Here is a 56,193-nt window from a genome sequence, read left to right on the forward strand (position 1 = left end):
CACCCATCGCCCGATAATGTTCGAGCTTATTAAAAGCCGTGACCTGCGTGATAAGGCCGAATACATACAGGACCATGCCGGAAAACAGGCCGCTCACAATGCCCATCATTCGGGGATCATCTGTGTAGGCCAGCCAGTACCAAGAGCCCACAGTCAAGATAAGACAAAATGCGACCAGGATCATCCACAATGGTACAAGTGCAGTCAGCTGCTCGAATGACCTCATTTGGGCACTCCGATATAAAGCAATTCTCGCCTTTTCGATCTGCTAAGGGCGTGGCTGTGTTCTGTTGAATGGACCGATACGTTAGCAAACTTGCTCTCGAAGAACTCGCGGATGCTGGTATCGTCTGGGTACGCCGCCTTCACATAGGAGAGCACCACCGTCGAATTCCTGTTGCGATCGATGAGGTCGAAGAGCTTTTCCTTGAAATGTTTTTTGCGGGACCAATCGGTAAAGTGTTTTGGCTCGGGCATCATGCCGATACTGGAGCCCGGCTCGATCAGCTTCGACCACTCACCGTACTTCGAAAGGCCTTCCAGGAAGTGGTACCGCCGCCAGTAGTTGTCCCGGTTGCGCCGTTCATCTTTCGCGACATACGGCGGGTCTAAGTAGACTAGGTCGTACCCAGGCTGCAAAAGAGAGACGTCGCCTGCTGGAAGTACCGTAGCCGGGGGCAGCCGATCCCTGCGATATGCAAGTAGCTCGGCGAATCCTTGCAACATGTGTTCCCGGAAACCCTTGTCCCAGGTCGCCGCGTTACCGAAGGATCGCTTGACTTCGCTTGCCGTTCTGATCGCGAGATTGGGCCGGTGGAAAAGGTTGAATGGCCGCTTCTTCAAACACGACTGATACAGGAGATAGAACAACAATGATCTGTCGGCGTCGGAAATCGTCATTTCGCCGATTTGCGTTGCAAAGCCATCGATCCATTCATTTTCCGGTGGAAGGAAAAAGATGTTCTCGAAATTTTGGGCAACCGTGCTTCTGATAGGCCGGACCGCATTGATGATAGAAATCAAGCGCTCTTTGGTGATCGTGGCGTCTTCCGTCAATAGCGTCCTGGCCACGTGAGTGTTGAAATGGAAAGCGTCATGGTAGACGACTCGTTTCCTCATGGTCCGAAAAAGCTGAGATACGCTGCCGGTGCCGCCAAACGCGTCAAGTACCGTATCAAATTCCAGCAGTTTCACGCTATCAAACACCCAGGGAAGAAGCTTCCGCTTACTTCCATAGTACCGGGTTGTGGGAAATCGCGAAATCGAAGTCGCAACCGGCTCGATCGCGTAGACCTGCGAGGCAGATGGCGTAACCGACGAAACGTGTTCAGGTTTCAGTTTCTGTTTTTGCATGCCGCACAATACGCGGGAACGAGCGCCAGCATAGATAGCGTCGCAGTGAAATCACAGCATAATCGGCGCTGCAAAGCAGCAATCGTACGGCTGAATGGCATGGTGCCATCTATATAGAGAGTTGGCTTCTGGCTGCGCACTAACGCCGCAAAAAAGTGGCTTGATGGTCGTCTGCTTTCGGGCGCGTGCCGCGGAGCATGCAACTTCCGTCATCGGGCCGCATTGCTGACACTGATGGGCATACCGATAATCCGCAATGGAGCTGGCATGGGTGGCCTTCACCCTAACTGTTTGCGGTACCGCGTGACAGACGCACGCCAGGTCCGCCACCATTTTCGGCAATGAACTCAATTCCCGCAGCTTCGAACGTTGATTTAAGCTGAACTATTGTGGACTGCTTCAACGTCTCGCCTCGTTCAAATCGCACAACCGTTTGAGTTGAGATGCCAGCCTCCTTAGCAAGCTCTAAAACACCCCACCCCAGTGCAGCTCGTGCCATGCGGCACTGCACCGGGTTCATAAAATCACCATAATATGGTGATTTTGATTGATCATCTGCTGCACTTTGTGTAGTCTCGATTTCAACTAGGCGGCCGGGCGGGTGACGCAACACCTACCCGGCCTGGCCACATGCAAGCTGTTGTGGAGCTCGGATCATGGCTGATTCCGACAATAGCACGACTTTGTCTTACGTCACGCTAGGGGGGAGCGACGACGGGGCCATAAATGGAGCTGCTTCCGAGGAGGCAGACCCTGCGCTTGTGCTGCTACGAGAGTGGTTGCGGGCGCAGCATGTCTCGCAAGTTCTCTGCCGCCTTCAACAACGCTTGGAGACGCGCCTTCTCAGCGCCGCCTCATCGGCGGCGTCGGATGCAAAGGTTGGTTACTTGATCGCCTACCAAGCGGAAGTCGAGGCCGCGACAGCGGCTTTGAAAATTCAGGACAGACTTCCCCTTACGCCTGCACACTCGCTTCTCGGCGTTGTCGCCAAGCTCGAAATGGTCGTCCGCGCCGATCGCGACATCGACGATCCGACGGATTTTCCCTGGCCACACATCGAGTCGATCCTTCGTGACCTGAAGGGAATCGCCGGCAGTGTGCAGCTCCTGCAGCCTGGTCGATCCATCGTTCAGGCGGATTGTCGGCGGTATCAAGCCACGGCCGCCGATCTGATCGGTCTCGAAACGCATGCCGCTGACCTCCCGCTTGGTCAGGAACCGGTCGTTGGTGTTGATGCAGAGTAGAAATGGATACGTAGGCGCACACAAAGGCCATTCGGCGCTGAGGCGATTTCGGTCATCCTTGTCCCGATGCAGATATGCTCGGGACAGAAAACGTGAAGGCGGCGCGGCGCGCTGCAAAACACGGCGTTAGGCGCGATGCCCAGGCCGATCTGTTTTCGCGCCAGCGCGTCGTTGACGAGGCGTTCCTGGAACGAACGGCTCGCTTGTTCGAGCCTCGCATGGGGCGGCCGCTATCAACGGAGGATGCACGGCAAATCGTCGACAATATCGGCGGCTTCTTTCGCATCCTTGCCGAATGGGAACGAATTGACCGAGGCAAATAGCTGGCGCTTCATGCTTACCTGATGGCCTTCGGTTGTGCGACGGCGCGATGAAACAGGAGGCACCCCGGTGAACCAGCGAATTGCCCCGATCGCCAAGCCCGCAGGCCTTGTAAAGGCGCTGCTATACGCGCGCGTCTCTTCCAAGGAGCAGGAGAAAGAGGGCTTCTCCATCCCGGCGCAGTGCAAGCTGCTGCGCGACTACGCCCTGCAACATCGGTTCGACATCGCCGAGGAGTTTATCGACGTTGAGACGGCCAAGGCCACCGGCCGGACCAACTTCACCGAGATGGTCAAATATCTGCGAAAGCATCCCGGCATTCGAAGTATCCTGGTCGAGAAAACCGACCGCCTCTATCGCAACCTGAAGGACTGGGTGACTCTCGATGAGTTGGATGTGGAAATCCACCTTGCGAAAGAAGGTGTGACGCTGTCGCGAGACTCGCGCTCATCTGAAAAGTTCATGCACGGCATCAAGGTCTTGATGGCCAAGAACTATATCGACAACCTGTCGGAAGAAGCCCGCAAGGGGCAGATGGAGAAGGCGGAGCAGGGCATCTGGCCGACTAAGGCTCCGCTGGGTTACGTCAACACCACGGGCAAGGACGGCAGAAAGGTTATCGAGCCGCATCCTGAACTGGCTCCAGTCGTCACACAGCTATTCGAGCGTTACGCCACCGGCCAGTATTCGCTCAAGGCTTTGGCCAAGGCAGCCCATGGCGATGGGCTGATCTATCCCAAGAGCGGCAATCCGGTTCCGGTCAGCACCGTGCATATGATCCTGCGCAACCGCCTCTATACGGGACTGTTCCAGTGGGACGGCAAATTGCACCAGGGCAAGCACGAACCCCTCGTATCGATCGAACTATGGGAGCGGGTCCAAGGCATCCTGACGGGCCGCAATGCGGTGCCAACACACCCGACAGGAAACGAGTTCGCCTTTACCGGCCTGATGACCTGCGCCGAATGCGGCTGCGCCGTAGTGGCGGAGATCAAGAAGGGCAAATACGTCTACTATCACTGCACGGGGCACTCGAACAGAGGTCGGGGCGGATACGCAGATTGCCGCCGCAAATATGTCCGAGAGGAAGTGCTCGATCAGGCATTCGCCAGTCTGCTCGACCGGTTGCATTTCGACGAAGAGATACTGGAATGGGTAAGGGCGGCCCTCATGGCCAGCCATGCCGACGAGCGCCGCGAGCATGAACAGGCGATCCATCGATGCCAGGTCGAGTACAAGCGGCTCGAGGATCGGCTGCACGCCATGTACCTCGACAAGCTCGATGGCCGCATCGACAACGCCTTCTACGACCGTATGTCAGCACAGTGGCGAACCGAACAGACGCGCCTGCTTCGCGAGATAGAGCGGCATGGCAGTGCCGAAGAATCATACATGGAGGACGGGATACGGCTGTTGGAACTGGCGCGCAACGCCAGCCGACTGTTTGCGAAACAGCCTGTGCACGAGAAAAAGCGGCTCTTGAATCTCGTGCTGTCGAACTGCCAATGGAACCAGGGCGAGGTTCACGCTTTCTTCAGGCAACCGTTTGATCTCCTTGCGGAAACGGTCGCAACCAGCGCAACAATGGGAGCACAGCAGACAGCTTTATCGAGAGGGAATCCAGTTTGGCTGGGGAACCTGGATTCGAACCAGGACTAACGGAGTCAGAGTCCGTGGGTCTACCGTTAACCTATTCCCCAGCAGGCGCAGCTGGTGCCGCGCGATGCGGGCGGCTCATGTGCCGCGAGCGCTGCCTTGTAGCCGCCATCCGAAAATAGTCAAGCCCGCTATCGAGTTCAATCGCAGGCTTTTTGCCGATGCTCCCCGCGAAAGCGGGCAGGGGGGTTCAACTGCCACCTTTGCTGTACTGCGAATGCTCGAAATAGAGCACCACGCCAAGGCCGATCAGCAGCGGAATGATGAGATAGAACAAGCGGAACACCAGAAGCGCGGCTAGCACGCCGACCGGATCCATGTCGGAAAGGCCGGTGAGGAAGACGACCTCGAACACGCCGAGCGCGCCCGGCGCATGCGACAGAAGCCCGATCGAGAACGACACCATGAACACGCCGAGCACGACGAAATAACCGGGATTGCCGACTTCCGGCAGGGCAAAATAGATGATTGCAGCGGCTCCCAGCAGTTCGACCGGTCCGATCAGCAACTGTCGCGCCACGATCGGCAGCGCCGGGTAGTGGAGCTGGAAGCTGCCGATCGTCAATGGTCTGAGCCGCAGCCAGCTGCCGAAGGCGTAGGCGCCGACGAGGATAAGCATGGCGAGCCCTGCCGCGAATGCAGCGCCATGATGCGGCGCGCCGGTGAAGCGATCGATGATTTGCGGCTCGAACAGCAGAACGAGGCCGCCGAGGAAAACGCTGGACAGGATGAAGGTGAACCAGCAGATCGCCACCAGCACGCCGACCTCCTGGCCGGTCAGCCCTCGCGTGGCATAGGCGCGATAGCGGATCACCGCACCGGAAAACACCGAACCGCCGATATTGTGCGACACCGCGTAAGTGGTGAAGGAGCACAGCGTGACGAACAGCCACGACACTTTTTTGCCGATATGCAGCAGCGCTATGTGGTCGTAACCGGCGAGCGAGGCATAGGCGACGACCGCGCTCAGTGCCGCGAGCACCCAATCGCGCGGCGGGATGGCGGCAATGCCGGCCCAGACATCGTCGAGCGAAATGCCGCGCAGTTCGTGGATGAGCAGCCACAGCGAGAACGCGACGGCCGCGATGCCTATGACCGGCCAGAAATAGCGCCTCCAATTCATGGCGTCGTCATCATGCGCTGCAGCTCATTGATTTGATGTTGCCCAACCCTTCGAACCCGCATTTGAGACATGCCCGATTGAAGCCGGCTATTCAACCGGCAAGACATTGCCCCAACATGATCCTGGCAAAATGCGGCGTTGGCGAAATTCGGCTTCGCGCTCTTGGTGATTGCGAACGGCGCTGCTACTCTGTTGCCAACTTGAAACAAATCGAGGTGCCTGCTGCGTCCTTTCCCGGTTCGCGCGGCGCCGGAAGGAACTGAAGTGGAAGACCACGATACCGGCGCGGGCGCGTCGGCAGTGGGCATGTCCGGGGCCTCGCCGACGCAATCGGCGGGCCCGCACACGGCGCGATTCAGCCGCCACGCGGGCGCGCACCAAAGACATGCCGGCCAGCGACAGATTGGCCTAGGTCAGGCCGACCAGCATGGCGATCAACCGAAAGGCAAGACGCGCAAGCGACGCAAGCGCAAGCGCGGCCGCAAGGTGTTCGCACGCGACGAGAACGGCGCCGTGCCGCATGCCGCGCCTGCCGCCACGCAGGCGAGCCAGCCTCGGAGCGGGCCTTCGCCGGTTGAGCCAAGGCCGGCGGCCCCGCAGCGTCCGCCGCAGCAGGAATTGCCTGTCTTCGCCGCGCTCGACCTCGGCACCAACAATTGCCGGTTGCTGGTCGCTGTGCCCGGCCGCCACGGTCAATTCCGCGTCATCGACGCTTTCTCGCGCATTGTCAGGCTGGGCGAGGGGCTGACCGCCAGCGGCCGGCTCGGCCAGGCGGCGATGGACCGCGCGGTAGAGGCGCTGAAGATCTGCGGCGAGAAGCTGCGCAACCGCAAGATCCGGAAAGCCAGGCTGATCGCCACCGAGGCCTGCCGCTCGGCCGCCAACGGTGTCGAGTTTTTGGATCGCGTCGAGCGCGAGGCCGGGCTGAAGCTCGAGATCATCGATCGCCAGACCGAGGCCCGCCTTGCCGTTTCCGGTTGCGGCTCGCTGGTCGAGCGCGACACCCAAGGCGTGGTGCTGTTCGACATTGGCGGCGGCTCGTCGGAAATCGCGCTGATCGACCTGACCGGACGGCGCTCGCCGCGTCTGGCCAACCACATTGTTTCCTGGACATCGCTGCCCGTCGGCGTCGTCTCGCTCGCCGAGCGCTTCGGCGGCCGCACCGTGACGCGCGAGACCTTTGCCGCCATGGTTGACGATGTGGCCGCACGGCTGAAGGCCTTCGATGGCCGCGATCGGCTCGCGCATGTGCTGGCCAGCCCCAACTTCCATCTGCTCGGCACTTCCGGCACAGTGACGACGCTCGCCGGCGTGCATCTCGACCTCGAGCGCTACGACCGCCGCCGCGTCGATGGGCTGTGGATGGACCGCGACAGCGTCGACCGCATGATCGAGCGGCTGATCGGCTGGGATTTCCAGCAGCGCTGCGCCAACCCCTGCATCGGCGCCGACCGCGCCGATCTCGTGCTCGCCGGCTGCGCCATACTGGAAGCGATCCGCGGTGTCTGGCCGTCCGAGCGGCTGCGCGTCGCCGACCGCGGCCTGCGCGAGGGAATCCTCAGCGAACTCATGGCCGATGACGGCGTCTGGCGCAATAATGGCGGGCGCCGCGCATGATCCCAAAAAGTGGCCGCATTGTTTTGATGAGCAGTCGACCCCCACTCCGTCGAGCTACGCTCGACACCTCTCCCCCGATCGACGGGAGAGAGGAAAGGCGCGAACTCGCCAGCTTTGGCGCCCTTCCTCTCCCTCTGGAGGGGGGAGAGGTGGCGCAGCGAAACGGCGACCGAGTGGGGGAAGCCCTCCGTGAAACGCGAAGCCGTCGCAAAACCGGCGCGACGAAGCGAGCGAGAAAAAGCGGACCGGAAATCCTGATACCGAATTTCAGGACCGGGCCAGCGAAAAGTGGCGATCGGTTTTCGCACAGGATCATGCTCGGGCAAGAAATCAGGCAATGACCAAGAAACCCGAAAAGTCAGGATCTGCCAGCATTCGCGTCCTCAAGACCAGGATCAAGAAGAAGAGCGGCTTGAAGGAATCCTCGCGCCGCTGGCTCGAGCGCCACATGAACGATCCCTATGTGCAGCGCTCGAAGGCCGATGGCTACCGTTCGCGCGCCGCCTATAAGCTGATCGAGATCGATGACAAGCATCATCTGCTGAAGCCCGGCATGAAGGTCATCGACCTGGGCGCCGCGCCCGGCGGATGGTGCCAGGTGGCAGCCGCGCGGACGAAGTCGACCGCGGAAAATCCGCATGTCGTCGGCATCGACTACCTCGAAATGGATGCGGTTCCGGGCGCTATCATCCTGCAGATGGATTTCCTCGATCCGGACGCGCCGCAAAAACTTGCCGAGGCGCTCGGCGGTCAGCCGGATGTGGTGCTGTCCGATATGGCCGCGCCCACGACCGGGCATCGCCGCACCGATCATCTGCGCACCATGCATCTGTGCGAAGTCGCGGCCGATTTCGCGCTGCACGTCCTGAAGCCCGGCGGACATTTCCTAGCAAAGACTTTTCAGGGCGGCGCCGAGAATGAGCTTTTGTCACTGCTGAAGCAGAACTTCCGCTCGGTCCATCACGTGAAGCCGCCGGCCTCGCGCGATGAATCGGTGGAGCTGTATTTGCTGGCGAAGGAGTTCAAAGGCTAGCGCCTTGCCCTTCTCCCCTTGTGGGAGAAGGAGAAGGCGCTCACTTCCCCGCAGTCCCGACCGTTTCCAGCGTCTTTGGTTTGGTCAGCCGGCCGTGGCCCGAGACCGCGTTGCCGGCCTCCGGCGCAAGTCGCATGAAGGTGATCGAGGCTGCCGCCGAGACGGCTGCCACGATGAAGAAGGCGATGTGGAAATCCCGCAGGGTCAGCGGCCCGCCATGGATCGAGGTCGACACTTCGAGGATGCCGCCGGCCAGCGCCACGCCCATCGCGATCGACAATTGCTGGAAAACCGCCGTGATCGGCGTCGCCTTGCTGGTGTCGGCGGACGTGATCTCGGCATAGGAGAGCGCATTGACGCCGGTGAAGAACATCGAGCGGATGAAGCCTCCGACCAGAAGGATCGCCAGCATCAGTGCATAGGGCGTCTGCGGCGTGAACAGACCGTAGATGGCGATCGAGGCGGCCGCGACCAGCGAGCCCCAGATCAGCACGCGCCGGAAGCCGGCGAGCCGGAACAGCAGCGCGGTGACGAATTTCATGCCGATGGCGCCGATCGCCGAGACGAAGATGATCATGCCTGACTGGAACGGCGTCAGCCCGAAGCCGATCTGGAACATCAGCGGCAGAAGGAACGGCACCGCGCCGATGCCGATGCGAAACAGCGACCCGCCGAGCACGGAGGATCGGAAGACCTGGTTGCGGAACAGCTCCAGCGCCAGCAGCGGGCTCCTGGCGCGCCGCGCATGGAGGAGATAGAGCGCGCCGGAGGCCACGCCGACGGCCACCGTGATGAAGCCGGCCATCGGCGGCAGCGCCGGCAGGCTGACGACGGAAAGGCCGAAGACGACGCCGGACGCTGCGAGACCGCTGAGCACAAATCCTGGGAAATCGAGCGGCGGTGTCTCCGCAGGCTCGGTTTTGGGCAAGAACCGCGTGGCGAGCCAGATGCCCAGCAATCCGATCGGCACGTTGATCAGAAAAATCCAGTGCCAGGTGAAATAGGTGGTGATGAAGCCGCCGATCGGTGGGCCGACCAGAGGGCCGACAAGCGCCGGCACCGTCAGCCAGGACATCGCTGCAACCAGCTCGTTCTTCGGCGTGGCGCGCACCAGCACCAGGCGCCCGACCGGCGTCATCATAGCGCCGCCTATGCCTTGCAGGAATCGCGACACCACGAAGGCCGGCAGCGAATTGGAGAACGCGCAGGCGACGGAGCCGGCGATGAAGACGCCGATCGCGGCGCGAAACACCGTCTTGGCGCCAAACCGGTCGGCCATCCAGCCGCTGATCGGAATGAAGATCGCCAGCGACACCAGATAAGCCGTCAGCGCCAGCTTCAGCGCGATCGGGCTCGTGTGGATGTCGATGGCGATCGCCGGCAGCGACGTCGCGATCACGGTCGAATCCATGTTCTCCATGAAAAGTGCGACCGCCAGTATGAGCGGGATGATGCGGTTCAAGGGAGACGCCCTGATCTGTCTTCGCGATTCTAGGCCCGGCTGGGGGCGAACCGGTGCGACCGGGCGGTTACCACGCCTCGTTCCGGATGTCGCATTAAATTGCTGTCACTTTTGCGGGAGCGCAGCCACTGGTGGCGCAATTTTTCGGCGGAATGTAGTTGTACCGGGCGTGCCGTCATACTACCGGTGCTGCTTGGAGTGCTGACATGGACAACACCGTCTGCATAGCTGACGTCGAACGCAAAATCTCCTTCATCCTGCGCGGAGCCAGTGAAGGACAAAGCTATGTCGTGGTCAGCAACGGGCGGCCTGTGGCGCGGATCGTTCCTGCCGACACGCAGGATTTATTGCCCCATTCGCGCGCAGCGTTATTGTCGCGGCTCGAGCAACAGCCGGTTGTCGCTGTCGAAAACTGGACGCGCGACGATACTTACGAACGCTAGCGATGAAGGCCTTGGCTCGAAACGGGCGCCGTCACGTCGCGTAACGATCGGCTTTTCAACCGCGACAGGACGTGTTACCAGCCAGCGCCAATCCTGAAAGGGAAGATGAGAGTCGGCGCTGGCCAATCGGCCCGGCGCCTTTTCCGCATTCAAAAGGACTGGCCATGGCGAAAATCATCGAAACGTCCACCGGCGCGCTGGCGCTGACCTTCGACGACGTGCTCTTGCAGCCCGGCCATTCCGAGGTGATGCCGGGCGAAACCGACATCCGCACCCGCATAGCCGGCGATATCGATCTCAACGTGCCGATCCTTTCGGCCGCCATGGACACCGTCACCGAAGCGCGGCTGGCGATCGCCATGGCGCAGGCCGGCGGCATCGGCGTCATCCACCGCAATTTCTCGCCGGCCGAGCAGGCCGAGCAGGTCAGGCAGGTGAAGAAATTCGAATCCGGCATGGTGGTGAACCCCGTCACCATCGGCCCCGACGCAACGCTGGCCGACGCGCTGGCGCTGATGCGCACCTATTCGATCTCCGGCATTCCGGTGGTCGAAAATGGCGGCACCGGCGGTCACACGGTCGGTCGCCTGGTCGGCATCCTCACCAACCGCGACGTTCGCTTCGCCTCCGATCCGGCGCAGAAGGTCTACGAGCTGATGACGCGTGAGAACCTGATCACCGTCAAGGAGAATGTCGACCAGGACGAAGCCAAGCGCCTGCTCCACAAGCACCGCATCGAGAAACTGGTGGTGGTCGACAGGAATGGCAATTGCGTCGGCCTGATCACCGTCAAGGACATCGAGAAGTCGCAGCTCAACCCGCATGCTACCAAGGATGCGCAGGGACGCCTGCGCGCCGCGGCCGCCACCAGCGTCGGCGACGACGGCTTCGAGCGCGCCGAGCGCCTGATCGATGCCGGCGTCGACCTTTTGGTCATCGACACCGCGCACGGTCATTCGCAGCGCGTGTTGGACGCAGTGACGCGGGCGAAGAAACTCTCAAATTCCGTGCGCATCCTGGCCGGCAATGTCGCCACGGCAGACGGCACGCAGGCGCTGATCGACGCCGGCGCCGACGCGGTCAAGGTCGGCATCGGTCCGGGCTCGATCTGCACCACCAGAATCGTCGCAGGCGTCGGCGTGCCGCAGTTGTCGGCGATCATGTCGGCGGTCGAGACGGCCAGCAGGGCCGGCGTCAGCGTCATTGCCGACGGTGGCATCAAATATTCGGGCGATCTCGCCAAGGCGCTGGCCGCGGGCGCAAGTGCGGCCATGATCGGTTCGCTGCTTGCCGGCACCGACGAGAGCCCCGGCGAGGTCTATCTGCACCAGGGCCGCTCCTTCAAGGCCTATCGCGGCATGGGCTCGGTCGGCGCCATGGCGCGCGGCTCGGCCGACCGCTACTTCCAGGCCGAGGTTCGCGACACGCTGAAGCTGGTTCCGGAGGGCATTGAAGGGCAGGTTCCTTACAAAGGACCTGTGGCTGGCGTGCTGCACCAGCTTGCAGGCGGCCTGAAAGCCGCTATGGGTTATGTGGGTGGGCGTGACCTTGCAGATTTCCGCGAGCGCGCCACCTTTGTGCGCATATCCAACGCCGGACTTCGTGAAAGCCATGCCCATGACGTCACGATCACCCGCGAAAGCCCCAATTACCCGGGCGGAATTTGATCGGCAGGACGATCAGTCCGACCGCCGGCGGGGACTGTGGCGTGATTTGAGCGTGGCGGTGCTGCGGCTGTCGCGTCACGCGGCGGCGCTCTCCATCGCCTCGATTGCGCTGTTCCTGGTTATGACGGCGCTGGAGTTTCTCTATTTCCAGCGCTTGAGCGGCGGCCTGGCTTCGCTCGACATGCGCATTGCAGGTTTCACGCCCGACGAAGGCATGGCCTGGCTCACCGCGCTCGGCCGCCGCGGCGGCGAGATCATCATCGTCTGGCACTATCTGACCTTCGATCTTTTGTTCCCGGCGCTGCTGTCGCTGACGCTGGTGAGCCTCATCCTCGCCCTCGGGCGGCGACTCAGCACCTTCCGCGCCATGCCGGCGCAGCTCCAGGCCTTGTTCTCGCTGGTGCTGGTGCTGCCCTATGCGGTCGCAGACTACGCCCAGAATTTCGCGCTGGCGCGGCTGCTTTCCGACTTCCAGCTGGCCAATCCCGATTCGCTGGCCTTCGCCTCGTCGCTGACCGTCACCAAATTCGCGCTGCTGGCGATTCCGGTCTTCGTCATCGCGGTCTTCGCGCTGGCCGGGCAGCGGCGGCGCTGAGGGGAAGCAGATGCGCCAGACCGCCATCTTCTGGCCGATGCTGGCGCATGTTCTTCTGGTCTATATCGTCTATCTGGTGATGTTCAAGCGGCGCTATCTCGCCGTGAAGTCGGGCGAGGCCAGGATCAGCCAGTACAAGGTCCGCTCGACCGAGCCCACCTCAAGCGTCACCGCCGCCAACAATCTGATCAATCAGTTCGAGCTGCCGGTTCTCTTCTATGCGCTGTGCCTGGCGCTGTTCGTCACCAACGGCGTGAACTATCTGACGCTGGCACTGATGTGGCTCTTCATAGTCACGCGCTATGTTCACGCCTGGGTGCATCTCGACAGAAACTATGTGCTGCACCGCAGCCGCGCCTTCTTCCTTGGCGCGGGCATACTTCTCATCGCCTGGATCTGGTTCGCGCTGCACCTGCTGGGGCTGGTTTAACGCTATAGATCGAACACCGCGATCCGGCGCTTGTCGAACTTGATGCCGATCTCACCGCGCACCAGCCTTAGCGCCTGCTCGCCGAAAACGGCGCGCCGCCAGCCCTGCAACGCCGCCACGTCGGCTTCCTCGCCCTCGGCGGCTATGCGGTCGATATCGTCGCTGGAGGCAAGCACCTTGGTGGCGACACCTTCTTTCTCCGCGACGATCCTGAGCAGCACCTTGAGCAGTTCCGCCGCCGCGCTCGACCCCTCCGGCGGCTGCAAGCTTTTCGGCAGTTTCGGCATCGCGTCCTTGGGCAGCGCCAGCGCCGCGTTGACCGCGCCGAGCAGCGCGGTTGCCGTGGCCGAGCGTTCCCAGCCTTTCGGCGTGGTGCGCAGTTTGCCGAGCGCGGCCGCATCGCGCGGCGCCTGCTGGGCGATCTCATAAATCGCGTCGTCCTTGAGTACGCGGCCGCGCGGCACGTCGCGCTCGCGCGCCTCCCGTTCGCGCCAGGCGGCAACGGCCTGCACGATCGCCAGCTCCTGCGGTTTGCGCAGCCGCATCTTCAGCCGCTTCCAGGCATCCTCTGGATGCGGATCGTAGGTCTCGCGCGAGGTGAGGACGTCCATCTCCTCGTTCAGCCAGTGGGCGCGATCCTCGCGCTTCAGCTCGGCGCTGAGATGCTGGTAGACCTTGATCAGATGGGTGACGTCGGCAAGCGCGTATTCGAGCTGCTTGTCGGAGAGCGGCCGGTGCCGCCAGTCGGTGAAGCGCGAGGACTTGTCCAGCCGGGCTCCGGTGACCTTCTGCACGAGCTGGTCGTAGGAAACGCTGTCGCCGAAGCCGCAGACCATCGCCGCCACCTGCGTGTCGAAGACCGGATGCGGCACCAGATCGCCGAGATGGACGATGATTTCGATATCCTGGCGCGCCGCGTGGAAGACCTTCAGCACCGCTTCATTGGCCATGAGCCGGAAAAACGGCTTCAGGTCGATACCGGGCGCCAACGGATCGATGAGCGCCTCGATCCCAGGCGCGGCGATCTGGATCAGGCAGAGGATCGGCCAGAAGGTCGTCTCGCGGATGAATTCGGTATCGACGGTAACGAATTCCGACTTTTCGAACGCCGCGATAACGCTCTCGAGTTCTTCTTGTGTGGTGATGACGCGCATCAAATCGCTTTTGGCACAGTATCAGGCCTCTTTCAATTTCAGCCGCGCGCGCTTTCGTCAAGCGCCGCGACGTAAGCGGTGGTTCGATCGTCGGGTTCTCCCGTGCGAAATCGCACCGCGTGCCCGCACCCCATCCCGCGATGCCCGTCAAGCGGCTGCGGCCAGCTTCGCTAAGTGGCGCTGCCGCGCGAGCCGTTCATGCTTCATAAGCTCGCGCCGGGACCCTCTCTCCTGTCGAGCCGGATCCTGTCCCCTCGGGTATTGCGTTCGACGACGGTCGCCGGCCGAGCGCGCCCGCTGCCGCCAGGCTGAGCACAATGAAAGGTATGCCGATGCCAAGGCCGAGCGGATGCCCCAATGGTCCGACACGAAGCCGAGGAGCGGCGGGCCAAGCAGGAAGGCGACGAAGGAGATCTGCGACAGCGCCGCCACGTTGATCGCCGCGGGGCGGTCGGTGCGCTGCGCCGCAGCCGAGATCGCCAGTGGGAAGATGGCGCTGCTGCCGATGCCAAGAAGCGCAAAGCCCAGCATCGAGATGAAGGGCAGGGGCGAAAAGAAGACGATGAACACGCCGACCATCATCGTCGCCAACAGCACGCGCGCCACGCCGCTTGGCGAGTAACGATCGACGAAGCTGTCGGCGAAGAAGCGCGTCGTCGCCTGCGAGAAGGCGAACAGTGCGACCGTGATCCCGGCGACGAACGGCCCTGAGTCGAATACTGTGCGCATATAGATCGCCGACCAATCCATGCTGGCGCCTTCCATCAGCATTGCCGACAGCGTCACCGCGACGAGGATGAGGATCGGCAGCGTCGGCCGGGCGAACATCGGCGCCTTATCGCCGGACGCGGCGAAGCGGGCGGGCGCCGGTTCGAAGCCGCCGAGGAACAGCGCCATCGCAGCTGCAACCATCGGCACCACCAGCGCCAGATGCAGTTGCGGCGACAGGCCGAGATGCGCCAGCGCTCCGCCGAACAGGCCGGCGCCGAAGAAACCGATGCTCCAGAACGAATGCGCCCGGTTCATGATGCGGCGTTTGAGCAGGAACTCGGTCCTGTCGGCCTCGACATTCAAGATGATCTCGATGCTGCCGATCATCAATCCGACCGGGAGCAGCATCAGGAACAGAGCGGCGGGGCCGGGCGCGTGCACCGCGATGGCATAGGCGAGGCCAAGCAGCGGCACCAGCCAGAGCAGCGCGCGACGAAAGCCGACACGCTCCAGGATCGGCGTCGCCAGCGTCAGCGCGATAAGGGTACCGATCGGCGTGCCGATCAGGGCGAGCCCCAGCGTGCCATCCTCGATCCCCATGGCTCGTTTGATGTCGGGCAGGCGCGGGAAGATGTTGCCCATGGCAAAGGAATAGATTGCAAAGCCCGCATAGACGCGGTGCTGGGAGGCGAGTTTCAGGCCAAGGATCATCGCGGGCAATCCAACAGGGAGTAATGACGGGCGAATTCTCGGGTCTGCTCACGACCCCGTTTCTTGCATGAACCGGCAAAACATGCAATAACGTGCACAAATAAATAGGATCATGCATGCTCACCGAAGAACGGCATCAACTCATCCGGAACCAATTGGCTGCGGACGGAAGGGTGCTGGCGGGCGAGCTCGCCAGCCGTTTCGGCGTCTCGGAAGACACGGTGCGCCGCGATCTGCGCGAGTTGGCGAAAGCCGGGCAGTTGCGCCGCGTCTATGGCGGCGCGGTCGCCTCCGCGCCCTTTGCCGCCGCGACGCTCAGCCAGCGCAGCCGTCATGCGGTCGAGGAAAAAACGCGGCTCGCCACGGCGGCGGTTGGACTGCTGGGCGCCGGGCAGTCGCTGTTCATCGACGGCGGCACGACCAACGAGGCGATCGCCAGGGCGATCCCGCGCGATATGGAGCTGACCGTCGCCACCAATTCGCTGGGCGTCGCTTCGGCTCTGACGGACCTTCCCCTGGTCGAGCTGATCGTGCTCGGCGGCCGCTACGTGCCCGATCTCGGCACCTGCGTCGGGGCAGATACGCTGGCCGCGGTGGCGCAACTCGGCGCCGATCTGTTCTTTCTCGGATCCTGCGGGCTGGATGTCGCGCGCGGCGTCACCGCATTCGATTCGGCCGAAGCCGAAGTGAAACGCGCCATGGCGAAAAACAGCGCCGGCATCGTGATTGCCGTCACCAATGACAAGCTCGCCACCGCCGCGCCCTATCGCGTGGCGGGGGCGGATGCGATCCGTCATCTCGTGGTGGAAAAGAGCGCGCCTGCCGCCACTCTCGCCGATTTCCAAAGCCGGGGTGCGCAGGTCCACTTTGCCTGAACGTCGCAGCGGTGCACCTGTGTGACCGCTTGCCTTGACAAAGCCGGCCTCTCATGCGCTTTTCGCGCCAATTTTCGAGCCGGGCCGTCGCCCGCAATTTCCGGACTTTACCAATGACCACGCATCGTTACCGCAGCCACACCTGTGCCCAGTTGAGAAAGAGCGACGTCGGCAATTCCGTCCGCCTGTCGGGCTGGGTGCATCGCGTGCGTGACCATGGCGGGCTGCTCTTCATCGATTTGCGCGACCATTACGGCCTGACCCAGATCGTCGCCGATCCGGATTCGCCGGCCTTCAAGGTCGCTGAGACCGTGCGTGGCGAATGGGTGATCCGCGTCGACGGCGAGGTCAAGGCGCGGCTGCCGGAAACCGTCAATCCGAACCTGCCGACCGGCGAGATCGAGATTTTCGCGCGCGAGATCGAAGTGCTGTCGGCCGCCAAGGAGCTGCCGCTGCCGGTGTTCGGCGAGCCGGATTACCCCGAAGACATCCGCCTGAAATACCGCTTCCTCGACCTGCGCCGCGAGACGCTGCACAAGAACATCGTCGCGCGGACAAAAATCATCGCAGAGATGCGCAAGCGCATGGGTGAGGTGGGCTTCACCGAATTCTCGACGCCGATCCTGACCGCGTCCTCGCCGGAAGGCGCGCGCGACTTCCTGGTGCCTTCGCGCATTCACCCCGGCACCTTCTACGCGCTGCCGCAGGCGCCGCAGCAGTACAAGCAGCTGATCATGGTCTCCGGCTTCGACCGCTATTTCCAGATCGCGCCCTGCTTCCGCGACGAGGATCCGCGCGCCGATCGCCTGCCCGGCGAATTCTACCAGCTCGACCTCGAGATGAGCTTCGTCGAGCAGGACGACGTGCTCTCCACCATGGAGCCGGTGCTTCGCGGTGTCTTCGAGACCTTCGCCGCCGGCAAGCCGGTGACCCGGGAATTCCGCCGCATTCCCTATGACGAGGCGATGCGCACCTACGGCACCGACAAGCCGGACCTGCGCAACCCGATCGAGATGCAGGCGGTCTCGGATCATTTCCGCGATTCCGGCTTCAAGGTTTTCGCCAACATCCTCGCCAACGACGCGAAGGCCGAGGTCTGGGCGATCCCGGCCAAGACCGGCGGCAGCCGCGCCTTCTGCGACCGCATGAACTCCTGGGCGCAAGGCGAGGGGCAGCCCGGGCTGGGCTACATCTTCTGGCGCAAGGAAGGTGAAAAACTCGAAGGCGCCGGTCCGATCGCCAAGAACATCGGCGAGGAGCGCACCGAGGCGATCCGCCAGCAGCTCGGCCTTGCCGATGGCGATGCCGCCTTCTTCGTCGCCGGCGACCCGAAGAAGTTCGTCACCTTCGCGGGCGCCGCGCGCACGCGCGCCGGCGAGGAGCTCAACCTGGTCGACCGCGAGCGCTTCGAGCTTTGCTGGATCGTCGATTTCCCATTCTTCGAATGGAACGAGGACGAGAAGAAGATCGACTTCGCCCACAACCCGTTCTCCATGCCGCAGGGCGGCATCGACGCGCTTAACGGCCAAGAGCCGCTCGGCATCAAGGCGTTCCAATACGACATGGTCTGCAATGGCTTCGAGATCGCGTCGGGCGGCATCCGCAACCACCTGCCGGAAACCATGGTCAAGGCTTTCGAGATGGTCGGCCTGGACCGCGCGACGGTGGAAGAGCGCTTCGGCGGCCTCTACCGCGCCTTCCAGTATGGCGCGCCGCCGCATGGCGGCATGGCGGCCGGTGTCGACCGTATCGTCATGCTGCTCGTGGGGGCCAAGAACCTGCGCGAGATCACCATGTTCCCAATGAACCAGCAGGCCTATGACCTGCTGATGAACGCGCCATCCGAAGCGACCCCGCAGCAGCTGCGCGAGCTGTCGCTGCGCGTCGCGGTGGCGAAGAAGGACTGACGGCAGCTCTTCAACTGCCCTTTCTCCCCGTCACTATACGGGGAGAAATGTCCGGCAGGACAATGAGGGGCAGCGCGGATGCTGGCGATTTACGGGCCGCCGTAGCAGGCGGGGCTTTCTGACCGGCAATCGGTCCTGCATCGAATTTCATTCGCAAGCGTCGGCGCTGCCCCTCATCCGCCTGCCCGTCCTCCGCAGCAGCTGCGCTGCGGCTTCGGAGGGTGGACCGGCACCTTCTCCCCGTATGGGGACGGGGAGAAGGCAGGTAATTCCATCAGTCCTGGTTCGCCTTGACCTTGACGCCCAGCGTCTTCGGCAGATCGAGCGGGTTGGACATGGCGCCGGCCATGATCAGCGCGAACGGCACCGACGACGGCGGCTCGGCCGAGATTTCCAGGCTCTTCGGATTGTCGAGGAAGGTGTTGACCGCCGCCGAGACTTCCGCAGTCAGCTCGGGATTGTTGAGCTGCGCCATGCCGAACGGCACGATCGCCTTGGCCTGGTTGGCGACGTCCTTGGCCGACATGCCCTGTTGCTTGCCGACATAGTCGAGCACCTTGCCGGTCAGCGAATCGTCCTCGAAGCGCACCGATGCGCCGTTGAAGGAAAGCTGTTGCATCAGGCCGAGCATGGCCATGCCTTGCGCGGAATTGTCGGCGCCTTCCGGCTGGGCGGCGAGCTTCTTCCGCATTTCCTGCATCGACTTGATGAAGTCGAGCGTGTAGCCGCCGAGATTGAAGGTCATGCCGAGCGTGCCGGCATTCTCGACCGAGATGTCATATTTCGACAGCTCCATCTTGCCGTCGCTCGGCTGCCAGGTGCCGGCCATCGCAATGTTGCCCGAGATGTTCTGGTAGCCGAGCGCCTCGATCGCTTCCTTCGACTTCGCATCGTCGACCAGCGAGAGATCTGCGGTGAATTTTTCGGTGTTGGCGGTGAAGTCCATCGCCTTGCCGTCGGCCGGCGGGGTGATCTGGACGGCAAGCCCGTCCATCGCGAACGCCGTCTTGTCGCCGACCTTGACCGTCATGTTGGAGAGTTCCGCAGACTTGTACATCATCAGCGAGCCGAGCGGATCGGTGCCGCCTTCGGCCGGGACCTTCATGTCGTGGATGACCACCGGGCTGAGATTGAGCGTCACGCCGTCCTTGCTGTGCTCGAAGGGCGAGGTCGAGACGGTGGCGATCTCATAGCCGCCATTGGCTTCGCTGACCCCTTCCAGCTTCACGTCGCCGATCGGCAGTGCTTCCTTCTCGGCGGCCGGCTTGATGGAAACGCCCTGCAGCACGGCGTTCGAATCGTCGCCCGAGACACCGGTCCAGGAAATGTCGACGCCCTGGGCGGCAAGGGCCGCCTTGATGCGCTCGGCCACCGCCGGATCGGCGGCGAACGCCGCATTGAGCGGCAGCGTCAGCAGAAAGGTCGAAAAAGCCAATTTCTTGAGCGTCGAGCGTTGGATTGTCATGGCGAGTTCCCTGTCCTGATTTGGCTATGATGAAATTTGTTTTGAAACCTGCTCCATCACCATTCCGTGACGAACGGGACGGGAAGAAGGCATGTCCCGGCACATTTGTCGAAAACGGCGATGAAAAGCAAACTGCGGTCGGCAGCCTTTGCGCGATGCGGTGAATTTGTCATGAAGACCGCGGCTTTCCTCCGCCAGCGCGTTGCATTGCCAGATAGCGGTCGCATGTAACGGATTGATGTTGGCCGGCGTCATGTTGCCGACTAAGCCTGTTGCAGATCGGCGGCAAATTGCAGCCGCCGCGGCGCCGCTTCCGTGAAATCCTTCACACCGTGGGCTGCATGTCTGCGGCCGCGGCGAATGCGCCGATCTTCACGCGGCGCTTGCCGCGAATCACCCGCTCGGCTAGTCCAAATCCATGGGAAAAAGGCTTTTGCCGCCTGATGACAATGGCGGCGGCGATAAAATCGAACCGGTCGATCTGAAGGAAGCGCTCGAGCGGCGCTATCTTGCTTACGCGCTGTCGACCATCATGCACCGGGCGCTGCCGGATGTGCGCGACGGACTGAAGCCGGTCCATCGCCGCATCATGCATGCCATGCGGCTGCTCAGGCTCAACCCCGATCAGGGCTTCGCCAAATGCGCCCGCATCGTCGGCGACGTGATGGGTAAGTTCCATCCGCATGGCGACCAGTCGATCTATGACGCGCTGGTGCGGCTGGCGCAGGATTTCTCGATGCGCTACCCGCTGGTCGACGGGCAGGGCAATTTCGGCAACATCGACGGCGATAACGCCGCTGCCATGCGCTACACCGAAGCGCGCATGACCGAGGTGGCGAGCGAGCTGCTTGCCGGCATCACCGAGGACGCGGTCGATTTCCGGCCGACCTACAATGAAGAGGACGAGGAGCCGTCCGTTCTGCCGGGCGCCTTCCCGAACCTGCTCGCCAACGGCTCGTCGGGCATTGCCGTCGGCATGGCGACCTCGATCCCGCCGCACAACGCGGCCGAGCTTTGCGACGCAGCACTCCATCTGATCGAGCATCCGGAAGCGCCGGTGGCGAAGCTGATGGATTTCGTTCAGGGACCGGATTTCCCGACCGGCGGCATCATCGTCGACAGCCGCGCCTCGATTCTCGAAGCCTATGAGACGGGCCGCGGCGGTTTCCGCGTGCGCTCCAAATGGGGCCAGGAGGACCAGGGCAGGGGCACCTGGAGCATCGTCGTCACCGAGATCCCTTACGGCGTGCAGAAGGCCAGGCTGATCGAGAAGATCGCCGAGCTTTTGATGGCGCGCAAGCTGCCGCTGCTCGAAGACATCCGCGACGAGAGCGCCGAGGACATTCGTATCGTGCTGGTGCCGAAGAGCCGCACTGTCGATCCAGGCCTCCTGATGGAATCGCTCTTCAAGCTCACTGAGCTTGAAAGCCGTTTCCCGCTCAACATGAACGTTTTGTCGCGCGGCAAGGTGCCGAACGTGCTCTCGCTCAAGGGCGTGCTGAAGGAATGGCTCGACCATCGCCGCGAGGTTTTGATCCGCCGCTCGAAATACCGGCTCGGCGAGATCGAGAAGCGGCTGGAAATCCTCGCCGGCTACCTGATCGCCTATCTGAACATCGATGAGGTGATCAGGATCATCCGCGAGGAGGATGAGCCCAAGCAAGTGATGATGGCCCGCTGGTCGCTCACCGACAACCAGGCCGAAGCCATCCTCAACATGCGTCTGCGCGCTTTGCGCAAGCTCGAAGAGATCGAGATCCGCAAGGAGTTCGACGGCCTCACCGAGGAGAAGAAGCAGATCGAGGCCCTGCTGGCGTCCGACGCCAAGCAATGGTCGACGATCAAGTGGGAAGTCGCCAAGGTCCGCGACACGTTCGGTCCCGAGACCGAACTCGGCAGGCGCCGCACCCAGTTCGCCGATGCGCCCGAGCATGATCTGACCGACATCGCCCATGCCATGATCGAGCGCGAGCCGGTCACCGTGGTGGTGTCGGAAAAGGGCTGGCTGCGCGCCATGAAGGGTCACCTGACAGACCATTCGCAGCTCGCCTTCAAGGAAGGCGACAGCCTGAAGCTTGCCTTCCATGCCCAGACCACGGACAAGATCCTGGTCTTCACCACCGGCGGCAAGTTCTACACGATCGGCGCCGACCGGCTGCCGGGCGGGCGCGGCCATGGCGAGCCGATCCGCATCATCGTCGACATGGAGAACGACCAGGACATCGTCACCGCCTTTGTCCATGATCCGAAGCGCAAGCTGCTGCTTGTCTCCTATGACGCCAATGGTTTCGTCGTTTCGGAGGAAGAGGTCGTCGCCAACACCCGCAAGGGCAAGCAGGTGATGAACGTCAAGGCGCCGGACGAGGCCAAGCGCTGCATTCCGGTGTCAGGCGACCATCTCGCCATCGTCGGCGAGAACCGCAAGATGCTGGTCTTCCCGCTGGCCGAAATCCCGGAAATGGCGCGCGGCAAGGGCGTGCGCCTGCAGAAATACAAGGACGGCGGCGTGCTGGACCTGAAGACTTTTACGCTCGAGACCGGGCTCTCCTGGCAGGATTCGGCCGATCGCACCTTCACCAAGTCGCGCGAGGAGCTCGCCGAGTGGATCGGTGCGCGCGCCGCCGCCGGCCGCATGGTGCCGAAGGGTTTCCCGCGGACGGGGAAGTTTGGATGAGCTGCTGATCTCCCCCCTTGTGGGGGAGATGGCCGGCAGGCCAGAGGGGGGGCGCTGTCCCGCCGACCTCTCCGTCCAATTCAGAGCGGCCTTCGTCGGTCTTGTCCGTCCAGGCAGACTTTAGCTAGAAAGGTAGCGATCCTTCGCGCCCCCTCTGTCCTGCCGGACATCTCCCCCACAAGGGGGGAGATTAGCCAATCATTTGGACTATCGTCACGATTGCTGCACTATGATGGTGCATAAGCATCCATTGAACCATCGGGCAGGGGAGAGACGACGGATTGAAGCGGGCCGAGATCCAGAAGCCGGGGCAGCGACTGTTCGGCCTGTCGACGCCGTTGAGGGCAGCCGTCATCCCACCGCTGTCGGCGGCGCGCTGGCTCCTGGTGCTGATCGTCGCCGCCGGCGTCTATTTCTTCCACGGTTTCCTGTTCCCGGTGCTGGCGGCGCTTGTCATCGCCTTCGCCAGCTGGCCGCTCTACCGGCGGCTGCTCACCGCGGTCGGCGGCAACCGCACCGTCGGCGCGACCTTGGCGATCCTCTTCATCCTCACCTTCCTGGTGGTGCCGATCGCGCTTGCCGGCACCTATGCCATCAACGAACTGCGCGAGTGGGTCACCTGGGCGATCGAGACCAATCGGCACGGCGCGGTGACACCCGGTTGGATCGCCACCATGCCGGTGATCGGCGAGTGGCTGAACGAGCAATGGACGGGCTATCTCGGCCATCCGGGCGGCATCGGCGAATTGATCCAGCTGATCAGCGGCTCCAACATCGGCAGCATCTATCGCGGCGCCTTGGCCGCCGGCGGCAGCGCGTTCAGCCTGATGCTGACGCTTCTGTTCATGATGATCGCGTTGTTCTTCGCCTATCGCGACGGCGAGTCTTTCGCGGCCCAGGTCGACCGTCTCGGCGAACGCATCCTGCCGACGCGCTGGGAGCGCATCTCGCGCGTCGTGCCGGCGACCATCTCCTCGACCGTGACGGGCATGACCATCATCGCCATCGGCGAGGGCCTTGTGCTGGGCATCGCCTATTGGCTCGCCGGCGTGCCGTCGCCGGTCACGCTCGGCGCGCTCACCGGCATCATGGCGCTGATCCCGGGCGGCGCGCCGCTTTCCTTCACCCTGGTGTCGATCTATCTCGCCGCCAGCGGCAAGCTTTTCGCCGGTGCGGCCCTGTTCATCTGGGGTGCGGTCGAGCTCTTCATCGTCGACAAGACCTTGCGGCCCAAGCTGGTCGGCGGCCCGATCAAGCTGCCGTTCCTGCCGACCTTTTTCGGCCTGATCGGCGGCGTCAAGACGATGGGTTTTCTTGGCCTGTTCATTGGCCCGGTCTTGATGGCGCTGCTCGTCGCCATCTGGCGCGAATGGCTGCGCGAGGTGGAATTGATGGACGAGATTCCGCCAGTGGACGAGGCCGGCGGGCCGCCCCGGATCGAGGCGGCCGCCGAGCCGAGGAAGATTCAGGCCGGGTGATGCACCGCAAGGTCCGCGTGGCGCTTGCGGCCCTCATGCAATTGCCAGAACGAATGCGCGACCAGCGTTATGATCATGATGCCGCCGCCGATCAGGCTGTTGCGTGACGGTGTCTCGGCGAAGATCATCCACACCCAGACTGGCGCCAGGATCGTTTCCAGGAGATAGAACATCGCGACTTCCGCGCCCGATATGTATTTCGGTCCGTTGGCGAGGCAGAAGAACGCGATCGGCATGACGACACCGCCGTTCAGGATGATCCACCACGGCGCCGCCACATGGAAGCCTGTCCTGGAAACCATGAACGCCGCCACCCCGAAAGGCAGGATTACCCCGATCAGCGCGGTGAAGCCCATGTCCTTGCCGCTGGCACGCGAGATGGTGATGGCGCAGGCAATCAGGAAGGAGGAGCACAAAGCCATCAGGTCGCCGAACAGATATCCGGTGCCGACGGAATCGCCGACGATGATGGCGACGCCGGCTATCATCAGCGCCATTGCAGCGAGGGTCAGCGGCCGTGGCCGCTCCTTCAGGAACAGCCACGACAGCAGCGCCGCGAAGACGGTGTTGAAGGCCAGGATGAAGACGAGATCGGCTGTCGATGTATGGTAGACGGCTGTCATGAAGGCGACCGCGCCGAGCCCGTAGATAACCGCCACGATCAGCCCCGACCAGCCGGGTATCAGTTGCGGCGCATCCTTGCTGAAAGAGCGCCAGACGGCCCACATGATCAGCGCTGCCGCCAAGGTGCAGCTGGTGCGCAGCAAAAGGATGGTCCAGGCTTCGCCGTCCGCGAGCCGAATCAGCGGGATATCGATGCTCAGCACCAAGCCGCCGATGGCGGTGATCAGGAGGCCTTTCTGGTGATCGGTGTGGGAAGACATGTGATCGTTCTCGAAACAAAGCGGGAGCGAAGGCCGGCGCGGTTGCGCACTTTCTCGCGCGAGGGCGCGCAAGACCAGCGTCTTCTCCCTTGAAACACTATAAGGGCGGGTTCGGGAAAACTTGTCTTAGCGACTGACCGCTTCGTGGTCGTAGCGTTCCCAGCCTTTCGGGCCGAGATGCTCCTGCGGCATGAAGCGCATCTTATAATTCATCTTGCGCGAGCCGTTGACCCAGTAGCCGAGATAGACGTGGGGCAGGCCCATCGCCTTGGCTCGGGCGATGTGGTCGAGGATCATGAACGTGCCGAGCGAGCGGTCCTCGAAGTCGGGATTGAAGTAGGAATAGACCATCGACAGGCCATCGGCCATCTTGTCGGTGAGTGCGACGGCGATCAGCTCGCCATGACCTTTGCCGGTGATGAACGTGTCGGGGCCGCGCCGCCGGTATTCGATGATCTTGGTGTCGACATGCGTGTCTTCCACCATCATCGCATAGTCGAGCACGGTCATGTCGGACATGCCGCCGCGGCGGTGGCGGGCGTCGAGATAGCTGCGGAAGAGCGAGTATTGCTCGGTCGAGGGCTGCGCGTCATGCATGGCCCCGACGAGATCGGCGTTGCGCTGGACAACGCGGCGCATGTTGCGGCTGGGGTCGAATTCCTGCGCCAGGATGCGCACCGAGACACAGGCGCGGCACGACTCGCAGGCCGGACGGTAGGCGATGTTCTGCGAGCGCCGGAAGCCGCCTTGCGTGAGCAGGTCGTTCATCTCCGGCGCCTTGTCGCCGACAAGGTGCGTGAACACCTTGCGCTCGAACTGTCCCTCCAGATAGGGGCACGGCGACGGCGCGGTCAGGAAGAACTGCGGCGACTGGGTCGGATGCTGCGTCATCTAATCTTGGAAACGCTCCTGCGAATCGCCCTACCTTTGGCCCGGCCGGCGAAAAATTCAACAGGATTGTGTGGTCGCCACCGGCCCAGCCTGTTCATACTCTAGCACAAATGGCGCAGCGATAGTGGGCGCAGGCACCAGTCAGATGTCGGTGCGGGTGACGACCGTGCCGAGCAAAAGGTCATGCAGCGTGCGCTTGCGATCCGAGAACAGCGTGACCAGCAGCACCAGCGGCGTCAGGATGACGTTGCCGGCCCAGAACAGCACCGAGTGAACCACGGCCGTCATGCCGTCGATGCGGCTGCCGTCGAGCTTCTCCAGGCGAATGCCCATGATCTTCATGCCGGTCGTCGCCTGGTCGCGGCTGCCCAGCGTGTTCCAGATGTAGAGGATGGCAACCATCGGCACCAGCACCGAAAACAGCGCCCAGCCGAGGCCAAAGGTTAAAAGCCCGAGAATGGCGACCAGGATCGCGAAGGGAATGGTCAGCAGCGCGACGAAGAAATAGTCGAGCAGGAAGGCGAAGATGCGCCTCGTGCGCACGCCGCGATAAGCGCGGGTGTCCTCGAACCTCGTCGTGATGATCTCTCCGTCCAATACGCGTGCGTTCATGTCGTTCCTCGATCGCGGCACTCGTATGTGCCTGCCTTCTCAAATGGTGAGAATGGCCCGGAATTCAAGGAACATGCCGGCAACGAACGGGCGCGATGTCAGAAGATGCCGGGGCAGAGCCTGTAGCGGACCCGCCCGAGATAGTCGCGATACTCTTCGGTCAGCGCCAGGATGCGCTCCTCCCGCAGGATGCGATGGATCTGGAACAGGGTGATGATCGCGTAGACGGTGAAATTGTAGAGCGAGAAGCTCGAAAGCAGGAAAAGGATGTGCCCCGCCAGATAGCCGGCATAGATCGGGTGCCGCACGAAGCGGTAGGCGCCGCCGGTGACGACGCCGCGATTGGCCGGCAGGATAGCAAAGGATCGCCCGAGGGACATCTTGCCCCAGATCACCAGCCATAGCGCCAGGAATTGCAGCGGCGCCGCGATATAGAGCGGGATGATGGCGATTCCGTCCTGGAGCGATACGAAACCCGAGCCGAAACCGGCCGTCAGCGAAATGAACACCGTGAAGGGGCTCCAGTCGCGGACAATCGGTCGGCGCGCCAGCAGCAGCCAGGTAAAAGTCAGCACATCGGAGATCATGAGCAGCAGTATGTTCAGCCGGCCCGGATCGATGACCATATGGTACGCGCCGCGATAGACGAAGAGTGCGGCGACGGCCAGCGCGATGAAACGGAACAGGCCCTCGCGCAGATCGGTGAGGGTCTCGCTGTTTCGCAGCCCGGACCAAAACCCCGTTTCTGCCCCGACAAGGGACTCACTTTTGTAAATCGCCAACTCTGTTACCCCAGTGATCCCTCGCTGGCACCATTGCACGTAAGCCTTGCCGTCCAGTTAAGGTTTCGCATGCATTCGGTTGCATTGGCGGATTCGTCTGCCGAGGGAATGGTGTTGTCTGTTGAACATGACATTCTTCCCGGTCTAGCTTGCTGCGGCGCACAAAGGGGACGGGTTCATGGACTACGACATGCTGGTCATCGGCAGCGGCCCTTCGGGCCGCCGCGCCGCGGTGCAATCGGCCAAGCTCGGTAAGTCGGTGCTGGTGGTCGACAGGGGCCGGCGCCTGGGCGGCGTCTCGGTGCATACCGGCACCATCCCGTCGAAGACGCTGCGCGAGACGGTGCTTAATCTATCGGGCTGGCGCGAACGCGGCTTCTACGGGCGCGGCTACCGGGTCAAGCAGGACATTTCGATCTCGGATCTGGTCGACCGGCTGCACAAGACCCTCGACCATGAAGTCGAGGTGCTGCAGCATCAGTTCATGCGCAACACGGTGAAGAGCGCGCGCGCCGCAGTGAAGTTCCTCACCCCGAACAAGGCCAGCCTGACCGCCGAGAATGGCGACTACAGCGAGGTCGGCTTCGCCAATGCGCTGATCGCCGTCGGCACCAGGCCGCACCGGCCGGCCGACGTGCCCTTCGACAGGACGCGCGTCTTCGACAGCGACGAGATGCTGGAACTGCACCATCTGCCGCGCACGCTAACGGTGATCGGCGCCGGCGTCATCGGCGTCGAATACGCCACCATCTTTTCCGCGCTCGACGTGCCGGTGACACTGGTCGAGCCACGCAACACCATCCTCGACTTCATCGATCGCGAGATCGTCGACGACTTCATCCACCAGATGCGCGACCGCGGCATGACCATCCGGCTGGGCAGCACGGTCAAGGAGATCGCTTCGAAACCCGACCATGCCGAGGTGACGCTGGCGGATGGCCGCACCATCCGCTCGGAGATGGTGCTCTACGCCGCCGGCCGCACCGGCAATGTCGCCAGCCTCGGCCTCGACATGGTCGGCATCGAGGCCGACGCCCGCGGCCGCATCAAGGTCGACCCGCACACCTTCCAGACCAGCGTGCCCAACATCTACGCGTCCGGCGACGTCATCGGCTTCCCGAGTCTTGCCTCGACGTCGATGGAGCAGGGCCGGGTGGCGGCCTGCCATGCCTTCGGCGTCAACCTGCCGCCGCCGCCCGAGAGCTTCCCGTACGGCATCTACGCCGTGCCGGAGATCTCGACCGTCGGTCTGTCGGAAGAGCAGGTGCGCGAAAGCGGCGCCGCCTATGAGGTCGGCCTTGCGCGTTTTCGCGAGACCTCACGCGGTCACATCATGGGCGTCTCAAGCGGCTTCCTGAAGCTGTTGTTCTCGGTTGAGACGCGCCGCCTGCTCGGCGCCCACATCGTCGGCGAGGGTGCCACCGAGCTCATCCACATCGGCCAGGCGGTGATCAATCTCGGCGGCACGGTCGATTTCTTCGTCAACAACACCTTCAACTACCCGACGTTGGCCGAGGCCTACAAGATCGCCGGTCTGGACGCCTGGAACCGAATGGGGCAGGGATGAGGGCTTTCCCCTGCGGCTGATCGAGCACTCGTTCCCCAACGCGTATCCGGACGATGCTCCTGAACCCGTATTGCGAGCGGGCTCGACCTTTTGATTGCCGCACCGAAGCCCGCCTGGCCGGACCGGTCAGGCGATCGCTACAGGTGCTGCCAGCCACTGCCGCACGATCGCGGCGTCCGCATCGCCGAATTCATGGCCCAAGGCGACGATGCGCGCGTCGACCTCGGCGTGGCGTTCGCTGAACAGCGTCACCAATGCGGGCGCGAACGAACCATAGGTCTGGTCGGCAGCGCCGGCAATGATCAACACGCGGCTGCCGCCGAGGTCGCTCATCGGCGGTTTGTCGAGCACCGGCATCGCCCGCAACAGCGCTGCTTGCCTGACCAGGCCGGGGTGGAGCAGCATCAGGCTGGAGACGACATTCGCGCCGTTGGAATAACCAAGGAAGGTCGCGCGTTTCAGGTCGAGCCCCTGCACCTCCACGACGTCCGTCACGAATTGGGCATAGGCTGATGTCTCGGCACGGATGGAGACCTGCTCGAAGCTGGTCGGCGTGATTCGCTCGAACCAGCGAAATCCTTCCTCTTGGCGGATGCGGCCGCGCGCTGCGACGATAATCGCGTCCGGCGCGATCTGCCTCGCCAGCGGCAGCATCGTCGTCTCGTCGACACCTGACCCGTGCAGCACGAACAGGCACTCGCCGCTTGCGTTTGCCGGCCTCAGCAGACGGTAGGGGAAGGTTAGATCCCCGCGCAGGATGCTGTTTTCGTCGCTATATTCGGAAGCGCTCATATCGATTTGATTCCATGAGAGATTTGTTGATTTGCCGGCTTCAAAACGGATTGTTTTCGCGCTCCGCGAAAGTTGATTGAACCAGGCGCATTTCAGTCCGTTTCTGCGGCGATACACTCCCCATGGGAGGAATCGAAGCGGTGCGCCCCGGGGGTCGCATTGCTGGCTATGAACAACCAGCTTTGAGGCCTTTTGTCGATGACCACCCCTGTTCCTAACGACCGCGATAAGCGGGTCGGAGAGCGCGACACGCGCATCAATGATCGTGACACACGTATCAACGATCGTGACACACGTATCGACGTGCTGCGCGCGCTCGCGCTGCTCACCATTTTCATCGACCATGTCCCCGGCACGGTATTCGAGAACTGGACCTACAAGAATTTCGGCTTCTCCGATGCGGCCGAAGCCTTCGTGCTGATCTCCGGCATCTCGGTGGCGCTGGCTTACGGCACGAAGTTCAAGCCGGGCGGCCGGTTGCTCGCGACGCTGAAGATGTGGCGGCGCGCCGGTGTGCTCTACATCTCCCACATCGTCATCACGATGGTGGTGATCGCGCTGTTTTGCGCCGCCGCGCTGTTCGTGCACCGGCCGGAAATGCTGACGATGATCAATATCGAGCCCTTGATGCGCAACACACCGCAGGCGCTGCTCGGCATCGTCATGCTCGGCCACCAGCTCGGCTACAACAACATCCTGCCGGTCTATGCGGCGCTGCTTCTGGCGGCGCCCGCGTTCGTGCTGTTCGTCAGCTATCGGCCGGTGCCGGCGCTGATCGTATCCGGCCTGCTCTGGCTCGCCGCCGGCATCTGGCAGATCGCGCCACCGAATTATCCGGAGCCCGGCTTCTGGTTCCTCAACCCGCTGTCGTGGCAGTTCCTGTTCAACATCGGCCTTGCCGCCATGCTGCATGTGAAGCGCGGCGGGCGGATCCCGGCCAATCCGTGGCTGCTTGGTGCCGCCGGCATCTATGTGGTCGGCGCGGCGATCTGGGTGCACAGTCCGCTCTGGGGTCAGATCACCTGGTTCAACCTGCCGGTGGTGATCGGCGGCTTCGACAAGACTTTCCTGTCGCTGCCGCGGCTCTTGCACATTCTGTCGGTCAGCTATCTGATCGTGGCGCTGCCGGCGGTCTCCAACCTGTTCCGCGTCCGGCCCGACAACCCCCTGGCGATCCTGGGCAAGCGCTCGCTGCCTGTGTTCATCGCCGGCACGCTGCTGGCCATGGCGGCGCAGGTGCTGAAGCTGATCAATCCGGGAGGCCTGGCCTACGATACGCTGCTGATCGCAGCCGGCATCGCCATGCAGCTCGCGCTCGCGCTCTATCTCGAATGGCTTGCCGGCCTCGGCCCGTCCCGCGCCAAGCAGGTGCGCGAGGAGCCCGGGCGTGCGCCATTCGGCGCGCACCCAGTGCCGGTGAGGATGGGCGGTTACTGACGCGGCCCAGGTAAAGCGCCCGGTAGATTTGCGTGCAGATCGCCTGAGCGTGCTCAGGCTTTCGGAGCCGGGCCGGTCGAGCCTCTGACGACGAACTCGACCCCCATCGTCTCGCGCCGCACGGCGCCGTCATGATCGAGGATCATGCGTGCGGCGCGCCGGCCGATCTCGGTGATCGGCTGGGCGATCGTCGTCAGTGGCGGCGTGGACAGCGCGCCGTCCGGCACGCCGTCGAAACCGACAATGGAAACATCGCCGGGCACGGCCAAGCCCCTTGCTCTCAGCCAGTCGATGGCGATCAGGGCCATGCGGTCCGACATCGCCAGGATGGCGGTCGGCGGATCGGCCCTGGCGAAGATCGCCTCGAGGCCGGCCCTGGTGCTTTTTTCCTCGTTCTCGGTCTCATAGACCGGGATTTTCGCCGTATCGATACCGAAGCCGGAAAGCTCCTCGAAATAGCCGGCAAGGCGATCGCGCGTGCCGGTATAGACGGCGCTGCGAACCACCTCCGGCGTCACGAAGCCGGTGCGATTGTCGGCGAAGCCAAGCGACAGCACGGCAAAGCGGCGATGTCCGAGCTCGGCGAGATGGCGCGCCGCGAGCCGCGCACCTGCGACATTGTCGACGCCGATCGCCGACACGGTCTCGTCCTGGAAACCGAGTTCAAGCGCGACGAAGGGCAACCTGCGCTCGCGTGTCAGGTCGACAAGACGCGAGCCGCCTTCGATGCAGAACAGTATGAAACCGTCGACAAGCGCGCTCTGGATATTCCAGGCGAGCTTTTCCTGATTGGCGGCAGATACCAGCGCGATGCCCGCGCCGGTGGCGTCACAGGCTTCGGAAATGCCGGCCATCATCACGCGGGCGAAGGGATCGTCAAAGAAATAGGAGAGGGGCTCGGTGGTGGCGACGCCGATGGCGTTGACCTTGCCCGCGCGCAGCAGCCGGCCTTTCGGGTCCGGGCCGGCATAGCCCATCTGCTCCGCGACCGCCTTGACCCGCTCGCGCACTTCGGCGCGCACGATCTCGGGGCGGCTGAAAACGTTCGAGGCCGTACCATGCGAGACGCCGGCGGCCTTGGCGATGTCGGCCAGCCTGATCGGTCTTGCCTGGCCTTCGAGGAGTGATGCCATGTCGTTCCTCCGAATCCGGTCACGGAAAGAACATGACCGCTGAATTGCTGCCGGTCATCTAACATTTTTGTTGGATCGATTCAAATTCCGCTTGACGCCGCGTGATTAAGGCCTATTTTTTGAATCGATCCAAGTCATCCGCTTTATAGTGAAGCGATACCAACAGGAGGGTGCCGTGCATCCGGTCAGTTATTTGTTCGAGGACATCTACGGTAACAACTGGGGCATCGCCTCGGCCGCCATTAGCCAGAAGCGGTGCAGCAGAGCGGGTCCCTGGCGCCGCGAGCTGCGCTTCCTCGTGGAGCGCAAGCGCGGCTGAACCGCAGCCATTTTCCGCATCCAAGTATTGGATCGATTCAACTCGAGGAGAAGCAGTCATGCATCCGATTGGTCATCTGTTTCAGGACATCTACCGCAACTATTGGGGCATCACGCGCGGAGCCGAGCAGCCCGAGCGGCGCCGCGCCAACGACCTGCCTGCGCGCAAGCGCAAGCGGCGCGCCGGTTAAAAACAGTTGCCGGAAATACCTACGGCCGAGGACGCCACAGCGCCGAGACGCCGATCGCTATCCAGCCGACAATTAAAAGTGTGCCGCCGATCGGCGCCGATATCGGGAACAGCCGCGAGCCGAGAAAGTCGCGGGCCAAAAGATCGCCGCAGAACAGAAGCAGGCCCGCGAGCAGGATGAGGCTGGCGATCCTGAGGCAGCGATTGCCGCCGGCAAGACCGATGGCAAGAAATGCCGGCGCATGCATCAGCAGGAAATTGGCCGCCGTGCCGGTGAGGGCGCCGCCGCGATGCGCGGCTGCCGCCGACAGCGCCACGCCGGCCGCGCCGACGAGGCCGGCTGCCAGCACGAGGACGCGGCTCCCGCCGTCTGACGCTTGCCCGGTAAGGCTCATCCTGGATGCTCCATGCTGCGGTCGAGGCGGAGGCGCCGGTTAGGATTCGCCGGCTTCGAGCAGCATATGCCGTGCCCGGCGCGATTGGACAGTCCAGTTATAGACCGCGCCGAGCGCCATCAGCACCGCTGTGCCCAGAAACACCGAGCGCATGCCGAAATGCCCGCCGACGAAGCCGCCGGATAGCGGTCCCGCGACCTGGCCGACATATTGCGCCGAGATCGCCAGGCCAAGCACATTGCCGCCGATCCCGTCGGGGATGTTATGGCGGATCACGCTGGTGATGCAGGGTAGCAACCCGCCCAGCGCCAGGCCCATCAGGAAGCGCAGGCCGATCAACTGCCAGCCATTGGTGACGAAGGCTTGCGGAATGAGCAGCAATGCCGAGACCGCCAGCGCGCCGACCACGACGTTCCAGTGGCCGATGCGGTCGGCAAGTTTCCCCAGCCAGGATGAGGAGAGGATGGTGCCGAGCGCCGCCGCCGACATGACGACGCCTGCGACCATGGTCACCTTGCTCTGGTCCTCGACGAGCTGCTGCACATAGACGGTGATGATCGGCTCGATCGACATGGTGGCGAAGGCGAGCAGCATGCCGGTGGCCAGCATGGCGATGACCGGCCGCTTGTCGGAGATCTGCGACCAGCCGCTCTTCGGCTTCGCCATCGAGGCGGGCTTCGGCGCCGGCGGGTTCTCCTTGATCAGGAAAGTCGTCGCCAGGAATGCCAGGAAGATGACGCCGCCGGAAAGCAGGAAGGTCGCGCGAATGCCGATCAGCGGCGGCAGCAGGCCGCCAAGCAGCGGTCCGACCAGCGATCCCGCCGTGATGCCCGCCGCCAGCACGCCCAGTGCCCAGCCAGAGCGCTCCTTCGGCGTCTGCATCGCAACCAGGATTGTCGAGCCCGAGGAATAGCCGCCGGCGAACCCGATCAGCAGCCGAAGCAGCACCAGTTGCCAGACGCTCTCAACCATGCCGGTCAGCGACATGCAGATCGCCATGCCGAACGAAGCGCGCACCAGCATCAGCTTGCGGCCGTAGCGGTCGCCCAGCCGGCCCCACAAGGGCGCGACCAGCGCGGCCGCGAAAAAGGTCGCGCCATAGGCGATGCCCGACCACTGCACGATCGCTGCGTGGCCTTCGGCGCCGAGCTGCTCGACGTAAAGCGGCAGGAACGGCAGCAGCAGCGTCATGGCGATGAGCGTGCTGAACGAGCCGGCGAAGCAGACGGCGAGGTTGCGCCGCCAATGGATGTTGATGCCGCTCTGTTCGGATTCGTTGGGCGTCATGTCACGTGTGCCAATGCTGGGGTTGTTACGGATACCAGTTTGGGATACCAAGCTGGTATCCGTCATGAACCTGGCACTTGCCGCTGTCAATGCGGCTTGGAAAGCGGGACGACAAATGTCGCAGATGCAGAATGTCGAAAGGCAGCTTCGCGAGATGATCCTTGGGCTGGAGATCGGCCCGGGCGAGCGTTTGACCGAGCGCTGGATCGAGAGCCGGTTCGGCGCTTCGCGCACGCCGGTGCGGGCGGCGCTGCTGCGCCTGGAAACGGAAGGCCTGATCGCCCGCGACGGCCGCGGCTGGACGGTGGCGCCGATCAACCTCGCGGAGCTCGGGCAGATCGCCGTCTATCGCGAGGCGGTCGAGGTGGCCGCGGTTCGCCTGACGGCGGCACTCGAAGACCGCAGCGGGATCGAGGTGATCGCGGCGATGCTCGATTCCTGCGGCGCCGAGACGCCGCGCGAGGAATGGCATCGCGTCGGCCTGGATTTCCACATCGAATTGGCGAGACTTTCCGGCAACGAGTTTCTGCTCAGGGCCGTTCGCGATGCGATGACGAGACTGTCACGCGCGCGCTGGCTGGAGGTGCGGGACGAGAAGGCGCTCGGCCGCGCCTGGGCCGAGCACCACGCCATCCTCGCTGCCGTGAGGCGTGGCGATGCCGAGGCAGCGGCGCGGCTGCTTGCCGCTCACATCGCCGGCAGTCGCGACCGGCTGGTCACCTCACTGCATGACGACCGGCGCGGATTGCGCGCCAGAGGGTTCGCCGTCGTCGCGGCGTAAGTTGTCGTGTGGCCAATCGCATTAGCAGGCTTGCAACATGGCCGGGAGAATGCTGTAGGAGACGAGGGGGATGAAGGCCGACCGACTACCATTGACCATCTTGCTGAACTCCCGGACGCATGGCCACACTCTCTCGAACCGCCGCAAAGCTGTTCTATTACGCGCGCAATTTCGCTCGTGACCGCGCACCGCAATCGCTGTTTCGCGGCCGTCTGGCCAGCCGGCTCGAGCAAGCCAGGCTTTCGGGCAAGACGGTTCGCGAGCGACTGAACTATTACAACAAGCTGGAAGAGCCGTTCGTGCCCAGTCCGGACGCCATAGCCGTCGGCAAGCTGCCGACCTCTTCCAGCATGTATTATTACGACCTCAAGGAATTCGCCCGCTATTTCGATCCCGGCCTGCTAATCGATTTCGAGTTCGGCGACGTCGTCGGCGTTCCGGAGCTCCCGAGGATCGTCAAGGACCGGCCCATCGGCGACGACAATGCCAACGGCGTGCTGATGAAGCTGAACAAGTTCCGTCACTTCTACATGCCGCCCGACGAGCTGTCTTTTGCCGACAAGCGCCCGATGGTGGTCTGGCGCGGTCATCTCAACAATCCGCTTCGCACCCGCTTCGTGGAAAGGGCCGCCAACCTGCCGATTTGCGATGCGGGTTCCCACAGGGCCGACGCGCCGGACGGATACCGCAAGCCGTACCTGAACATCGAGCAGCAGCGGCGCTATCGCTACATCGTCTCACTTGAGGGCAATGATGTCGCGACGAATCTGAAATGGATCATGAGCTCCAATTCGCTCTGCCTGATGCCGGAACCGACCTACGAAACCTGGTTTGCGGAAGCCCAGGTCGAGCCCAACATCCACTATGTGCCCCTGCAGCCGGATTTCTCCGACCTGGTCGATAAGGTTGCCTATTTCGAAAAACATCCCGCCGAGGCACGGCGGATTACCGCCGCCGCCAACGACTATTGCAGCAAATTCGGCAATGAGCAGCATGAGCAGGCGATCTCGCTGCTCGTCCTCTATAAATATTTCGTGCTGAGCGGGCAGATTAAGCCCGACCCGGAAGTCTGGCGCTTTATCGCCGGCTGAGCGTTTTTAAGCGTGAGAGCGGTCGAGCACCTTGTCGGCAGGCCCGAAACGGTCCCTGGCCGTGAACTGCTGATGCCAGTAGGGATAAAGCACAGGCGGCCGGCTGACCTCATCGAGGCGCTGTCGCTCCTCTTCGCTGAGCGACAGGCTGGCCGCGGCGAGATTGTCCTTGAGCTGCGCCTCGTTCCGGGCGCCGATAACCAGCGAGCTTACAGCCGGACGGCCGAGCAGCCAGGCAAGCGCCACCTGCGCCCCTGAGACGCCGTGTGCCTTGCCGATGTCGTTGAGCACGTCGACGATGCGCCACAGACGACCCTCGTCGCGGATCGGCGGTTCCGTCCAGCCGCCGATCTGGCGCGCGGTCGGGCTATCGCGATTGTATTTGCCGGAGAGCAGTCCGCCCGCCAGCGGGCTCCAGACCAGCACGCCGAGGCCTTGGTCGACAGAGATCGGCAGCAATTCATATTCGGCTTCGCGCGCTTCCAGCGTGTAGTGGATCTGCTGGGTGACGAACCGGGCCTGATGGCGGCTGTCGCTGACGGCAAGTGCCTTCATCACCTGCCAGCCCGACCAGTTGGAGCAGCCGATGTAACGGATCTTGCCCTGGTTCACCAAGGTGTCGAGCGCCGCGATCGTCTCCTCGACCGGGGTGAGCCCATCCCATTGATGGACGAAATAGACGTCGATGACGTCGGTCCTGAGCCGCTTCAGGCTCTTTTCGCATTCACGGATGAGATGGTGTCGCGACAGACCCTCGTCATTGGGGCCGCTGCCGATGCGCATGCGCGCCTTGGACGCGATCAGCACGTCGTTCTTGCGCTTGCCGCCAAGCGCCTCGCCGATGATTTCTTCCGACAATCCGTTGGAATAGACGTTTGCCGTGTCGATGAGGTTGATGCCGGCATCGATGCAGGTGTCGATGATGCGCCTGGCCTCCGCGAGGTCGGAATTGCCGACGGCGGCGAACGGACCGGCGCCGCCGAAGGTCATGGTGCCAAGCGTCAATGTCGAGACTTTCAAGCCGGATCGGCCGAGCGTGCGGTATTCCATGTCGGTCCTCGCAATTTGTTTGAAGAAGCGCCGTGGCGAGCGCCGGAAAGAGGCGAGGGGATTTGTAGGACAATTCCCGCCGTTTGTCGCCCCGCTATCGATACGGGTCGATCACATATCTGCTATATCGACCTCGCTGTCGGCCGATTGCAATAAAACCGTCATTGCGCCTCTGTATCTCAGTCGGCTTAAGGAATGTCCGTCCGGAGCCGGCGTGGCATTCCGAAGCGATGATGGCTGACAGGCAGGACGGAGTTGCGCGATGAATGAATTGAAACCGAATTCCGGGGCGAAGGACTGGCTCGAAGCCGAACTCGAGGACACGCTCGACGAGGACTATGAGCTGGAGCTTTCCGAACCGGCGCTCTCGCTCGAGATCGCCAAGATCTACAGGAAGTCGCATCCGCCTTCCATGGAGCGCATGACCTATTTCCGGGAGCTGCTCAGGCTGCAGTCGGAACTGATCAAGCTGCAGTCCTGGGTCGCCTACCACAAGAAGAAGCTGGTGGTGGTCTTCGAGGGCCGCGACTCCGCCGGCAAGGGCGGCGTCATCAAGCGCATCACGCAGCGGCTCAACCCGCGCATCGCCCGTGTCGTGGCATTGCCGGCGCCGACCGAGCGCGAGAAGTCGCAATGGTATTTCCAGCGCTACGTGCCGCATCTGCCAGCGGGCGGTGAGATCGTGCTGTTCGACCGCTCCTGGTACAACCGCTCCGGCGTCGAGCGCGTGATGGGCTTTGCGGATGCCGATCAGGTCGAGGAGTTCTTCCGCGACGTGCCGGAATTCGAGCGCATGCTGGTTCGTTCCGGCATCACCCTGGTGAAATACTGGTTCTCGATCACCGACGAGGAGCAGCAGATGCGCTTCCTGATGCGCATCCACGATCCGATGAAGCAGTGGAAGCTCTCGCCGATGGACCTGCAGTCGCGCGTGCGCTGGGAGCAGTACACCAAGGCCAAGGAAGAGACCTTCGCCCGCACCAACATTCCGGAAGCGCCCTGGTTCATCGTCGAGGGCAACGACAAGAAGCGGGCGCGGCTGAACTGCATCGACCATCTGTTGCAGCAGATGCCCTATGAGGAGGTACCGCACGAGGACATCACGCTGCCGGAACGCGTCTTCAACCCGGAATATGAGCGCCAGGTCCTGCCGCGCGAGCTTTATGTGCCGGAGAAGTATTGAGCGCCCTCCTTCTCCCCTTGCGGGAGAAGGTGGATCGGCGCGCAGCGCCGAGACGGATGACGGGTTGGAAGGAATGAGGCGGTGACGATTTCCAGCTCGTTGCCAAGCTGGAGCACCCCTCATCCGACCTCGCTTCGCGAGGCCACCTTCTCCCACAGGGGAGAAGGAGGAGTCCAGCTACGCCCGCCCAACCATCACATGCGTCGCATCGGCGGTCGCCATCTGTTCCGTGCACTGGTACCCCAGCTTCAGCATGTCGAGCCCGGCGAACAGATGCTCGCCCGAGCCGAGCAGGACCGGCGAGATCGCCAGATGCATCTCGTCGATCAAGCTCTCCTGCAGATACTGCCGGACGGTCGAAACGCCGCCGCCGACCCGCACATCCTTGCCGCTTGCCGCTGCCTTCGCCTGTTCAAGCGCCGAATGGATGCCGTCGGTGACGAAATAGAAAATCGTGCCGCCTTCCATCTCGATCGGCGCGCGCTTGTGATGCGTCAGAATAAAGGTCGGCACGTGGTAGGGCGGGTTGGCGCCCCACCAGCCTTTCCAGCCGTCGTCCGGCCATTCGCCACGGCTCGGCGCGAACATGTTGCGGCCGAGGATCCAGGCGCCGACATTCTCGAAGCTGCGTACCGCAAAATCGTTATCGGTATCCGTCGTTCCGCCTTCCTTGCCGATCATCTGGTGGAACGAGCGGGTTTTGATCATCCATTGGTGCAGGTTTTCGCCGCCGATGCCGAGGGGGTTGGCGAGGCTTTGGTCGGGGCCGGCGCCGTAACCATCGAGCGAGAGCGTAAAACAATCAACACGGAGCTTCGACACGAATTCCTCCTGATCAGTTGTGATACACAAGCGGAATAGCTCAACTGATTGCATTTTGCAATCAGTATTCTGTCGGGCAAAAAAATCCAGCCGGCAGAGTGGCCGGCCGGTCATCCAGCGGCATCAGATCAGTCCGGGGCTATCCCTTCAGCATCTGCGCCACCACCGGCGCGAAATAGGTCAGCACGCCGTCGCAACCGGCTCGCTTCAGCGCAAGCAGCGATTCCAGCATCGCCTTTTCGCCGTCGATCCAGCCATTGGCGGCTGCTGCCTTGATCATCGAATATTCGCCCGACACCTGGTACGCGAAGGTCGGCATCTGTAGCTCGTCCTTCAGCCGGCGGATGATGTCGAGATAAGGCAGGCCGGGCTTCACCATCAGCATGTCGGCGCCTTCGGCAAGGTCCTGTTCGGCCTCGCGCACCGCTTCGTCCGAATTGGCGTGATCGATGTAATAGGTCTTCTTGTCGCCTTTGAGCAGGCCGGCGGTGCCGACCGCCTCGCGATAGGGGCCGTAGAAGGCCGAGGCGAACTTCGTCGCATAGGACATGATAGCGACGTCCTGGAAACCATTTGCGTCGAGCGCGTCGCGGATGGCGCCGATACGGCCGTCCATCATGTCCGACGGCGCGATGATGTCGGCGCCCGCCGCCGCCTGGATGACGGCCGCGGCGGCGACCTGCTCCACCGTCTCGTCATTGACGATGATGCCGTCGCGCAGGATGCCGTCATGGCCGTGGCTGGTGAAGGGATCGAGCGCGGCATCGGTGATGATGCCGATCTCGGGCACCGCGTCCTTGATGGCGCGCGTGGCGCGGTTGATGACATTGTCCGGGTCGAGAATGTGCGATCCCGTCTGGTCGCGCAGCGCAAGCTCGACATTGGGGAAGGTGGCGATGGCCGGGATGCCCAGCTTGGCCGCGCGCTCGGCTTCCTTCACCGCGAGGTCGATGGACAGGCGGTAGACATCCGGCATCGCGGCGATCGGCTCGCGCGTGTTCTTGCCGTCGATGACGAAGATCGGCCAGATCAGATCGTTCACCGACAGCTGGTTCTCCTGCACCAGCCGGCGCGACCAGTCGGCCTTGCGCATGCGCCGCAGCCGCCGGCTGCCGGTGATCTCGTCGACGCTGCGCGCGCCGGCAGGCTTTGCGGGGGTGAATTTGTTCATCGCCGAAACTCTCTTTTGCGCAGGCTTTTACCACGCGTCTCCGCCGCTGACCAATGCGACACGATTGTGCCAGCGTCGAAGCGCGAGTTCCTCGCCCCCGCGAGAGGCGGGGGGAGAGGTGGCCGCGAAGCGGACGGAGAGGGGCCTTCGCAGGGCGCTCCCCTCTCCGTCTCGGCTTCGCCGAGCAATCTCTCCCCCATTTCATGGGGGCGAGGAAATGCTGTCACGGCTGCCCGTGCCCCGACAAGATCTGCGCAGCGCCCCTGATCGCCACACGGAACGCCTCGTCGAAGCTGACGCCGCGCGCCTGCCAGCGATAGGTCTTGCCGCGGTCGGCCATCCGCCAGTCGGCGATCCAGCCGAGTTCCTTGTCGCTCCACACGATGCTGCCGGCGAGCGCCCGGGCCGCTCCCGCTTTTCTCGCGAGATTGTCGAGTCTTGCCATGTCGGCCCCGGAAAGGGCCTTTTCATCCAGGCCGCCAAGCTGCCCGGCCTTTGGAAAGGTGACGCGCATCAGCAGCGGACCGGCAGCATTGGCGAAGGATTCGCGCATCGCGTTGCCGCGCTGCTCGTCTTGCGTCAGCACGAAATGCCGCGAGCCCTGCTCGGCGGTCATGAAGACGGCGATCGGCCGCCGTTCGCCGAGCCAGGGCCTGCTGCCGAGCTGCGCCAGGAGCTTGTCGACGACGGCCGGCTTGTAGATGCAGGTCAGATCGTGCGGCCTGTCATGCGTGCCTTGCTCGTCATGGATCGGGATGCCTTCGAGCCGGTCGTGATAGCGGAAGGACTGGACGAAGTCGGCCGCCTTGTCGCGCAGCGCCAGCATCTCCGTCTTCTGCGTCAGCCGCTGGTCGCCCGATACCTTGACCAGGACCTTGTCAAGGCAATCCTTGAAGCCGATCTGCCGGTTTACCTCGCCGGTGCCGGTGACGATCGTTTGCGCCTGGTAGAGCTCGGCGATTGTCGCGGCGCGGAGGGGTAGTCCCAGACACAGGAGACCGACCAATCCAACCACGAAGCGGGAAATTCCAGGCATGTCGATCTGCTCGAAACCGGTCGGACGCGGGCGCAGTGCTTTGCCGGTTACCTAACATCTGGCGTGGCCGCCCGCCAGCGCAAGAACCGCTGCCATTGACGGGTCCGCATGCCGCCATTAGCACTTCTCTCCCCCGGCGGGCGGAGAGAGGAATTTCCTGGTGATGGATTTTGGCGGAGGCGACGAGATCCGCTTCGAGCGGCTGGGCAGAGCGGGCGTGGTCACATTGACCCGGCCGAAGGCGCTCAACGCCGTCACGCACAACATGGTCAAGGCACTCGGCAAGGCGCTGGACGCCTGGGAACAGGATCCGGGCATCGGGGTTGTCGTCGTCAAGGCCGAGGGCAGGGCGTTTTCCGCCGGCGGCGATATCCTGCACATCTATGAGGCCCGCCGGGCGGGCAAGCCGCCCGTCGACTTCTTCGCCGACGAATATCGGCTCAACGCCCGCATCGCGCGCTTCAAGAAACCCTATGTCGCGCTGATCGACGGCATCGTCATGGGCGGCGGCGTCGGCATCTCTTTCCACGGATCGCATCGGGTGCTGACCGAGAACGCGCAGTTCGCCATGCCGGAGGTCGGCATCGGCTTCTTCCCCGATGTAGGCGCCAGCCACTTGCTGCCGGACCTGGGCGGCTCTTTCGGCATATATCTCGGATTGACAGGAAACCGCATCCGCTATGGCGACGCGCTGTGGTCGGGGCTCGCCACCCATACCATCAAGGCCGAGGACCAGGCGGGCCTGCTCGACGAATTGGCGACGAGCGGCGACGCCAATGCGGAGCTGCGCGATTTTTTCGTGCCGGCCAAACGCGAGACCGACCGCCAGGACCTCGAGGCGATCGCGCGCCATTTTTCGCAGAGCTCGCTCGCCGGCATCATCGAGAGTCTAGAGCGAGCGGAGGCCGACGATGCATTTGCCGCAAAGACCCTGGCGACGCTGAAAACCCGCTCGCCGACCAGCCTCCACGTCGCCTGGCGCCAGATCAGCGCAGGATCGACGCTGTCGATGGACGAATGCATGAAGATGGAGTTCCGCATCCTCAACCGCATGCTGGCCGGCCATGATTTCTACGAAGGCATCCGCGCCGCCATCATCGACAAGGGGTCCACACCCGCGTGGCGGCCGGCCCGACTGGATGAGGTTCGAGAGGCCGATATCGACGCCTATTTCGCGCCGCTCGGAGATGAGGAGCTCGCCCTGTGAGCGAGGTCACCTCCAGGCGCGTGGTGCTGCAACCCTCGACCACCGAGGTCATCTTCGCCTGGTTCCAGCGCGTCATCGCCGGCTACTGCCTCTTGTTCGGCATTCTCTACTGGATCCGCCTGATCGGCATCTATCCGGGTGAGCTTTGGCGCTTCGACCTGATGCCGGTGCACTGGCAGGTGGCGGCGGCCATGCTCGCGGTGTTCTTTCCTTTCGCGGCCGCCGGCCTCTGGATGTTGGCGTCCTGGGGACCGGTGATCTGGTTCATCTGCGCGGCGACCGAGACGGTGATGTATGCCGGCTTCCCCGATCTCTTCGGCCACCGCCTGCTGATCGTGATCTCGCACGCCTGCGTGGCCTTGCTCTACATCGTCTTTCGCGTCACCATCTGGCTGCAGAAGCGCAGGCTCCGCCAATGAGCATGATGCCGAAAAGTGTGAAGCGGTTTTCGGACGACATCATGCTCCACCCATAAAGCCGCCGGGGCCGGCCTTCAGGGCCGGTTTCGCAGCCCGTTTTCACTGCAAAATCCATTGGCTAAATCTTTAGGTTAATTGTTCTTGCTCGGGTGACCGATCGTTAAGCGTCTTCCGAAACCTCTTACCGGTAAGCTCTTGTTAGCCCTGGCGTTTAAGTCGAATTTTATGAGTATTCGATAGTGTCGCGATCAAGGTGAAAAACAAAAAATCACCAAGGCGACAAACGAGAGGCAAAGACAATGATCAATTCGCGTCCGGCGGCGAAGACCGCAAACGTATCTGACGATCGCCGCGAGGCTATCCGCTCGCTTTACATGGAATCGCTGCAGCTGGTGGAGCGTCTGCACCGCCGCCTGCTTGACGTGATCAAGGACGAGTTCGACCGCAACGGCCGTTCCGACATCAACGCCATCCAGGCGCTGCTGCTCTTCAACATCGGCAACTCCGAGCTGACCGCCGGCGAGCTGCGCTCGCGTGGCTACTATCTCGGCTCGAACGTCTCCTACAATCTGAAGAAGCTGGTCGACCTCGGCTTCATCAACCACCAGCGTTCGCGCATCGACCGCCGTTCGGTCCGCGTCTCGCTGACGCCGAAGGGCAACGAGGTGGCCGACGTCGTCGCTGGCCTCTACGAGCGTCATGTCGGCTCGATCGAGGCGGTCGGCGGCATCAACACCGACGAGTTCAAGCAGATGAACCGCGCGCTGCAGCGCCTCGACCGCTTCTGGAACGATACGATCGCGTATCGGATGTAAGAGCTTCGGAACTGGGACGGGAAAGCCGCGCCGAAGAAGCACGGCCCGGGGAAAGCTATGGACCGGTGTCGAAGCGCTGGTCCTTTTCTTTTTTCGACGACGGGCATCTGCGGGAGTTTGACAGTCGCTCCGCGCGCGTTGAAATTTCGTGCCTGAGGGGGAGGGCGCAAACTTCACGAGCACGCGGCGACATTGCTGCGATGCAAAAAAGCATCGCTATGATTTCTTCACCTTCCCGCCGCAGGCAAATCGCGGGCCAAGGCCACGTTGCCGCCATAATCGCGGTCAATGCCGATTGCGGGTGATGCTGCGGGCCTGTGCCCTGCGCCCCTTGGAACCTGTTGCGGCGGCACGTTTCCGGCGGCCGACCGATGCGGGTCATGGTTGGCGAATTGTTAAGTTTGCCACCCCTAGAGTGCGGACAAGCCGCCCGGCAAGCGATTGAGCGAGAGCGATTAAGCAAAGAATGTCTGCCATGAGAACCAGCCGCCGTTTCTTCCTAACTGGAGCCTCCGCGCTCGCCGCCGCAATGGTCGCTGGCCATGCGAGCGCCCAGGACGTGATCGGGGACATCCTGAAATCCTCGACCCGCGGCAATTGGGACGACCAATTCGACGCTCGCGGCAACGACACCAACAAGGTCGCCTCGACGCTGCCGATCTTCAGCCAGCAGACGGTGGCCTTCACCGAGCAGGCGGTGGCGCAGTACCAGAACATCGTCTCCCAGGGCGGCTGGGAGCAGGTTCCGGCGACCAAAAAATTGCAGCTCGGCGACGACGATCCGGATGTCGTCCCGCTGCGCAAGCGTCTGATGGTCTCGGGCGACCTGCCGCAGAGCGCCGGCATTTCGACGGCCTTCGATTCCTATGTCGACTCGGCGGTCAAGCGCTTCCAGCTCCGTCATGGCCTGCCGGCCGACGGCGCCATGGGCAAATACACCTACGCCGCCATGAACGTGTCGGCGCAGGTCCGGCTCGGCCAGTTGCAGACCAACCTACAGCGCCTGAAGGAAAAGGCCGGCACGCTGGGCGACCGCTACGTCCTTGTCGATATTCCGGGCGCCCAGGTCGAAGCGGTCGAGAACGACCGCGTTGTGCTGCGCCACACGGCGATCGTCGGCAAGATCGACCGCCAGACGCCGATCGTGAACTCGAAGATCAACGAGATCATCGTCAATCCGTATTGGAATGCGCCGGTTTCGATCGTGCGCAAGGACATCATTCCGCTGATGCGGAAGGACCCGAACTACCTCAAGGACAGCCACATCCGCCTGTTTGCGCCGGACGGCAGCGAGGTGGATCCGATGACCATCGACTGGTCGACGGACGACGCCGCGAAATACCGTTTCCGCCAGGATCCGGGCAACAACAACGCGATGGCCTCGGTCAAGATCAACTTCCCGAGCCCGGACGGCGTCTACATGCACGACACGCCGCAGCAGAGCCTGTTCGGCAAGCTGATGCGCTTCGATTCCTCGGGGTGCGTGCGCGTCCAGAACGTGCGCGACCTCGTCACCTGGATCCTGCGCGACACGCCCGGCTGGGACCGCCAGCATTTCGAGGCGGCGATCAAGACCGGCGAGAACACGCCGATCAATGTGGTCAACCCGGTGCCGGTTCACTTCCTCTATCTGTCGGCGTGGTCGACCGCTCCGGGTGTCGTGCAGTTCCGCGACGATATCTACGGCCTCGACGGCGCCAGCGAGCTGCAGATCAGCTCCGCGCTTTAAGCATCTGATCTAAGAAGAAAAAGACCGCTCTCGTAGCGGTCTTTTTTGTTCAGGCCAGCCGCGGGTTTGATTCAGGGATCGAACTCGGCTTCAGGCTGGCGGGCATCAAGGGTGAGCGCGCCGAACTGCAGACCATGCTTCGTCGTGGCAAAATCAACGACCACACGGCGCGCAAGCTGTTTACCGAGATCACCTTCTCCGAAGCGATCCTCAAGGGCCGCGAACCGCGGGATTAGAAGCGGGTGCGCTTGTCTTGGCGCAAACCGGCCAGCAAATTTCGCGCCGCAAACGTGGCGGCCCGAAAACAACTGTGTTAATGCGCGGCGACCTCGCAGACCTCCGGCCCCAAGGGAAAGCAAGCCATGTCAAATGCAGCGGCAGCCTCCAGCAAATTCGAATCCTTCTTCGAGACCACGCTTGCCGACGCCGATCCGGAAATCTTCGGCGCCATCCGCAACGAACTCGGTCGCCAGCGCCATGAAATCGAGCTGATCGCTTCCGAAAACATCGTATCGCGCGCCGTGCTCGAAGCGCAGGGCTCGATCATGACCAACAAATACGCCGAGGGCTATCCGGGCAAGCGTTACTATGGCGGCTGCCAGTTCGTCGACGTGGCGGAGGAACTGGCCATCGAGCGCGCGAAGAAGCTGTTCGGCTGCAACTTCGCCAATGTCCAGCCGAATTCCGGCAGCCAGATGAACCAGGCGGTGTTCCTGGCGCTGCTGCAGCCCGGCGACACCTTCATGGGCCTCGACCTGAATTCCGGCGGCCACCTCACCCACGGCTCGCCGGTCAATATGAGCGGCAAGTGGTTCAAGGTCGTCTCCTACGGCGTGCGCAAGGACGATCACCTGCTCGACATGGACGCGATCGAGAAGACCGCGCATGAGATGAAGCCGAAGCTGATCCTGGCCGGCGGTACCGCCTATTCGCGGATTTGGGACTGGAAGCGCTTCCGCGAAATCGCCGATTCGATCGGCGCCTATCTCATGGTCGACATGGCGCATATCGCCGGCCTCGTCGCCGGCGGCATGCACCCGTCGCCGCTGCCCCACGCCCATGTCGTGACCACGACGACCCACAAGTCGCTGCGCGGCCCGCGCGGCGGCATGATCCTGTGCAATGACGAGGAGATCGCCAAGAAGATGAACTCGGCGGTGTTCCCGGGCCTGCAGGGCGGGCCGCTGATGCATGTCATCGCCGCCAAGGCGGTGGCGCTCGGCGAAGCCCTGAAGCCGAGCTTCAAGGCCTATGCCGAAAGCATCGTCGCCAACGCCAAGGCGCTGGCCTCGAGCCTGCAGGAGACGGGCCTCGATATCGTCTCGGGCGGCACCGACAATCATTTGATGCTGGTCGATCTTCGTCCGAAGAACGCCACCGGCAAGCGCGCTGAGGCAGCTCTCGGCCGCGCCAACATCACCTGCAACAAGAACGGCATCCCGTTCGATCCGGAAAAGCCGTTCGTCACCTCGGGCGTGCGGCTCGGCACGCCGGCCGGCACCACGCGCGGCTTTGGACAGGCTGAATTCCGCGAGATCGGCAAGCTAATCGCCGAGGTGCTGGACGGTCTGAAGGTGGCGAATTCCGACGACGGCAATGCGGCGGTCGAGGCTGCGGTAAAGGGCAAGGTCACGGCGCTGACCGATCGCTTCCCGCTCTACCCTTACCTCGGTTGATCCTTCTGCCGGCTGCCCGCCCTCGGTTGACCGGGCGCCGCGCGTCATCTTTTATCCTGCGCTTGCGCCGCTCCTCCAGGGCGGCGCGGCTTACTGGAGATCCGATGATGCGTACTTCCCGTCTCGCCGCGGCCTTGCTTGGCTCGCTTGCCGCCTTCGCCACTTCCGCCGTGATGGCCCAGGACGAAACGAAGCCGGATGCTGATTTGCCCGCCACCAATACCTTCGGCAGGTGGACCACCATCATCGATACGCTCGATACCGGGCAGGACGCGCACAAGACCTGCGCCGCCTCGACGGCTTTCCTCGACGGCAACGGCAATGCGGGCTCCCTGACGCTGTCGATCTCGACCGGCGACGCGCTGCCGCCGGATGCGTATCCGACCATCATGTTCATTATCGACAACAAGACCCTGCCGACCGGCAACAAGATCGCCGCGACCTTCGGCGACCCCGGCGTGAAGGTCGCCACGACCGTAAGCTCCAACGCGGCCGCCGGTGGTCGCCCCAGCTGGATGGTCGACAACCAGGCCAAGACCAGCCTTGCCTTGCTGCGCGCCATGCGCAAGGTCACCTCGCTCGATGTGGTCTTCGGCAAGCAAGCCGTCGCGAGCATCCCGATGGATGGCTTCACCAAGGCCTATCGCAATCTCGGCACGTCCTGCGGGTTTTCGACCAAGGACGTCGCGCCCTGACGCTTGTTGGCCGGCCGGGCAGGGCGCTGGCAATCTTGCTCGCGCCTCGCTATCTCTGAGGTACGAAAAGGTCTTTCCTTTGCCGAGACGGCAAAAGGCACTAAGCCTTCCGCCATCTGAGAATCGCGAACCCAAGGCTCCCCATGCGCTGCCCCTATTGCCAGTCCGAAGATACGCAGGTGAAGGATTCGCGTCCCGCCGAGGATGGCGCGGCGATCCGCAGGCGGCGGGTGTGCCCTGATTGCGGCGGCCGCTTCACCACCTTCGAGCGCGTCCAGTTGCGCGACCTCGTCGTCATCAAGAAGTCCGGCCGCAAGGTGCCTTTCGATCGTGACAAGCTGCTGCGCTCCGTCGAGATTGCCGTGCGCAAGCGCAATGTCGACCCCGAGCGCATCGACCGCGCCGTCACCGGCATCGTGCGCCAGCTCGAAAGCTCCGGCGAAACCGAGATCGCTTCAGGCGAGGTCGGCCGGCTGGTCATGGAGGCGCTGAAGTCGCTGGATGACGTCGCCTATGTCCGCTTCGCCTCGGTCTATCGCAATTTCCGCGAGGCCAGGGATTTTCACGAGCTGCTTGGCGAACTGAAGGGCGATGAGGAAAAAAGCGAAGAGGGCGCCGGCTGATCATGGCGGGACCACGACTGGAAGAGGCCGCGCAGGCGGCCCTTGATCGCCGTTTCATGGCCGCGGCCATCAGGCTGTCGCGCCGCAATGCCGGCCGTACTTCGACCAACCCTTCCGTCGGCACCATCATCGTACGCGACGACGGCGCCGGTCCGATGATCGTCGGCACCGGCGTGACGGCCGTGGGTGGCCGGCCGCATGCAGAGACCGAGGCGCTGGCCGAAGCCGGCGAGCTCGCGCGCGGTGCGACGGCTTACGTTACTCTGGAGCCTTGCGCCCATCACGGCCGCACGCCGCCCTGTGCCAACGCACTGGTCAATGCCGGCATCGCGCGCGTCGTCGGCGCGGCCAGCGATCCCGATCCGCGCGTCTCCGGCAAGGGCTACGCCATCCTGCGCGCCGCCAGTGTCGAGGTGGTGGAGAAAGTGCTGGCCGCCGAGGCCGCCGAGCAGATGGCCGGCTATCTGACTCGTTCTCTGAAAAAACGCCCGGAAGTAACTCTGAAGCTTGCGCTTTCGAGCGACGGAAAGATCGGCCGCAAAGGCGCCGGCCAGGTTGCCATCACCGGCGAGATCGCACGGCGCGATGTCTATCTGATGCGCGCCGAGTCCGACGCCATCCTGGTCGGCATCGGCACCGCGCTGGAGGATGATCCGGCGCTGACCGTGCGCCTGCCGGGACTGGAGAACCGCTCGCCGGCGCGCATCATCCTCGATCGGCAGATCCGGCTTCCGGAGACGTCCAAGCTGGTTTCCGGCATCGACCGCGTGCCACTCTATGTCGCCGCATGTCTGGAAGCCGACCCGCACCGGCGGGCAGCGCTCGAACGCGCCGGCGTGCGCTTCATCGGCACCGAAACCTATGCTGGCGTCGTCGCCTTGCCGGAGTTGCTCGAAGACCTTGCCGCGCTTGGCATGGCGAGCGTTTTGGTTGAAGGCGGAGCCACGGTGGCCAAGGCCTTCCTCGAGGAAGATCTTGTCGACCGCATTGTCCTCTTCCAAGGCCCGGACGCCATTGGCGAGCACGGCATTGCATCGCCCATCGACGCCGACCACATCCCGGCTGGATTTCGCAAGCTGCGCGACATGCGCTTCGGCGAGGACAGTTACGCCGAGTGGGTAAGACCATGAGCCCAAAAAGTGAGAACCGGTTTTTGGATAAGATCACGGTCAAAACGAAAGACGCTCTCTGATGTTTACGGGAATTGTGACTGATGTCGGTACGGTTGCGAGCGTGAAGCCGCTCGCCGAAGGCATCGGCCTGCGCATCGACACCGCCTATCATCCAGAAACGATCGCGATAGGTGCTTCGATCTCCTGCGGCGGCGTCTGCCTCACCGTCACGGCGCTGCCCGAGCATGGGTCCAACGCGCGCTGGTTTGAGGTCGAGGCCTGGGAGGAAGCGCTCAGGCTGACCACCGCTTCGAGTTGGAAATCCGGCACCCGGATCAATCTGGAACGGGCACTGAAGATCGGCGACGAGCTCGGCGGCCATATCGTCTCCGGCCATATCGACGGCACCGCCGAGATCGTCGAACGCAAGGAAGAGGGCGATGCCGTGCGCTTCACGCTGGAAGCGCCGCGCCATCTGGCGAAGTTCATCGCGCCCAAAGGTTCGGTTGCCCTCGACGGCACCTCGCTCACCGTCAACAAGGTCGAAGGCACCCGCTTCGACGTGCTTCTCATCCATCATTCGCTGAGCGTCACCACCTGGGGCGAGCGCCAGGCCAGCGATCGCGTCAACATCGAGATCGACACCATGGCCCGCTATGCCGCGCGCCTGGCGGAGGCCGCGAAAGAGGGGCTGTGAACTAAAGCAGGTCGTGAGGCCGCGCCGTTCAACACTGCGTCTCGCTTCACTTCTGCTCGCGCCCCTCGTAAGCTTTTCACCTGGCCGGAGGGAAAAGCTATGGCCAACCCGTCGCAACAAGTCATGAGGCTGGGTTTCGGATTTGCCGTATCACAGGCGCTGCGCGTCGTCATCGAACTCGGTATTCCCGATCTTCTGGCTGCCGGCGAGCAGTCGGTCGAAGACTTGGCCGCCGCCACGAACGCGGACGCGGAGCCGCTCTACCGCGTGATGCGGCTTTTGGCACCGGAGGGCGTCTTCACTGAAAATCGCCCTCGTCAATTTGCCTTGACGGAGGTCGGCGCGGCGCTTCGTTCCGATCGGCCCGGACCGCGCGACTTCATCCGGATGATCAACAGCGAGGCCTATCTTGCGTTCGAGCAGCTTCTGCATTCCGTCCGCACTGGAAAGCCGGCCTTCGACAAGGTATTCGGAAGCCCGAGATTCGATTGGCTTTCGACCCACCCGGAACAGGCTGCCCTGTTTCAGCGCGCCATGGTCGCCTTGAGCCAAGGCAGCAACGAAGCGGTCGCCGACGCCTATGATTTCAGCCGATATACGCGGGTCGTCGATGTCGGCGGTGGGCATGGACAGCTTCTCTCGGCCATCCTGGCCCGCAATCCCCATTTGAGCGGCGTTCTGCTCGATCTGCCGTCCGGGGTGGCGGCGGCGCGCCGGGGCGCTGGCGGCGATCTGCCGCGGACCGACTTCATCGCAGGCGACTTCTTCGAGAATGTCCCGGCTGGCGATATCTATGTGATTAAGAAGGTCATCCACGACTGGAACGATGAACGCGCGGGGCTGATCCTGCGCCGTTGCCGCGAGGCTATGCCAACGCATGGCAGGGTGCTCGTGGCCGAGACGCTCGTCCCTCCGGGCGACGAACCTGCCCAGATCAAGGCCATCGATGTGGTCATGCTCGCGGTCACCGGCGGCCTTGAGCGGACCGAGGCGCAATATGCCAGGCTGTTCCAGGGCGCAGGGCTGAAGCTCGAGCGAGTGATCGACACCAGCGCACCGATCTCGATCCTTGAGGCTTCGCCTGCCTAGCCAAACAAGTACCGAAACATCGTGCTGCCCGGGACCTGAATCCTTCGAGAGACAGAGCGTTGGTATCGGTCCGCCAATCTTCCGCTTGCGGTCAACCCGGCTTCGGCCTAAGTCACCGGCAACCCCCCGGAGACTTTTATGGCTGGCACATCCCAACACGGCAAAGCGTTCATTCGTCCGAAGGCGAAGGCGCATCTGCTCATTGTCGAAGCGCGCTTTCACGACGATCTCGCCGACGCCCTGCTCGAAGGTGCGACCGGCGCGCTCGAGGAGGCCGGCGCCACCTATGACGTGGTGACGGTTCCCGGCTCGCTCGAAATACCGGCCGTCATAACCTTCGCGCTCGATGGAGCGGCCGAAGGCGGCCCGCATTACGACGGCTTTGTTGCGCTCGGCACCGTCGTCCGTGGCGACACCTATCATTTCGACATCGTCGCCAATGAATCGAGCCGTGCTCTGATGGATCTTTCGGTGCAGGAGGCGATCGCGATCGGCAACGGCATCCTGACGACCGAGAACGACGCGCAGGCATGGGCGCGCGCGCGGAAGACGGAAGGCGACAAGGGCGGCTTCGCCGCGCGCGCGGCGCTGACCATGATCGCGCTCAAAGAGAAATTCGGAGCCCAATCGTGACTGATCCCGCCTCGACCGGTGCGGTGCGCCACGCCAACAAGCGCGGTGCCGCCCGCCTTGCCGCCGTCCAGGCGCTCTATCAGATGGATGTGGCCGGCAGCGGCGTCTTCGAGATCACGGCCGAATACGAGGCCTTCCGTCTCGGCAAGGAAGTCGACGGCGCGCTCTATCGCGAGGCCGACGCGCAATGGTTCCGCGCCATCCTGACCGGCGTCGTCGAAAACCAGAAGACCATCGATCCCGTCATCCGCCAGGCGCTCACCGAGGACTGGCCGCTGTCGCGGCTCGATTCGACGCTGCGCGCCATCCTGCGCGCCGGCGTCTATGAATTGATGAAACGCGAGGACGTGCCGGTGGCCGTGATCGTCTCCGAATATGTCGACATCGCCAAGGCATTTTACGAGGAAGACGAGCCGAAGCTGGTGAACGCCGTGCTGGATCGCGTTTCGCGCCGGGTTCGCGGCGAGGGACGCGGCAAGGACGCTTCGTGACGACCGCAACGGCCGCGGTCGCCGAGACCAGCAGGGAGGGGCGTCGCACGGCGGTGCTGCTTGCCGCAGCGCAGGCGATCGTCGGTTCGGCCGCGCCGATCGCCATTTCTCTCGGCGCGCTCGCCGGGCAATATCTGCTCGGCCCAGACAAGTCGCTCGCGACGGCGCCGGTCACCGGTTTCAATATCGGCGTGGCGCTGGGGGCCTTGCCGGCTGCCGCCATCATCCGCCGGCTCGGCCATCGCGGCGGCTTCATGACAGGCACTGTCGTCACCGCGCTTGGTGGCCTGATCGCGACGCTCGCGCTCTTCCAGGCAAGCTTCTGGCTCTTCGCCTTCGGCCTCTGCGCCATTGGCGTCGGCGGCGCTTTCGTCCAGCAATTCCGCTTCGCGGCCGCCGACAATGCGCCGCCGCAGTTCAAGGCGCGCGCCATCTCCTTCGTGCTGGCCGGCGGCATCATCACTGCAATTCTCGGGCCGCAGATCGTCATCTACACGCGCGAATTGCTGGCCCCGGTGATGTTCGCAGGATCCTTCGCCTCGATCCTGCCGTTGGCGGCGGTCGGCGCGCTCATCCTGTCGTTCCTGCGGGTTTCCTCACATGCGAACGCCGTGACCGAAGCCGCCGCAAGCGATGCCCGCCCGCTGATCGAGATCGTCACCCAGCCGCGCTTTGTCGCAGCACTGTTCTGCACCGTCGGCAGCTACGCGCTGATGAGCTTCGTCATGACCGGCGCGCCGCTCGCCATGGTCGGCTGCGGCCTGTCGGAGGACAATGCCACGCTTGGCATTTCCTGGCACGTCATGGCCATGTTCGGACCGAGCTTCTTCACCGGTTCGCTGATCCATCGCTTCGGCGCCGAGCGCATCGTCGCCACCGGCCTTGTCCTGTTGATCGGGTGCGGCGCAGTGGCGCTTTCCGGCCTGGCGCTGTGGCAGTTCTGGACAGCGCTGATCCTGCTCGGGCTCGGCTGGAATTTCGGTTTCATCGGCGCAACTGCAATGGTCGCCGCCAGCTACCGGCCCTCCGAGAAGAGCAAGGTCCAGGGTTTCCACGACTTTGTCCTGTTCGGCTCCGTCGCCTTTGCCTCGCTGATGTCGGGCGCGATCTACAATGCCTGGGGCTGGACCATGCTGAACTGGATCGTCTTCCCGGTCGTGGCGCTCTGCTTCCTGGCGCTCGGGACCTTGAAGCTGACGGGCTTGCGCGCTGCCAGCTGACATCACGCTGTCGGGACTGCCTGCGGCGCGTCCCTGGCCTGGGGAACAAAGATATTGCGCTGATCCCCTCAGTTATGAAACCGTGTACCCCGACTGGCCGTTATGGCCGTGCTCATATGCGCCCTCCGGATACTCGGTTCACAGCAAGGGATTTTCACAATGTTTTCAATCCGAAAGCTCGCCGTAGCAGCCATCGCGCTCGGCATTGCCACGGCCTCGGCCAGTGCCCAGGTGGTCGTCTCCTCGAAGATCGATACCGAGGGTGGGGTGCTGGGCAACATCATCCAGCTCGTCCTCAACGCCAACAACATCAAGACGACCGACCGCATCCAACTGGGCGCGACGCCCGTGGTGCGCAAGGCGATCACCGCCGGCGAGATCGACATCTATCCCGAATACACCGGCAATGCCGCCTTCTTCTTCCAGAAGGCCGACGATCCGGTCTGGAAGGATGCCGCCAAGGCTTACGCAACCGCCAAGAAACTCGATTATGACGCCAACAAGATCGTCTGGCTGTCGCCGTCGCCGGCCAACAACACTTGGGCGATCGCGCTGCGCAAGGAAGTGGCCGACGAGAACAAGCTCGTCACCCTGACGGACTTTGGCAAATATGTCGCCGGCGGCGGCAAGGTGGTGCTGGCTGCTTCCGCCGAGTTCGTCAATTCGGCGGCGGCCCTTCCAGCCTTCCAGACCACCTATGGCTTCAAGTTGAAGCCCGACCAGCTGATCACGCTTTCCGGCGGCGACACTGCGGCGACCATCGCTGCCGCCGTCAACCAGACCAACGGCGCCAACGCCGCCATGGTCTATGGCACCGATGGCGGCATCCAGCCCTCCGGCCTCGTCGTGCTCGAGGACGACAAGAACGTGCAGCCTGTCTACCAGCCTGCGCCGATCATCCGCGAGAAGGTGCTGAAGGAACATCCCGAGATCGAGACGCTGCTGAAGCCGATCTTCGCCAAGCTCGACCTCACCACGCTGCAGCAGCTCAACGGCCGCGTGCAACTGGGTGGTGAGCCCGCCAAGGGCGTGGCGGAGGACTTTTTGAAGAAGAACGGGTTCTTGAAGTAAAAACCAGAAATAGCGACGCACGTGGGACAAGCGCGACCGCGGAAGCTGCCAATCTCCCGCCTTGCGGGGGAGATGTCCGGCAGGACAGAGGGGGGTGCTGTCCCGCCGGCCTGTCAGCCAATCAAAGGCAAGTCCTTCGGCAGGCTTGCTTTTGAACCAACTCGAATTCAGAGGCTGGCGTTCCTTCAACGCCCCCTCTGTCCTGCCGGACATCTCCCCCGCAAGGGGGGAGATTGGATGTCGCCTAGGGTTTCGCCAATCTCCAAGGTAGCAACGTTTGCGAGGCCTCTAGTTCGTTATTCGGCGGAGGGTCGATGACCCTCCGCCTCGACAAGCTCGGCGTCGTCATTGCCGCGATCGTGGTCTATGCCGCGTTCCTTGCCCCGTTCGCGACGTTCCGGGCCAACCGCATCGTGCCGGGCCAGGCGCGTTCGATCCTCGAAGCGCTGCCGCCCGCGCCTGGCGTGCTGTTGCTGGCTATAGTGATCGCCGCCGCCGTCGTCGCCCTGCTGAGGACGCCGTTCATCCTCAGGCTGGCGGCCAACGTCGCCGCGCTGGTCGCGCTTGCGATCCTGATCGGTGTTGCCGGCGGTTTTCTGACGCCCGCCGGCAACACCTTCGCCCGCGTCTCGCCGGCCTCCGGTTTCTGGCTGCTGATCTTTGCCTTCACGCTGCTTCTCGCGGACGTGTTGACCCGGCTCAACCTGTCGCCCTGGGCGCGCCTCGGCGTGCTCGTGCTGGCCGCTTTAGCCATTGCCGTGTTGCTCGTCTCGGGACGTTGGGACAGTCTTTCCATCCTCAAGGAATACGCCAGCCGCGCCGACAGTTTCTGGGCCGAAGCTTCCAAGCACGTCACACTGGCGCTCGGCTCGCTGGCCGGCGCGGTGATCGTCGGCATTCCGCTCGGCATCTTGTGCCATCGCGTCGAGAAATTGCGGGCAGGGGTGCTCAATGTGCTCAACATCATCCAGACCATTCCGTCGATCGCGCTCTTCGGTTTGCTGATCGCTCCGCTCGGCTGGGTCGCCCTGTATGTGCCGGGTGCCGCCGCGATCGGCATCAGGGGCATCGGCACCGCGCCCGCCTTCGTCGCGCTCTTCCTCTATTCGCTGCTGCCGGTGGTGGCGAATACGGTGATTGGGCTGGCTGGTGTACCCCGCGCGGCCAACGACGCCGCGCGCGGCATGGGCATGACCGATCGCCAGCGCCTGTTCGATGTCGAGTTTCCGCTCGCCTTTCCGGTGATCCTGACCGGCATCCGCATCGTGCTGGTGCAGAATATCGGCCTTGCCACCATTGCCGCGCTGATCGGCGGCGGCGGCTTCGGCGTATTCGTTTTCCAAGGTGTCGGCCAGACGGCGATGGACCTCGTGCT

At 63.2% G+C, this 56,193-nt stretch carries 56 protein-coding genes and 1 tRNA gene (2 of these 57 running past the window's edge); 35 read left to right on the forward strand and 22 right to left on the reverse strand.

From position 1 onward, the window contains the following. The 3 genes from LB565_RS05375 to LB565_RS05385 all read right to left on the reverse strand — a co-directional run. Positions 1-226, reverse strand: partial view of a hypothetical protein gene (locus LB565_RS05375; protein ID WP_224582123.1) — the 5' portion only. It extends 482 nt beyond the left edge of the window; the window shows 226 of its 708 coding nt (coding positions 1-226); the start codon lies at positions 224-226; its stop codon lies beyond the left edge, outside the window. Beyond that, a complete protein-coding gene (locus LB565_RS05380; protein ID WP_224582124.1) occupies positions 223-1,353 on the reverse strand; it encodes a DNA adenine methylase in 1,131 nt (376 codons plus the stop codon). Before LB565_RS05380 ends, LB565_RS05375 begins: the two co-directional genes overlap by 4 nt. 283 nt (positions 1,354-1,636) lie before the next feature. Next, on the reverse strand, positions 1,637-1,873 hold the full coding sequence (locus LB565_RS05385) for a helix-turn-helix domain-containing protein (protein WP_224582281.1): 237 nt from the start codon (positions 1,871-1,873) through the stop codon (positions 1,637-1,639). A gap of 136 nt (positions 1,874-2,009) precedes the next feature. Here LB565_RS05385 and LB565_RS05390 point away from each other — a divergent pair, with 136 nt between their 5' ends. From LB565_RS05390 to LB565_RS05400, 3 genes are all read left to right on the forward strand, one after another. Continuing rightward, positions 2,010-2,597, forward strand: a complete 588-nt coding sequence (locus LB565_RS05390; RefSeq protein ID WP_224582125.1) for a hypothetical protein — start codon at positions 2,010-2,012, stop codon at positions 2,595-2,597. A gap of 74 nt (positions 2,598-2,671) precedes the next feature. Next, positions 2,672-2,920, forward strand: coding sequence for a hypothetical protein (locus tag LB565_RS05395; RefSeq protein WP_224582126.1), 249 nt, complete (start codon positions 2,672-2,674; stop codon positions 2,918-2,920). 67 nt (positions 2,921-2,987) lie between these two features. Next, positions 2,988-4,577 (forward strand): recombinase family protein, encoded by a 1,590-nt coding sequence (locus LB565_RS05400; protein WP_224582127.1) that lies wholly within the window; start codon positions 2,988-2,990, stop codon positions 4,575-4,577. Here the strand turns inward: LB565_RS05400 and LB565_RS05405 are convergent. Together LB565_RS05405 and LB565_RS05410 are read right to left on the reverse strand one after the other, a co-directional pair. Next, positions 4,545-4,618, reverse strand: a tRNA-Gln gene (locus tag LB565_RS05405). The genes LB565_RS05400 and LB565_RS05405 overlap by 33 nt on opposite strands. Before the next feature lie 146 nt (positions 4,619-4,764). Then, positions 4,765-5,697, reverse strand: a complete 933-nt coding sequence (locus LB565_RS05410; protein ID WP_224582128.1) for a YbhN family protein — start codon at positions 5,695-5,697, stop codon at positions 4,765-4,767. Positions 5,698-5,961: 264 nt separating this feature from the next. Here LB565_RS05410 and LB565_RS05415 point away from each other — a divergent pair, with 264 nt between their 5' ends. Together LB565_RS05415 and LB565_RS05420 are read left to right on the forward strand one after the other, a co-directional pair. Continuing rightward, complete coding sequence (locus LB565_RS05415; RefSeq protein WP_224582129.1) at positions 5,962-7,314, forward strand: Ppx/GppA phosphatase family protein; 1,353 nt, start codon at positions 5,962-5,964, stop codon at positions 7,312-7,314. A 337-nt stretch (positions 7,315-7,651) separates the two neighbouring features. Next, a complete protein-coding gene (locus tag LB565_RS05420) occupies positions 7,652-8,347 on the forward strand; it encodes an RlmE family RNA methyltransferase (RefSeq protein ID WP_224582130.1) in 696 nt (231 codons plus the stop codon). A 40-nt stretch (positions 8,348-8,387) separates the two neighbouring features. On the opposite strand, the gene LB565_RS05425 is transcribed toward LB565_RS05420, so the two are convergent. Beyond that, complete coding sequence (locus tag LB565_RS05425) at positions 8,388-9,809, reverse strand: MFS transporter (protein WP_224582131.1); 1,422 nt, start codon at positions 9,807-9,809, stop codon at positions 8,388-8,390. A gap of 206 nt (positions 9,810-10,015) precedes the next feature. On the opposite strand from LB565_RS05425, the gene LB565_RS05430 reads away from it, so the two are divergent. The 4 genes from LB565_RS05430 (at position 10,016) to LB565_RS05445 (ending at position 12,944) form a co-directional block, all read left to right on the forward strand. After that, on the forward strand, positions 10,016-10,252 hold the full coding sequence (locus LB565_RS05430; RefSeq protein WP_224582132.1) for a type II toxin-antitoxin system prevent-host-death family antitoxin: 237 nt from the start codon (positions 10,016-10,018) through the stop codon (positions 10,250-10,252). Positions 10,253-10,416: 164 nt separating this feature from the next. Beyond that, on the forward strand, positions 10,417-11,919 hold the full coding sequence (guaB, locus tag LB565_RS05435; protein ID WP_224582133.1) for an IMP dehydrogenase: 1,503 nt from the start codon (positions 10,417-10,419) through the stop codon (positions 11,917-11,919). A gap of 46 nt (positions 11,920-11,965) precedes the next feature. Next, on the forward strand, positions 11,966-12,514 hold the full coding sequence (locus LB565_RS05440; protein WP_224582134.1) for a hypothetical protein: 549 nt from the start codon (positions 11,966-11,968) through the stop codon (positions 12,512-12,514). Between the two features lie 10 nt (positions 12,515-12,524). After that, positions 12,525-12,944 (forward strand): MAPEG family protein, encoded by a 420-nt coding sequence (locus tag LB565_RS05445; protein ID WP_224582135.1) that lies wholly within the window; start codon positions 12,525-12,527, stop codon positions 12,942-12,944. A gap of 2 nt (positions 12,945-12,946) precedes the next feature. Here LB565_RS05445 and rnd read toward each other — a convergent pair whose 3' ends face one another. Together rnd and LB565_RS05455 are read right to left on the reverse strand one after the other, a co-directional pair. Then, the gene (gene rnd / locus LB565_RS05450) at positions 12,947-14,098 is read right to left on the reverse strand and encodes a ribonuclease D (RefSeq protein ID WP_224582136.1); all 1,152 of its coding nucleotides are present in this window, start codon (positions 14,096-14,098) and stop codon (positions 12,947-12,949) included. Between the two features lie 147 nt (positions 14,099-14,245). Further along, the gene (locus LB565_RS05455) at positions 14,246-15,520 is read right to left on the reverse strand and encodes an MFS transporter (protein WP_224582137.1); all 1,275 of its coding nucleotides are present in this window, start codon (positions 15,518-15,520) and stop codon (positions 14,246-14,248) included. Positions 15,521-15,636: 116 nt separating this feature from the next. Here LB565_RS05455 and LB565_RS05460 point away from each other — a divergent pair, with 116 nt between their 5' ends. Both LB565_RS05460 and aspS read left to right on the forward strand, forming a co-directional pair. Beyond that, positions 15,637-16,395, forward strand: a complete 759-nt coding sequence (locus LB565_RS05460; RefSeq protein ID WP_224582138.1) for a DeoR/GlpR family DNA-binding transcription regulator — start codon at positions 15,637-15,639, stop codon at positions 16,393-16,395. A 113-nt stretch (positions 16,396-16,508) separates the two neighbouring features. Next, a complete protein-coding gene (gene aspS, locus LB565_RS05465) occupies positions 16,509-18,302 on the forward strand; it encodes an aspartate--tRNA ligase (protein WP_224582139.1) in 1,794 nt (597 codons plus the stop codon). A 274-nt stretch (positions 18,303-18,576) separates the two neighbouring features. Here the strand turns inward: aspS and LB565_RS05470 are convergent, their stop codons facing one another. Both LB565_RS05470 and LB565_RS05475 read right to left on the reverse strand, forming a co-directional pair. Then, complete coding sequence (locus tag LB565_RS05470; protein ID WP_224582140.1) at positions 18,577-19,767, reverse strand: hypothetical protein; 1,191 nt, start codon at positions 19,765-19,767, stop codon at positions 18,577-18,579. A gap of 24 nt (positions 19,768-19,791) precedes the next feature. Then, a complete protein-coding gene (locus LB565_RS05475; RefSeq protein WP_224582141.1) occupies positions 19,792-20,022 on the reverse strand; it encodes a hypothetical protein in 231 nt (76 codons plus the stop codon). Positions 20,023-20,185: 163 nt separating this feature from the next. On the opposite strand from LB565_RS05475, the gene parC reads away from it, so the two are divergent. Further along, complete coding sequence (parC, locus tag LB565_RS05480) at positions 20,186-22,441, forward strand: DNA topoisomerase IV subunit A (RefSeq protein ID WP_224582142.1); 2,256 nt, start codon at positions 20,186-20,188, stop codon at positions 22,439-22,441. Positions 22,442-22,722: 281 nt separating this feature from the next. Next, on the forward strand, positions 22,723-23,919 hold the full coding sequence (locus LB565_RS05485) for an AI-2E family transporter (protein ID WP_224582143.1): 1,197 nt from the start codon (positions 22,723-22,725) through the stop codon (positions 23,917-23,919). Here LB565_RS05485 and LB565_RS05490 read toward each other — a convergent pair. From LB565_RS05490 to LB565_RS05505, 4 genes are all read right to left on the reverse strand, one after another. Then, entirely contained in the window at positions 23,907-24,803 is an 897-nt protein-coding gene (locus LB565_RS05490) for a DMT family transporter (RefSeq protein ID WP_224582144.1), read from the reverse strand. The genes LB565_RS05485 and LB565_RS05490 overlap by 13 nt on opposite strands. A 126-nt stretch (positions 24,804-24,929) precedes the next feature. After that, positions 24,930-25,694: an arginyltransferase gene (locus tag LB565_RS05495; protein ID WP_224582145.1), complete on the reverse strand. Its 765-nt coding sequence runs from the start codon at positions 25,692-25,694 to the stop codon at positions 24,930-24,932. Between the two features lie 141 nt (positions 25,695-25,835). Beyond that, on the reverse strand, positions 25,836-26,306 hold the full coding sequence (locus tag LB565_RS05500) for an RDD family protein (protein ID WP_073989170.1): 471 nt from the start codon (positions 26,304-26,306) through the stop codon (positions 25,836-25,838). Between the two features lie 98 nt (positions 26,307-26,404). Continuing rightward, positions 26,405-27,088, reverse strand: a complete 684-nt coding sequence (locus LB565_RS05505) for a methyltransferase family protein (protein WP_224582146.1) — start codon at positions 27,086-27,088, stop codon at positions 26,405-26,407. 178 nt (positions 27,089-27,266) lie between these two features. On the opposite strand from LB565_RS05505, the gene sthA reads away from it, so the two are divergent. Then, positions 27,267-28,655, forward strand: a complete 1,389-nt coding sequence (sthA, locus tag LB565_RS05510; protein ID WP_224582147.1) for a Si-specific NAD(P)(+) transhydrogenase — start codon at positions 27,267-27,269, stop codon at positions 28,653-28,655. 126 nt (positions 28,656-28,781) lie between these two features. On the opposite strand, the gene LB565_RS05515 is transcribed toward sthA, so the two are convergent. After that, positions 28,782-29,447: an alpha/beta hydrolase gene (locus LB565_RS05515; RefSeq protein WP_224582148.1), complete on the reverse strand. Its 666-nt coding sequence runs from the start codon at positions 29,445-29,447 to the stop codon at positions 28,782-28,784. A gap of 198 nt (positions 29,448-29,645) precedes the next feature. Between LB565_RS05515 and LB565_RS05520 the strand changes: the two genes are divergently transcribed. Then, the gene (locus tag LB565_RS05520) at positions 29,646-30,884 is read left to right on the forward strand and encodes an OpgC family protein (protein WP_224582149.1); all 1,239 of its coding nucleotides are present in this window, start codon (positions 29,646-29,648) and stop codon (positions 30,882-30,884) included. A gap of 53 nt (positions 30,885-30,937) precedes the next feature. Here LB565_RS05520 and LB565_RS05525 read toward each other — a convergent pair whose 3' ends face one another. Further along, entirely contained in the window at positions 30,938-32,017 is a 1,080-nt protein-coding gene (locus LB565_RS05525) for a LacI family DNA-binding transcriptional regulator (RefSeq protein ID WP_224582150.1), read from the reverse strand. Positions 32,018-32,192: 175 nt separating this feature from the next. Between LB565_RS05525 and LB565_RS05530 the strand changes: the two genes are divergently transcribed. Further along, on the forward strand, positions 32,193-32,336 hold the full coding sequence (locus tag LB565_RS05530) for a hypothetical protein (RefSeq protein ID WP_224582151.1): 144 nt from the start codon (positions 32,193-32,195) through the stop codon (positions 32,334-32,336). A 58-nt stretch (positions 32,337-32,394) separates the two neighbouring features. After that, positions 32,395-32,526, forward strand: a complete 132-nt coding sequence (locus tag LB565_RS29805) for a hypothetical protein (protein WP_263488370.1) — start codon at positions 32,395-32,397, stop codon at positions 32,524-32,526. 19 nt (positions 32,527-32,545) lie between these two features. Here LB565_RS29805 and LB565_RS05535 read toward each other — a convergent pair whose 3' ends face one another. Together LB565_RS05535 and LB565_RS05540 are read right to left on the reverse strand one after the other, a co-directional pair. Beyond that, positions 32,546-32,920 carry a DUF423 domain-containing protein gene (locus tag LB565_RS05535; RefSeq protein WP_224582152.1) on the reverse strand — a complete coding sequence of 125 codons (375 nt, stop codon included), beginning with the start codon at positions 32,918-32,920 and terminating at the stop codon, positions 32,546-32,548. 39 nt (positions 32,921-32,959) lie between these two features. After that, a complete protein-coding gene (locus tag LB565_RS05540; protein ID WP_224582153.1) occupies positions 32,960-34,207 on the reverse strand; it encodes an MFS transporter in 1,248 nt (415 codons plus the stop codon). A gap of 115 nt (positions 34,208-34,322) precedes the next feature. Between LB565_RS05540 and LB565_RS05545 the strand changes: the two genes are divergently transcribed. Together LB565_RS05545 and LB565_RS05550 are read left to right on the forward strand one after the other, a co-directional pair. Next, positions 34,323-34,988 carry a GntR family transcriptional regulator gene (locus LB565_RS05545; RefSeq protein WP_224582154.1) on the forward strand — a complete coding sequence of 222 codons (666 nt, stop codon included), beginning with the start codon at positions 34,323-34,325 and terminating at the stop codon, positions 34,986-34,988. A 119-nt stretch (positions 34,989-35,107) separates the two neighbouring features. Beyond that, a complete protein-coding gene (locus tag LB565_RS05550; protein WP_224582155.1) occupies positions 35,108-36,079 on the forward strand; it encodes a glycosyl transferase family 90 in 972 nt (323 codons plus the stop codon). A gap of 6 nt (positions 36,080-36,085) precedes the next feature. Here LB565_RS05550 and LB565_RS05555 read toward each other — a convergent pair whose 3' ends face one another. Then, the gene (locus LB565_RS05555; RefSeq protein WP_224582156.1) at positions 36,086-37,129 is read right to left on the reverse strand and encodes an aldo/keto reductase; all 1,044 of its coding nucleotides are present in this window, start codon (positions 37,127-37,129) and stop codon (positions 36,086-36,088) included. Positions 37,130-37,391: 262 nt separating this feature from the next. Between LB565_RS05555 and ppk2 the strand changes: the two genes are divergently transcribed. Further along, positions 37,392-38,312, forward strand: coding sequence for a polyphosphate kinase 2 (gene ppk2, locus LB565_RS05560; protein ID WP_224582157.1), 921 nt, complete (start codon positions 37,392-37,394; stop codon positions 38,310-38,312). Between the two features lie 177 nt (positions 38,313-38,489). Here the strand turns inward: ppk2 and LB565_RS05565 are convergent, their stop codons facing one another. From LB565_RS05565 to LB565_RS05575, 3 genes are all read right to left on the reverse strand, one after another. Next, positions 38,490-39,134, reverse strand: a complete 645-nt coding sequence (locus LB565_RS05565) for a dihydrofolate reductase family protein (protein WP_224582158.1) — start codon at positions 39,132-39,134, stop codon at positions 38,490-38,492. Between the two features lie 139 nt (positions 39,135-39,273). Further along, a complete protein-coding gene (hemB, locus tag LB565_RS05570) occupies positions 39,274-40,305 on the reverse strand; it encodes a porphobilinogen synthase (protein ID WP_224582159.1) in 1,032 nt (343 codons plus the stop codon). A gap of 223 nt (positions 40,306-40,528) precedes the next feature. Then, positions 40,529-41,341 (reverse strand): DUF2066 domain-containing protein, encoded by an 813-nt coding sequence (locus LB565_RS05575; protein ID WP_224582160.1) that lies wholly within the window; start codon positions 41,339-41,341, stop codon positions 40,529-40,531. A 163-nt stretch (positions 41,342-41,504) separates the two neighbouring features. Between LB565_RS05575 and LB565_RS05580 the strand changes: the two genes are divergently transcribed. The 15 genes from LB565_RS05580 to LB565_RS05650 all read left to right on the forward strand — a co-directional run. Then, on the forward strand, positions 41,505-42,548 hold the full coding sequence (locus LB565_RS05580; protein WP_224582161.1) for an enoyl-CoA hydratase/isomerase family protein: 1,044 nt from the start codon (positions 41,505-41,507) through the stop codon (positions 42,546-42,548). Then, positions 42,545-42,967, forward strand: coding sequence for a DUF6163 family protein (locus LB565_RS05585; protein ID WP_224582162.1), 423 nt, complete (start codon positions 42,545-42,547; stop codon positions 42,965-42,967). The genes LB565_RS05580 and LB565_RS05585 overlap by 4 nt, the downstream gene beginning before the upstream one ends. A 299-nt stretch (positions 42,968-43,266) precedes the next feature. After that, the gene (gene ldtR / locus LB565_RS05590; RefSeq protein ID WP_040983294.1) at positions 43,267-43,782 is read left to right on the forward strand and encodes a transcriptional regulator LdtR; all 516 of its coding nucleotides are present in this window, start codon (positions 43,267-43,269) and stop codon (positions 43,780-43,782) included. A 475-nt stretch (positions 43,783-44,257) separates the two neighbouring features. Then, positions 44,258-45,511 carry a murein L,D-transpeptidase gene (locus LB565_RS05595; RefSeq protein WP_224582163.1) on the forward strand — a complete coding sequence of 418 codons (1,254 nt, stop codon included), beginning with the start codon at positions 44,258-44,260 and terminating at the stop codon, positions 45,509-45,511. 362 nt (positions 45,512-45,873) lie between these two features. Then, entirely contained in the window at positions 45,874-47,187 is a 1,314-nt protein-coding gene (gene glyA / locus LB565_RS05600) for a serine hydroxymethyltransferase (RefSeq protein ID WP_224582164.1), read from the forward strand. Between the two features lie 107 nt (positions 47,188-47,294). Then, positions 47,295-47,882: a hypothetical protein gene (locus tag LB565_RS05605; protein ID WP_411970612.1), complete on the forward strand. Its 588-nt coding sequence runs from the start codon at positions 47,295-47,297 to the stop codon at positions 47,880-47,882. A 143-nt stretch (positions 47,883-48,025) separates the two neighbouring features. Further along, positions 48,026-48,505 (forward strand): transcriptional regulator NrdR, encoded by a 480-nt coding sequence (gene nrdR, locus LB565_RS05610; RefSeq protein ID WP_224509166.1) that lies wholly within the window; start codon positions 48,026-48,028, stop codon positions 48,503-48,505. Between the two features lie 2 nt (positions 48,506-48,507). Next, entirely contained in the window at positions 48,508-49,635 is a 1,128-nt protein-coding gene (ribD, locus tag LB565_RS05615; RefSeq protein ID WP_224582166.1) for a bifunctional diaminohydroxyphosphoribosylaminopyrimidine deaminase/5-amino-6-(5-phosphoribosylamino)uracil reductase RibD, read from the forward strand. A 61-nt stretch (positions 49,636-49,696) separates the two neighbouring features. Beyond that, positions 49,697-50,314, forward strand: a complete 618-nt coding sequence (locus LB565_RS05620; RefSeq protein ID WP_224582167.1) for a riboflavin synthase — start codon at positions 49,697-49,699, stop codon at positions 50,312-50,314. Positions 50,315-50,413: 99 nt separating this feature from the next. Further along, entirely contained in the window at positions 50,414-51,403 is a 990-nt protein-coding gene (locus LB565_RS05625) for an acetylserotonin O-methyltransferase (protein WP_224582168.1), read from the forward strand. Between the two features lie 138 nt (positions 51,404-51,541). Next, on the forward strand, positions 51,542-52,036 hold the full coding sequence (gene ribH / locus LB565_RS05630; RefSeq protein WP_224582169.1) for a 6,7-dimethyl-8-ribityllumazine synthase: 495 nt from the start codon (positions 51,542-51,544) through the stop codon (positions 52,034-52,036). After that, on the forward strand, positions 52,033-52,527 hold the full coding sequence (gene nusB / locus LB565_RS05635; RefSeq protein ID WP_095767684.1) for a transcription antitermination factor NusB: 495 nt from the start codon (positions 52,033-52,035) through the stop codon (positions 52,525-52,527). Before ribH ends, nusB begins: the two co-directional genes overlap by 4 nt. Further along, positions 52,524-53,747: an MFS transporter gene (locus LB565_RS05640; protein WP_224582170.1), complete on the forward strand. Its 1,224-nt coding sequence runs from the start codon at positions 52,524-52,526 to the stop codon at positions 53,745-53,747. Before nusB ends, LB565_RS05640 begins: the two co-directional genes overlap by 4 nt. Positions 53,748-53,906: 159 nt before the next feature. After that, positions 53,907-54,818: an ABC transporter substrate-binding protein gene (locus tag LB565_RS05645; RefSeq protein WP_224582171.1), complete on the forward strand. Its 912-nt coding sequence runs from the start codon at positions 53,907-53,909 to the stop codon at positions 54,816-54,818. 314 nt (positions 54,819-55,132) lie between these two features. Continuing rightward, a protein-coding gene (locus tag LB565_RS05650; protein ID WP_224582172.1) for an ABC transporter permease crosses the window boundary here: on the forward strand, positions 55,133-56,193 show its 5' portion. The gene runs 103 nt beyond the window's last position; the window shows 1,061 of its 1,164 coding nt (coding positions 1-1,061); its start codon is at positions 55,133-55,135; its stop codon lies beyond the right edge, outside the window.

This window comes from Mesorhizobium sp. CA14 (assembly GCF_020165195.1).
Taxonomy (GTDB): Bacteria; Pseudomonadota; Alphaproteobacteria; order Rhizobiales; family Rhizobiaceae; genus Mesorhizobium.

Excerpts from the sequence above, each read along its gene's own strand:
- LB565_RS05380 (WP_224582124.1), bottom strand. The coding sequence starts at position 1,353 with ATGCAAAAACAGAAACTGAAACCTGAACACGTTTCGTCGGTTACGCCA.
- LB565_RS05385 (WP_224582281.1), bottom strand. The coding sequence starts at position 1,873 with ATGAACCCGGTGCAGTGCCGCATGGCACGAGCTGCACTGGGGTGGGGT.
- LB565_RS05390 (WP_224582125.1), top strand. The coding sequence starts at position 2,010 with ATGGCTGATTCCGACAATAGCACGACTTTGTCTTACGTCACGCTAGGG.
- LB565_RS05395 (WP_224582126.1), top strand. The coding sequence starts at position 2,672 with ATGCTCGGGACAGAAAACGTGAAGGCGGCGCGGCGCGCTGCAAAACAC.
- LB565_RS05410 (WP_224582128.1), bottom strand. The coding sequence starts at position 5,697 with ATGAATTGGAGGCGCTATTTCTGGCCGGTCATAGGCATCGCGGCCGTC.
- LB565_RS05420 (WP_224582130.1), top strand. The coding sequence starts at position 7,652 with ATGACCAAGAAACCCGAAAAGTCAGGATCTGCCAGCATTCGCGTCCTC.
- LB565_RS05430 (WP_224582132.1), top strand. The coding sequence starts at position 10,016 with ATGGACAACACCGTCTGCATAGCTGACGTCGAACGCAAAATCTCCTTC.
- guaB (WP_224582133.1), top strand. The coding sequence starts at position 10,417 with ATGGCGAAAATCATCGAAACGTCCACCGGCGCGCTGGCGCTGACCTTC.
- LB565_RS05445 (WP_224582135.1), top strand. The coding sequence starts at position 12,525 with ATGCGCCAGACCGCCATCTTCTGGCCGATGCTGGCGCATGTTCTTCTG.
- rnd (WP_224582136.1), bottom strand. The coding sequence starts at position 14,098 with ATGCGCGTCATCACCACACAAGAAGAACTCGAGAGCGTTATCGCGGCG.
- LB565_RS05455 (WP_224582137.1), bottom strand. The coding sequence starts at position 15,520 with ATGATCCTTGGCCTGAAACTCGCCTCCCAGCACCGCGTCTATGCGGGC.
- LB565_RS05460 (WP_224582138.1), top strand. The coding sequence starts at position 15,637 with ATGCTCACCGAAGAACGGCATCAACTCATCCGGAACCAATTGGCTGCG.
- aspS (WP_224582139.1), top strand. The coding sequence starts at position 16,509 with ATGACCACGCATCGTTACCGCAGCCACACCTGTGCCCAGTTGAGAAAG.
- LB565_RS05470 (WP_224582140.1), bottom strand. The coding sequence starts at position 19,767 with ATGACAATCCAACGCTCGACGCTCAAGAAATTGGCTTTTTCGACCTTT.
- LB565_RS05475 (WP_224582141.1), bottom strand. The coding sequence starts at position 20,022 with ATGACGCCGGCCAACATCAATCCGTTACATGCGACCGCTATCTGGCAA.
- parC (WP_224582142.1), top strand. The coding sequence starts at position 20,186 with ATGGGAAAAAGGCTTTTGCCGCCTGATGACAATGGCGGCGGCGATAAA.
- LB565_RS05490 (WP_224582144.1), bottom strand. The coding sequence starts at position 24,803 with ATGTCTTCCCACACCGATCACCAGAAAGGCCTCCTGATCACCGCCATC.
- LB565_RS05495 (WP_224582145.1), bottom strand. The coding sequence starts at position 25,694 with ATGACGCAGCATCCGACCCAGTCGCCGCAGTTCTTCCTGACCGCGCCG.
- LB565_RS05500 (WP_073989170.1), bottom strand. The coding sequence starts at position 26,306 with ATGAACGCACGCGTATTGGACGGAGAGATCATCACGACGAGGTTCGAG.
- sthA (WP_224582147.1), top strand. The coding sequence starts at position 27,267 with ATGGACTACGACATGCTGGTCATCGGCAGCGGCCCTTCGGGCCGCCGC.
- LB565_RS05515 (WP_224582148.1), bottom strand. The coding sequence starts at position 29,447 with ATGAGCGCTTCCGAATATAGCGACGAAAACAGCATCCTGCGCGGGGAT.
- LB565_RS05520 (WP_224582149.1), top strand. The coding sequence starts at position 29,646 with ATGACCACCCCTGTTCCTAACGACCGCGATAAGCGGGTCGGAGAGCGC.
- LB565_RS05525 (WP_224582150.1), bottom strand. The coding sequence starts at position 32,017 with ATGGCATCACTCCTCGAAGGCCAGGCAAGACCGATCAGGCTGGCCGAC.
- LB565_RS29805 (WP_263488370.1), top strand. The coding sequence starts at position 32,395 with ATGCATCCGATTGGTCATCTGTTTCAGGACATCTACCGCAACTATTGG.
- LB565_RS05535 (WP_224582152.1), bottom strand. The coding sequence starts at position 32,920 with ATGAGCCTTACCGGGCAAGCGTCAGACGGCGGGAGCCGCGTCCTCGTG.
- LB565_RS05540 (WP_224582153.1), bottom strand. The coding sequence starts at position 34,207 with ATGACGCCCAACGAATCCGAACAGAGCGGCATCAACATCCATTGGCGG.
- LB565_RS05545 (WP_224582154.1), top strand. The coding sequence starts at position 34,323 with ATGTCGCAGATGCAGAATGTCGAAAGGCAGCTTCGCGAGATGATCCTT.
- LB565_RS05550 (WP_224582155.1), top strand. The coding sequence starts at position 35,108 with ATGGCCACACTCTCTCGAACCGCCGCAAAGCTGTTCTATTACGCGCGC.
- LB565_RS05555 (WP_224582156.1), bottom strand. The coding sequence starts at position 37,129 with ATGGAATACCGCACGCTCGGCCGATCCGGCTTGAAAGTCTCGACATTG.
- ppk2 (WP_224582157.1), top strand. The coding sequence starts at position 37,392 with ATGAATGAATTGAAACCGAATTCCGGGGCGAAGGACTGGCTCGAAGCC.
- hemB (WP_224582159.1), bottom strand. The coding sequence starts at position 40,305 with ATGAACAAATTCACCCCCGCAAAGCCTGCCGGCGCGCGCAGCGTCGAC.
- LB565_RS05575 (WP_224582160.1), bottom strand. The coding sequence starts at position 41,341 with ATGCCTGGAATTTCCCGCTTCGTGGTTGGATTGGTCGGTCTCCTGTGT.
- LB565_RS05580 (WP_224582161.1), top strand. The coding sequence starts at position 41,505 with ATGGATTTTGGCGGAGGCGACGAGATCCGCTTCGAGCGGCTGGGCAGA.
- ldtR (WP_040983294.1), top strand. The coding sequence starts at position 43,267 with ATGATCAATTCGCGTCCGGCGGCGAAGACCGCAAACGTATCTGACGAT.
- LB565_RS05595 (WP_224582163.1), top strand. The coding sequence starts at position 44,258 with ATGAGAACCAGCCGCCGTTTCTTCCTAACTGGAGCCTCCGCGCTCGCC.
- glyA (WP_224582164.1), top strand. The coding sequence starts at position 45,874 with ATGTCAAATGCAGCGGCAGCCTCCAGCAAATTCGAATCCTTCTTCGAG.
- LB565_RS05605 (WP_411970612.1), top strand. The coding sequence starts at position 47,295 with ATGCGTACTTCCCGTCTCGCCGCGGCCTTGCTTGGCTCGCTTGCCGCC.
- nrdR (WP_224509166.1), top strand. The coding sequence starts at position 48,026 with ATGCGCTGCCCCTATTGCCAGTCCGAAGATACGCAGGTGAAGGATTCG.
- ribD (WP_224582166.1), top strand. The coding sequence starts at position 48,508 with ATGGCGGGACCACGACTGGAAGAGGCCGCGCAGGCGGCCCTTGATCGC.
- LB565_RS05620 (WP_224582167.1), top strand. The coding sequence starts at position 49,697 with ATGTTTACGGGAATTGTGACTGATGTCGGTACGGTTGCGAGCGTGAAG.
- LB565_RS05625 (WP_224582168.1), top strand. The coding sequence starts at position 50,414 with ATGGCCAACCCGTCGCAACAAGTCATGAGGCTGGGTTTCGGATTTGCC.
- ribH (WP_224582169.1), top strand. The coding sequence starts at position 51,542 with ATGGCTGGCACATCCCAACACGGCAAAGCGTTCATTCGTCCGAAGGCG.
- LB565_RS05645 (WP_224582171.1), top strand. The coding sequence starts at position 53,907 with ATGTTTTCAATCCGAAAGCTCGCCGTAGCAGCCATCGCGCTCGGCATT.